General features: G+C 40.0%; 62 protein-coding genes, 1 tRNA gene, 2 riboswitches and 1 other annotated feature (1 of these 66 only partly in view). Of the genes, 54 read left to right on the top strand and 9 right to left on the bottom strand.

Annotated elements, in window-relative coordinates; translation table 11 throughout:
• From AC1TO4_RS08640 to recQ, 4 genes are all read left to right on the top strand, one after another.
• A protein-coding gene (locus AC1TO4_RS08640) for a SpoVR family protein (protein WP_482104993.1) crosses the window boundary here: on the top strand, positions 1 to 38 show its 3' portion. Its footprint begins 1,366 nt before the window's first position; the window shows 38 of its 1,404 coding nt (coding positions 1,367–1,404); the start codon falls outside the window, past its left edge; the stop codon is at positions 36 to 38.
• Positions 39 to 423: 385 nt separating this feature from the next.
• Positions 424 to 1,443 carry a S66 family peptidase gene (locus AC1TO4_RS08635; RefSeq protein WP_482099731.1) on the top strand — a complete coding sequence of 340 codons (1,020 nt, stop codon included), beginning with the start codon at positions 424 to 426 and terminating at the stop codon, positions 1,441 to 1,443.
• A 79-nt stretch (positions 1,444 to 1,522) separates the two neighbouring features.
• A complete protein-coding gene (locus tag AC1TO4_RS08630; protein ID WP_482104992.1) occupies positions 1,523 to 1,939 on the top strand; it encodes a hemerythrin domain-containing protein in 417 nt (138 codons plus the stop codon).
• A gap of 104 nt (positions 1,940 to 2,043) precedes the next feature.
• Positions 2,044 to 3,813 (top strand): DNA helicase RecQ, encoded by a 1,770-nt coding sequence (gene recQ, locus AC1TO4_RS08625; protein ID WP_482105163.1) that lies wholly within the window; start codon positions 2,044 to 2,046, stop codon positions 3,811 to 3,813.
• 190 nt (positions 3,814 to 4,003) lie between these two features.
• Here the strand turns inward: recQ and queF are convergent, their stop codons facing one another.
• Together queF and AC1TO4_RS08615 are read right to left on the bottom strand one after the other, a co-directional pair.
• On the bottom strand, positions 4,004 to 4,501 hold the full coding sequence (gene queF, locus AC1TO4_RS08620; RefSeq protein WP_482099728.1) for a preQ(1) synthase: 498 nt from the start codon (positions 4,499 to 4,501) through the stop codon (positions 4,004 to 4,006).
• Positions 4,502 to 4,586: 85 nt separating this feature from the next.
• A riboswitch (PreQ1 riboswitch) is annotated at positions 4,587 to 4,630 on the bottom strand.
• Positions 4,631 to 4,665: 35 nt separating this feature from the next.
• Positions 4,666 to 5,823, bottom strand: coding sequence for an MFS transporter (locus tag AC1TO4_RS08615; RefSeq protein WP_482104991.1), 1,158 nt, complete (start codon positions 5,821 to 5,823; stop codon positions 4,666 to 4,668).
• A 163-nt stretch (positions 5,824 to 5,986) separates the two neighbouring features.
• Between AC1TO4_RS08615 and AC1TO4_RS08610 the strand changes: the two genes are divergently transcribed.
• From AC1TO4_RS08610 to argF, 4 genes are all read left to right on the top strand, one after another.
• The gene (locus AC1TO4_RS08610) at positions 5,987 to 7,123 is read left to right on the top strand and encodes a hypothetical protein (RefSeq protein ID WP_482099726.1); all 1,137 of its coding nucleotides are present in this window, start codon (positions 5,987 to 5,989) and stop codon (positions 7,121 to 7,123) included.
• Positions 7,113 to 8,093, top strand: a complete 981-nt coding sequence (locus AC1TO4_RS08605) for a diaminopimelate dehydrogenase (RefSeq protein WP_482104990.1) — start codon at positions 7,113 to 7,115, stop codon at positions 8,091 to 8,093. Before AC1TO4_RS08610 ends, AC1TO4_RS08605 begins: the two co-directional genes overlap by 11 nt.
• A 202-nt stretch (positions 8,094 to 8,295) precedes the next feature.
• Positions 8,296 to 9,384, top strand: a complete 1,089-nt coding sequence (locus tag AC1TO4_RS08600) for a M42 family metallopeptidase (protein WP_482104989.1) — start codon at positions 8,296 to 8,298, stop codon at positions 9,382 to 9,384.
• 147 nt (positions 9,385 to 9,531) lie between these two features.
• Positions 9,532 to 10,488, top strand: coding sequence for an ornithine carbamoyltransferase (argF, locus tag AC1TO4_RS08595; protein WP_482105162.1), 957 nt, complete (start codon positions 9,532 to 9,534; stop codon positions 10,486 to 10,488).
• 236 nt (positions 10,489 to 10,724) lie between these two features.
• Here argF and sspI read toward each other — a convergent pair whose 3' ends face one another.
• Positions 10,725 to 10,937, bottom strand: a complete 213-nt coding sequence (gene sspI / locus AC1TO4_RS08590; RefSeq protein ID WP_482099723.1) for a small acid-soluble spore protein SspI — start codon at positions 10,935 to 10,937, stop codon at positions 10,725 to 10,727.
• A gap of 91 nt (positions 10,938 to 11,028) precedes the next feature.
• Between sspI and AC1TO4_RS08585 the strand changes: the two genes are divergently transcribed.
• The 7 genes from AC1TO4_RS08585 (at position 11,029) to AC1TO4_RS08555 (ending at position 17,741) form a co-directional block, all read left to right on the top strand.
• Positions 11,029 to 11,793 carry a TrmH family RNA methyltransferase gene (locus AC1TO4_RS08585; protein ID WP_482099722.1) on the top strand — a complete coding sequence of 255 codons (765 nt, stop codon included), beginning with the start codon at positions 11,029 to 11,031 and terminating at the stop codon, positions 11,791 to 11,793.
• A gap of 60 nt (positions 11,794 to 11,853) precedes the next feature.
• Positions 11,854 to 12,085, top strand: a binding site (T-box leader).
• Positions 12,086 to 12,126: 41 nt separating this feature from the next.
• Positions 12,127 to 13,164, top strand: coding sequence for a phenylalanine--tRNA ligase subunit alpha (pheS, locus tag AC1TO4_RS08580; RefSeq protein ID WP_482104988.1), 1,038 nt, complete (start codon positions 12,127 to 12,129; stop codon positions 13,162 to 13,164).
• Between the two features lie 12 nt (positions 13,165 to 13,176).
• Positions 13,177 to 15,588, top strand: a complete 2,412-nt coding sequence (gene pheT, locus AC1TO4_RS08575; protein ID WP_482104987.1) for a phenylalanine--tRNA ligase subunit beta — start codon at positions 13,177 to 13,179, stop codon at positions 15,586 to 15,588.
• 278 nt (positions 15,589 to 15,866) lie between these two features.
• Positions 15,867 to 16,247 carry a hypothetical protein gene (locus AC1TO4_RS08570; protein ID WP_482104986.1) on the top strand — a complete coding sequence of 127 codons (381 nt, stop codon included), beginning with the start codon at positions 15,867 to 15,869 and terminating at the stop codon, positions 16,245 to 16,247.
• A 508-nt stretch (positions 16,248 to 16,755) separates the two neighbouring features.
• Positions 16,756 to 16,998 (top strand): hypothetical protein, encoded by a 243-nt coding sequence (locus AC1TO4_RS08565; RefSeq protein WP_482104985.1) that lies wholly within the window; start codon positions 16,756 to 16,758, stop codon positions 16,996 to 16,998.
• Between the two features lie 78 nt (positions 16,999 to 17,076).
• Complete coding sequence (locus AC1TO4_RS08560) at positions 17,077 to 17,454, top strand: hypothetical protein (protein WP_482099717.1); 378 nt, start codon at positions 17,077 to 17,079, stop codon at positions 17,452 to 17,454.
• A 5-nt stretch (positions 17,455 to 17,459) separates the two neighbouring features.
• Positions 17,460 to 17,741 (top strand): hypothetical protein, encoded by a 282-nt coding sequence (locus AC1TO4_RS08555; protein ID WP_482104984.1) that lies wholly within the window; start codon positions 17,460 to 17,462, stop codon positions 17,739 to 17,741.
• Positions 17,742 to 17,993: 252 nt separating this feature from the next.
• Here the strand turns inward: AC1TO4_RS08555 and AC1TO4_RS08550 are convergent, their stop codons facing one another.
• Positions 17,994 to 18,569 carry a hypothetical protein gene (locus AC1TO4_RS08550; RefSeq protein WP_482104983.1) on the bottom strand — a complete coding sequence of 192 codons (576 nt, stop codon included), beginning with the start codon at positions 18,567 to 18,569 and terminating at the stop codon, positions 17,994 to 17,996.
• A 116-nt stretch (positions 18,570 to 18,685) separates the two neighbouring features.
• Positions 18,686 to 19,627, bottom strand: coding sequence for a ribonuclease HIII (gene rnhC, locus AC1TO4_RS08545; RefSeq protein WP_482104982.1), 942 nt, complete (start codon positions 19,625 to 19,627; stop codon positions 18,686 to 18,688).
• 90 nt (positions 19,628 to 19,717) lie between these two features.
• On the opposite strand from rnhC, the gene zapA reads away from it, so the two are divergent.
• The 13 genes from zapA to AC1TO4_RS08480 all read left to right on the top strand — a co-directional run bounded on the left by zapA (position 19,718) and on the right by AC1TO4_RS08480 (position 34,621).
• Entirely contained in the window at positions 19,718 to 19,978 is a 261-nt protein-coding gene (gene zapA / locus AC1TO4_RS08540) for a cell division protein ZapA (RefSeq protein WP_482104981.1), read from the top strand.
• Positions 19,979 to 19,987: 9 nt separating this feature from the next.
• Positions 19,988 to 20,527, top strand: a complete 540-nt coding sequence (locus tag AC1TO4_RS08535; protein ID WP_482104980.1) for a CvpA family protein — start codon at positions 19,988 to 19,990, stop codon at positions 20,525 to 20,527.
• 52 nt (positions 20,528 to 20,579) lie between these two features.
• The gene (gene polX, locus AC1TO4_RS08530) at positions 20,580 to 22,286 is read left to right on the top strand and encodes a DNA polymerase/3'-5' exonuclease PolX (protein WP_482104979.1); all 1,707 of its coding nucleotides are present in this window, start codon (positions 20,580 to 20,582) and stop codon (positions 22,284 to 22,286) included.
• Positions 22,287 to 22,350: 64 nt separating this feature from the next.
• On the top strand, positions 22,351 to 24,660 hold the full coding sequence (locus AC1TO4_RS08525) for an endonuclease MutS2 (protein ID WP_482105161.1): 2,310 nt from the start codon (positions 22,351 to 22,353) through the stop codon (positions 24,658 to 24,660).
• A 368-nt stretch (positions 24,661 to 25,028) separates the two neighbouring features.
• Entirely contained in the window at positions 25,029 to 25,442 is a 414-nt protein-coding gene (locus AC1TO4_RS08520; protein ID WP_482099710.1) for a DUF350 domain-containing protein, read from the top strand.
• A gap of 228 nt (positions 25,443 to 25,670) precedes the next feature.
• Positions 25,671 to 27,368 carry a long-chain-fatty-acid--CoA ligase gene (locus tag AC1TO4_RS08515; protein ID WP_482104978.1) on the top strand — a complete coding sequence of 566 codons (1,698 nt, stop codon included), beginning with the start codon at positions 25,671 to 25,673 and terminating at the stop codon, positions 27,366 to 27,368.
• Between the two features lie 87 nt (positions 27,369 to 27,455).
• Positions 27,456 to 28,037: a TetR/AcrR family transcriptional regulator gene (locus AC1TO4_RS08510; RefSeq protein WP_482104977.1), complete on the top strand. Its 582-nt coding sequence runs from the start codon at positions 27,456 to 27,458 to the stop codon at positions 28,035 to 28,037.
• A 15-nt stretch (positions 28,038 to 28,052) separates the two neighbouring features.
• Positions 28,053 to 28,826, top strand: coding sequence for an enoyl-CoA hydratase (locus tag AC1TO4_RS08505; RefSeq protein ID WP_482104976.1), 774 nt, complete (start codon positions 28,053 to 28,055; stop codon positions 28,824 to 28,826).
• 25 nt (positions 28,827 to 28,851) lie between these two features.
• Complete coding sequence (locus AC1TO4_RS08500) at positions 28,852 to 29,625, top strand: electron transfer flavoprotein subunit beta/FixA family protein (RefSeq protein WP_482099706.1); 774 nt, start codon at positions 28,852 to 28,854, stop codon at positions 29,623 to 29,625.
• Between the two features lie 33 nt (positions 29,626 to 29,658).
• Positions 29,659 to 30,633 (top strand): electron transfer flavoprotein subunit alpha/FixB family protein, encoded by a 975-nt coding sequence (locus AC1TO4_RS08495; RefSeq protein WP_482104975.1) that lies wholly within the window; start codon positions 29,659 to 29,661, stop codon positions 30,631 to 30,633.
• A 124-nt stretch (positions 30,634 to 30,757) separates the two neighbouring features.
• Positions 30,758 to 31,072 (top strand): thioredoxin, encoded by a 315-nt coding sequence (gene trxA, locus AC1TO4_RS08490; protein WP_482099704.1) that lies wholly within the window; start codon positions 30,758 to 30,760, stop codon positions 31,070 to 31,072.
• 220 nt (positions 31,073 to 31,292) lie between these two features.
• Complete coding sequence (uvrC, locus tag AC1TO4_RS08485) at positions 31,293 to 33,086, top strand: excinuclease ABC subunit UvrC (protein ID WP_482104974.1); 1,794 nt, start codon at positions 31,293 to 31,295, stop codon at positions 33,084 to 33,086.
• A gap of 48 nt (positions 33,087 to 33,134) precedes the next feature.
• A riboswitch (Lysine riboswitch) is annotated at positions 33,135 to 33,314 on the top strand.
• A gap of 89 nt (positions 33,315 to 33,403) precedes the next feature.
• On the top strand, positions 33,404 to 34,621 hold the full coding sequence (locus AC1TO4_RS08480; RefSeq protein WP_482099702.1) for an aspartate kinase: 1,218 nt from the start codon (positions 33,404 to 33,406) through the stop codon (positions 34,619 to 34,621).
• Positions 34,622 to 34,666: 45 nt separating this feature from the next.
• Here AC1TO4_RS08480 and AC1TO4_RS08475 read toward each other — a convergent pair whose 3' ends face one another.
• Positions 34,667 to 35,077, bottom strand: a complete 411-nt coding sequence (locus tag AC1TO4_RS08475) for a YslB family protein (RefSeq protein WP_482099701.1) — start codon at positions 35,075 to 35,077, stop codon at positions 34,667 to 34,669.
• 237 nt (positions 35,078 to 35,314) lie between these two features.
• Here AC1TO4_RS08475 and AC1TO4_RS08470 point away from each other — a divergent pair, with 237 nt between their 5' ends.
• The 23 genes from AC1TO4_RS08470 (at position 35,315) to AC1TO4_RS08360 (ending at position 53,691) form a co-directional block, all read left to right on the top strand.
• Positions 35,315 to 35,923, top strand: a complete 609-nt coding sequence (locus AC1TO4_RS08470; protein ID WP_482104973.1) for a succinate dehydrogenase cytochrome b558 subunit — start codon at positions 35,315 to 35,317, stop codon at positions 35,921 to 35,923.
• 108 nt (positions 35,924 to 36,031) lie between these two features.
• Positions 36,032 to 37,786, top strand: a complete 1,755-nt coding sequence (gene sdhA, locus AC1TO4_RS08465; protein ID WP_482104972.1) for a succinate dehydrogenase flavoprotein subunit — start codon at positions 36,032 to 36,034, stop codon at positions 37,784 to 37,786.
• Between the two features lie 5 nt (positions 37,787 to 37,791).
• Positions 37,792 to 38,598 (top strand): succinate dehydrogenase iron-sulfur subunit, encoded by an 807-nt coding sequence (gene sdhB, locus AC1TO4_RS08460; RefSeq protein ID WP_482104971.1) that lies wholly within the window; start codon positions 37,792 to 37,794, stop codon positions 38,596 to 38,598.
• 137 nt (positions 38,599 to 38,735) lie between these two features.
• The gene (locus AC1TO4_RS08455) at positions 38,736 to 39,179 is read left to right on the top strand and encodes an acyl-CoA thioesterase (protein WP_482099697.1); all 444 of its coding nucleotides are present in this window, start codon (positions 38,736 to 38,738) and stop codon (positions 39,177 to 39,179) included.
• A 75-nt stretch (positions 39,180 to 39,254) separates the two neighbouring features.
• The gene (locus AC1TO4_RS08450) at positions 39,255 to 39,476 is read left to right on the top strand and encodes a helix-turn-helix domain-containing protein (protein WP_482100101.1); all 222 of its coding nucleotides are present in this window, start codon (positions 39,255 to 39,257) and stop codon (positions 39,474 to 39,476) included.
• Positions 39,477 to 39,709: 233 nt separating this feature from the next.
• Positions 39,710 to 40,165, top strand: a complete 456-nt coding sequence (locus AC1TO4_RS08445; RefSeq protein WP_482100100.1) for a MarR family winged helix-turn-helix transcriptional regulator — start codon at positions 39,710 to 39,712, stop codon at positions 40,163 to 40,165.
• A 9-nt stretch (positions 40,166 to 40,174) separates the two neighbouring features.
• Positions 40,175 to 40,969: a glutamate racemase gene (gene racE, locus AC1TO4_RS08440; protein ID WP_482104970.1), complete on the top strand. Its 795-nt coding sequence runs from the start codon at positions 40,175 to 40,177 to the stop codon at positions 40,967 to 40,969.
• Positions 40,970 to 41,070: 101 nt separating this feature from the next.
• A complete protein-coding gene (rph, locus tag AC1TO4_RS08435) occupies positions 41,071 to 41,829 on the top strand; it encodes a ribonuclease PH (RefSeq protein ID WP_482104969.1) in 759 nt (252 codons plus the stop codon).
• The gene (locus tag AC1TO4_RS08430) at positions 41,826 to 42,440 is read left to right on the top strand and encodes an XTP/dITP diphosphatase (protein WP_482104968.1); all 615 of its coding nucleotides are present in this window, start codon (positions 41,826 to 41,828) and stop codon (positions 42,438 to 42,440) included. Before rph ends, AC1TO4_RS08430 begins: the two co-directional genes overlap by 4 nt.
• Positions 42,437 to 42,931, top strand: a complete 495-nt coding sequence (locus tag AC1TO4_RS08425; protein ID WP_482104967.1) for a metallophosphoesterase — start codon at positions 42,437 to 42,439, stop codon at positions 42,929 to 42,931. The genes AC1TO4_RS08430 and AC1TO4_RS08425 overlap by 4 nt, the downstream gene beginning before the upstream one ends.
• A gap of 87 nt (positions 42,932 to 43,018) precedes the next feature.
• Positions 43,019 to 43,092, top strand: a tRNA-Arg gene (locus AC1TO4_RS08420).
• 166 nt (positions 43,093 to 43,258) lie between these two features.
• Complete coding sequence (locus AC1TO4_RS08415; RefSeq protein WP_482104966.1) at positions 43,259 to 44,239, top strand: tyrosine-type recombinase/integrase; 981 nt, start codon at positions 43,259 to 43,261, stop codon at positions 44,237 to 44,239.
• A 270-nt stretch (positions 44,240 to 44,509) separates the two neighbouring features.
• The gene (locus AC1TO4_RS08410) at positions 44,510 to 44,569 is read left to right on the top strand and encodes a hypothetical protein (RefSeq protein ID WP_482105160.1); all 60 of its coding nucleotides are present in this window, start codon (positions 44,510 to 44,512) and stop codon (positions 44,567 to 44,569) included.
• A 50-nt stretch (positions 44,570 to 44,619) separates the two neighbouring features.
• Positions 44,620 to 46,110: an AAA family ATPase gene (locus AC1TO4_RS08405; protein ID WP_482104965.1), complete on the top strand. Its 1,491-nt coding sequence runs from the start codon at positions 44,620 to 44,622 to the stop codon at positions 46,108 to 46,110.
• Positions 46,097 to 47,053 (top strand): hypothetical protein, encoded by a 957-nt coding sequence (locus AC1TO4_RS08400; RefSeq protein ID WP_482104964.1) that lies wholly within the window; start codon positions 46,097 to 46,099, stop codon positions 47,051 to 47,053. Before AC1TO4_RS08405 ends, AC1TO4_RS08400 begins: the two co-directional genes overlap by 14 nt.
• 137 nt (positions 47,054 to 47,190) lie before the next feature.
• Positions 47,191 to 47,691, top strand: coding sequence for a sigma-70 family RNA polymerase sigma factor (locus tag AC1TO4_RS08395; protein ID WP_482104963.1), 501 nt, complete (start codon positions 47,191 to 47,193; stop codon positions 47,689 to 47,691).
• Between the two features lie 304 nt (positions 47,692 to 47,995).
• Positions 47,996 to 48,466 (top strand): hypothetical protein, encoded by a 471-nt coding sequence (locus AC1TO4_RS08390; protein ID WP_482104962.1) that lies wholly within the window; start codon positions 47,996 to 47,998, stop codon positions 48,464 to 48,466.
• A gap of 88 nt (positions 48,467 to 48,554) precedes the next feature.
• The gene (locus tag AC1TO4_RS08385; protein WP_482104961.1) at positions 48,555 to 49,205 is read left to right on the top strand and encodes a hypothetical protein; all 651 of its coding nucleotides are present in this window, start codon (positions 48,555 to 48,557) and stop codon (positions 49,203 to 49,205) included.
• A 172-nt stretch (positions 49,206 to 49,377) separates the two neighbouring features.
• Positions 49,378 to 49,509, top strand: coding sequence for a hypothetical protein (locus tag AC1TO4_RS08380; RefSeq protein ID WP_482104960.1), 132 nt, complete (start codon positions 49,378 to 49,380; stop codon positions 49,507 to 49,509).
• A gap of 1,520 nt (positions 49,510 to 51,029) precedes the next feature.
• Complete coding sequence (locus AC1TO4_RS08375) at positions 51,030 to 51,977, top strand: hypothetical protein (RefSeq protein WP_482104959.1); 948 nt, start codon at positions 51,030 to 51,032, stop codon at positions 51,975 to 51,977.
• Between the two features lie 163 nt (positions 51,978 to 52,140).
• Positions 52,141 to 52,455, top strand: coding sequence for a hypothetical protein (locus AC1TO4_RS08370; protein ID WP_482104958.1), 315 nt, complete (start codon positions 52,141 to 52,143; stop codon positions 52,453 to 52,455).
• Positions 52,456 to 52,554: 99 nt separating this feature from the next.
• Positions 52,555 to 53,241 (top strand): hypothetical protein, encoded by a 687-nt coding sequence (locus AC1TO4_RS08365; protein ID WP_482104957.1) that lies wholly within the window; start codon positions 52,555 to 52,557, stop codon positions 53,239 to 53,241.
• 297 nt (positions 53,242 to 53,538) lie between these two features.
• Positions 53,539 to 53,691 carry a hypothetical protein gene (locus AC1TO4_RS08360; protein WP_482104956.1) on the top strand — a complete coding sequence of 51 codons (153 nt, stop codon included), beginning with the start codon at positions 53,539 to 53,541 and terminating at the stop codon, positions 53,689 to 53,691.
• Positions 53,692 to 54,530: 839 nt separating this feature from the next.
• On the opposite strand, the gene AC1TO4_RS08355 is transcribed toward AC1TO4_RS08360, so the two are convergent.
• Entirely contained in the window at positions 54,531 to 54,731 is a 201-nt protein-coding gene (locus AC1TO4_RS08355) for a hypothetical protein (protein ID WP_482104955.1), read from the bottom strand.
• A 408-nt stretch (positions 54,732 to 55,139) separates the two neighbouring features.
• Between AC1TO4_RS08355 and AC1TO4_RS08350 the strand changes: the two genes are divergently transcribed.
• On the top strand, positions 55,140 to 55,721 hold the full coding sequence (locus tag AC1TO4_RS08350; RefSeq protein ID WP_482104954.1) for a tyrosine-type recombinase/integrase: 582 nt from the start codon (positions 55,140 to 55,142) through the stop codon (positions 55,719 to 55,721).
• Here AC1TO4_RS08350 and AC1TO4_RS08345 read toward each other — a convergent pair.
• Positions 55,713 to 56,054, bottom strand: coding sequence for a hypothetical protein (locus tag AC1TO4_RS08345; RefSeq protein WP_482104953.1), 342 nt, complete (start codon positions 56,052 to 56,054; stop codon positions 55,713 to 55,715). The two genes, AC1TO4_RS08350 and AC1TO4_RS08345, sit on opposite strands and share 9 nt — an antisense overlap.
• Positions 56,055 to 56,166: 112 nt before the next feature.
• Here AC1TO4_RS08345 and AC1TO4_RS08340 point away from each other — a divergent pair, with 112 nt between their 5' ends.
• Together AC1TO4_RS08340 and AC1TO4_RS08335 are read left to right on the top strand one after the other, a co-directional pair.
• Entirely contained in the window at positions 56,167 to 56,529 is a 363-nt protein-coding gene (locus AC1TO4_RS08340; RefSeq protein ID WP_482104952.1) for a hypothetical protein, read from the top strand.
• Positions 56,530 to 56,862: 333 nt separating this feature from the next.
• Positions 56,863 to 57,024 (top strand): hypothetical protein, encoded by a 162-nt coding sequence (locus tag AC1TO4_RS08335; protein ID WP_482104951.1) that lies wholly within the window; start codon positions 56,863 to 56,865, stop codon positions 57,022 to 57,024.
• 390 nt (positions 57,025 to 57,414) lie between these two features.
• Here AC1TO4_RS08335 and AC1TO4_RS08330 read toward each other — a convergent pair.
• A partial coding sequence (locus AC1TO4_RS08330; RefSeq protein WP_482104950.1) for an excalibur calcium-binding domain-containing protein occupies positions 57,415 to 57,671 on the bottom strand: 257 nt, incomplete at its 5' end.

Raw genomic sequence — 57,671 nt, 5'->3', positions numbered from 1 at the left:
CATTTGATCGGAATAAGGTCTATCGGAGGTATGTATAATAATAGTTTATCCCTCAATCGGATTAACGGTCGGGGGATATTTCAATTTCACAGTTATAGTTGACTGATTTATTAAAAAGATGGATGATTGAGTCAATTCTATAATAGAGGATTTTGTATTAAAATCATAAAAGCTTGATTTACACTCCAGGCGGACGCTTTCCGCGGGCACGGCTTCAATCTCCTCGTCACTGCGTTCCTGCGGGGCTTTCAGCTCGCGCTGTTCCCGCTGGAGTCGCCGCATTCCGTTACAATCAACGGAACTTATCTATGCAAAAGAATAATCGATAATGAAATTTCGTTAATGTTAGGGTTTTTAATCGAAATAAGCAATTATGAAATTGACTCGATTATAAAAAGATCATTGAAAGTAGGGGAAATGACCATGATTCGTTATCCTGAACCAATAGGCATCGGCCAAACAATCGGAGTCACCGCGACTTCATCAGGTGTTGAAAGTGAGTTGCATCATCTGCTGAGAAAAGCCGCCCATCAATTTGAGAAAAGGGGATACACCGTACTCCTTGGGGAGACTGTCTGGACGAATGAAAAACTGACTTCAGCACCGAAAGAAATACGTGTTAAGGAATTTCTAGATATGATGACGGATGATAATATAAATGCGGTTATCCCTCCATGGGGCGGCCACTTTTTGTCTGAAATTCTTCCGCTTATAAATTACGAAGAATTGAAGCCGAAATGGGCAATGGGTTACTCGGATACTAGTACATTGCTGTTGACGATTACACTATTAACTGGCATCGCTACAGTTCATGGAACAAATTTTGTTGATTTAAGGAGTGATGAATGGGACCCAGTTACTTCGAAATTCCTGGAAGTGCTTAAGGCATCCGCTGGGGATACAATTATTCAGCATTCATCTGAAAAGTTCCAATCAGAATGGCAGCATTTTGCAACACCAGATCCTTATGTCTTTAAATTGGATATGGAGACAGCATGGGAAACGATAGGAGATCATCCTGTTCGGTTTGAAGGACGACTATTAGCTGGCTGTATTGACACAATCCGTCATCTTATTGGAACGCCATTTGGGGACGTAAAAACATTCCGGGAAAAATATGTTGCGAATGATCAAATTGTATGGGCGCTTGAGAATTGTGAATTGGATGCTTCCGATTTCTATAGATCTATTCTTCAAATGCATAATGCAGGCTGGTTGGATAATACTGCAGGCATCCTATTCGGCAGGACAGCGGCAGGAATCGCCCAAGGTGGGTTTAGTGATGTAGATGCAATGGAAAGACTGTCCAAGCTGACAGGTATTCCAATCGTTTACAATGCAGATATCGGACATGTGCCTCCTCAAATGACATTTGTCAACGGCGCATACGCAGAAATCGAAGTGGCAGAAGGCAAAGCTGTGTTGAAAACGAAATTGATCTAATGATAACCTGGCAATCATTCCATTATGCCTTCAAATCTGGTATTCTTAAAGAAATGCTCGAGATGAAAGGATGATTGAAATGGCTGGACCTGCACTCAAACAACTTCACTCTCACCGCGCGATAGATGAAGGTGGACTTTCAGGAGCAATCGGTAAAACAGAGGGTATGATGGATTTCTTAAAACAGGGAGATCTTGAATTAGCGAATCAAGCGGCAGATGACTTGATTGAATATTGGAAGACACGTGTGATTAGTCATGCGGATGCGGAAGAACAAGGATTTTACGGAGAAGTTGCTGAACGCAACCCGGACTTAAAGGACGCAGTTATTCAATTGACACGGGATCATGATTTACTGCGAATTATTGTGAAAGACATTGAGCAATTGCGCGAAGAAGAAAATTTAAGCCCTGCTGTACTACACAATTTTCACGCTTTGATTGTCGTCAATGAAATACATAGCCGCGACGAGGAACGTATGCTTTTTGAAAACTAAACCTACAAAAAGCACCATTACCCGGTGCTTTTTTCTTCGTCTAGTCCCCAGTTTCTGACTAAGGCCATTTTAATATCGACATATATTGGAAGGAGACGGTAAAAATCGAAAAAGCATTAAAGATATTAACAACGTATTTCGGATACCCTTCTTTCAGGATAGGACAAGAGCAAGTAATCCGTGGTGTTATGGATTATCAAGATATGCTTTGTGTTATGCCGACTGGCGGCGGTAAGTCTGTTTGTTATCAGGTTCCCGCACTTGTGATGGATGGTACTGTCCTCGTTATTTCACCACTAATCTCATTGATGAAAGACCAGGTTGACGCGCTCCATCAAGTTGGGATTCCGGCAGCATACATCAACAGTTCGATGTCATCGGAGGAATACTTTGATACGATGGAAAGAGCTGTGCAGGGTGAATATCAGCTTCTTTATGTGGCACCAGAACGTCTTGACTCTCCCTCTTTTAAAAATCAGTTGCGTTTGATGAAAATTCCGATGGTTGCCATCGACGAAGCGCATTGTATTTCACAATGGGGTCACGATTTCCGACCTAGTTATCGAAATATTAGTAGCATCGTTTCTTTGTTTGATAAAAAACCGGTTCTACTTGCTTTAACAGCTACTGCTACGCCGGCAGTTCGGGAAGATATTTGCAAGCAGCTCGGAATTAGTGAAAATAATACAGTAATGACTGGTTTTGAACGAGCAAATCTAACTTTTTCCGTTGTTAAAGGGCAAGACCGTGAGAAATTCGTAAAAGAATATGTTCGGAAAAATGAAGGGGAAGCGGGTATCATCTATGCCGCGACTCGTAAAGCGGTCGATTCAGTGCATGACTTTCTACAAAGAAGTGGAGTGAAAGTCGCAAAATACCATGCTGGACTTGGGGATATTGAACGCCAATCCGGCCAAGACCGCTTTTTAAATGACGAAGCCGCTGTTATGGTAGCGACGAATGCATTTGGAATGGGAATTGACAAGTCCAATATTCGTTACGTTATTCATTACCAAATGCCGAAAAACATGGAGAGTTATTATCAGGAGGCAGGCCGTGCAGGCCGTGATGGGCTCGATAGTGCATGTACGGTGCTCTTTTCATCGCAGGATGTGCAAACACAACGTTTCTTAATTGACCAATCGCAAGACCAAAGCAGAATTCCCGCTGAGCTGGAGAAATTACAGTCCATGATTGATTATTGCCATACGGAAACTTGTCTACAAAAGTTCATTATCTTGTATTTCGGAGAGACGGATGTAGTGGATTGTGGAAGATGTGCCAATTGCACTGACACTCGTGAAAGTACAGACGTCACGGAAGATGTTCAAAAAGTATTGTCATGCGTCATTCGAATGGGCCAACGATTTGGTAAGTCTATGATTGCGCAAGTATTAACCGGATCACGGAACAAGAAAGTGATTGAATTCGGTTTCGATAAATTAACGACCTATGGTTTGATGAAGGGACGCAGCGCTAAAGACATTTCTGATTTCATAGAGTTTATAATTTCGGAAAGTTATCTTGGCGTGGAAAATGGGCAATTTCCGACCATTTATGTTAGTGAAGCAGGAAAAGATGTACTGACAGGCAAGGTGACAGTACATCGCAAAGTTTCTGTTGTTACTATGCAAGTCGCAAATGATGATCCGTTATTCGATCAGCTCCGTGCACTTCGTATGAAACTGGCTCAAGAAGCCGGTGTACCACCGTTCGTTGTCTTTTCCGATAAAACATTACGGGACATGGCAGCAAGAATGCCAATCACGAATGATGCGTTCCTAGAAGTAAACGGTGTAGGACTTGCAAAATTGGAACGATACGGTGATCCGTTCATGGAAGAAATCAAGAATTATCAAATGCAAAATGCTTGATGAACTTTGAAAAAAAGAGGCAGGTACTATTCCAAAATGGGATAGTACCTGCCTCTTTATTCTTCTGAATAGACAATTGATTTATCTTCAATGATGTTAAGGACAGTCCAACCGCTCATCAATAACGGGTGACAACAATTTAAATCCACATAGCAATTGGGGTAGCGTTTACTACTTTAAGCTAAATATTTTAACGGTTATCTACTTTTTCCGGATACATATCATGATTCATCATCCGGTGTTCTGCCATTTTTTCATATTTCGTGCCGGGTTTACCATAGTTACAATAAGGGTCTATTGATAATCCGCCGCGTGGTGTGAACTTACCCCATACTTCGATGTAACGTGGTTCAATCAGTTTGATTAAATCATTCATAATGATATTGACACAGTCTTCATGGAAATCGCCATGATTGCGGAAACTGAAGAGATACAATTTAAGTGCTTTACTCTCTACTAGCTTTTTGTCTGGCATGAAACTGATATACATCGTTGCAAAATCGGGTTGCCCGGTCATTGGGCAAAGTGAAGTGAATTCAGGACAATTAAATTTCACGAAATAATCACGATTGATATGCATGTTGTCGACTGACTCTAAAACGTCAGGGTTGTATTCATACACGTATTTTGTGTTTTGATTACCGAGTAAAGTTAAGTCGGTCAGTGTTGCCTCATCTCTTCCAGCCAATTAAAAAACCTCCCATAAATTTGTCAGGGAGGTCCATAGGCGCCGGAAAAAAGAGCCATATCGAATGCACATGACTTAAATTCCGTTATCCATAGTTTTTTTAAGAGGGTCGCTATGAACCTCTCCCGAACAGGGTATTCATTTCGTATCTGACATTAAACGACCTACTCTGATTTGTCAATAGCTTCTCTTTTTGTTAAGCCAATTAACGCATACAGAGCAACTGCCAGCAGGAGGAAACCAGTCAGCATGAATGCTCCTCGATATTCTAGGTCGAGGAAGCCGATAAGTCCCGAACCAGCAACAACGCCTATTGAGAAGAATGCATAGAAATAACCATAAGCTTTTCCACGGAATTCAGCAGACGAAGAATCGATTAGCAGTGAGTTGATCGATGGGAATAGGAAAGCAAATCCCGCTCCGTAAATACCCATTGCGACATACAAGTAATTCAATTCTTCCATTTGGCTTAGGAACAACATACTCAATCCCATGAGTGCAATTCCGAATGCTAGCGTCACAACCGGTCGTACGCGGTCAAAAACTCGATTAATGGGCAATAAAAAGATTAGAATTGCAACCACGCCGAATGTACTTAATAATAACCCCGTCGTTTTCGTATCGAATCCGAGCGAAGCTACTTTTAACGGTAAAACAAGAGCTAGTACACCTTGTGAAAACATTAAAAAGAATGCCCCAGCAAAAGCTCTGACCATTCCGGGATGCTGGAACAGATTAATAACCTGGAATTCACCAGCACCTTGTGAAGGTTGTTTTCGTACATATGTATAAGAACGAAGAACAAAGAATGCTAGTATTGCTAACAACAGCATAATCCCGCCGTTGACCGCCATAATGAATGAGGTGCTTGTTTTCGCAGCAACAATACCGCCGTATGCAGGTCCTAAAATTGCGGCCATTCCAACGAATGCACCCGAAATTGCAACACTTTTACCACGTTTTGAACCTTCTGCACGATTTGCTAGGAAAGTGAAGGCTGCGGGAACAATTAGTCCTTCCATAAAACCATGAACGAATCGCACCCCGAGCAGTGACATCGGCCCAGAAACAAACGCGTAGAGGAAGAGAGAAATCGCCGTCGCAAAAAGTCCGAGTACTAGTATGAGGAATGGACCTCGTTTGTCGGTCATGAAACCTGAAATGACATTCCCGATTGTGTTAGAAAATGAATAGATACCTACCGCAAGTCCTACCAGGAATGGCGTAGCACCAAGTGATAATGCAAATGGACTCATAACGGGAAGTTGTGAAAATAAGTCGAAAAACGAGAAAAATACAATGAGGTAAACAAACCCACGCATAATGCAGCCTCTTTTCAATTATATAGATACCGTTCTATATTTTAGCATTAGTTTGAGCTAAGGGGAAAAGGATAGATTGTGAACAATCCATTTGGTTTGCCATTATACGAACTGTAGCGATAAGATTACGCTTAGATCTGATAGAAAAAGAGGTGAGAAATGAATGAGTTTCCTTAAAAAACTTTTCAGCAAACAAGATAATACAAAGAATGAAGCGCAAATTGAAAAACAGTATATTTTTGTTGAACTGGAATTGGAGGATTACTACGAGCCTTTTTACGCTAGGGATTTGTCAGAACGCCAAGTTGCCGATTTGAATAAACCTGAATATATGAATGTTCACCAATCATTCAATTTAGGATCACCAGTAATTGCACATATTGCATCTGATACTTCAATTGAAATATTTATTCAAACAAATCACTTTGAGGCGGATTCTGTCGTTAAAGCGGGAATTGTAGTGAAGCATGCGTATTCATCCATCGAAGCGATTTTTATGGAAGCAGTTATTTGGACTAGCGTTGGTCATGTGGTGACGATTCCATTTAAACTAAATATTCGTGCTGACGATGAAAAGTCTAGATTGGCTTCAGCATTGATAAGCATACAGAAAGAAATTCCGTTTTATTTTGGAAGAGTAGTAAATGATTTAGTGACGATAGACAAGCAAATGCTTATGACTATTCCGGAGTCCGTGCAGAATGATATGCAAATCACTCTTGCAGAACTGTACCATGACGAGTCACGAAATCCGGGTCCGTATATTGAAATTGAAACAGTTTTGGATCGTGAAATGACGACTGCAGGATGGGTCATGCACTTTGATAATGAAAAGTTGATAGAAGAAGAACCAGACTTGTCTTTTATGATAAATGAAATTTTAAGTACGGTTTTTGATAAAATCATTCAATTGGCCGACAATGGCCGTTTTACAGGATGGGTTGCAGAACATGCAGCGAATTCAGAAGGAAGCAGTCCATATGGCGAATCAACGACATTCGTCTTTACATCATCAGAACCGATGCATAGAAATGAAAAACTTCATAGTGCCATTATGAAATATATGAAATCATTAAAAGGGTTCTTAAGAGAAGATGGCGGATATCCATTAAAGTATGAAGCACTTCCTTTGATTAGACAAAGCGGCACTGGATATGGATTTGTCTTGATTGATGAATGTTTTTTAGCAAAAGCAGATGAGTTATATAGAAAGATGACGAATAAAGAGATAAACTTATATAGTAAATTGCTGAAATTGAAAGCATTAGATCGAAAGGGGAATAAAAACGATGACAATTAGAGTCGGAATTGCAGGTTATGGAAATTTAGGCCGCGGTGTTGAATACGCGATTGCTCAAAACAACGATATGGAACTGATAAGCGTATTTACAAGGAGGAAGCCAGAGGACGTTAAACTGCTGAATGGCAATATACCTGTTCATATGATGTCTGACATCCAAAATTATACAGAAGATATTGATGTCCTAATTCTTTGCGGAGGATCAAAAAATGATTTACCGGAACAAGGACCAGCTCTTTCTGCTCTCTTCAATACTGTCGATAGTTTTGATACGCATGCAAAAATTCCAGGATACTTTGAATCGGTTGATGCAACGGCTAAACCGAATGGTAAGACCGCGATCATTTCCGTCGGATGGGATCCGGGTTTATTTTCCATCAATCGTTTGTTCGGTGAAGCAGTATTATCAGAAGGAGAAACGTATACATTTTGGGGCAAAGGGTTAAGTCAAGGACATTCCGACGCACTCAGAAGAATTGATGGTGTAAAAGGTGCTGTTCAATATACGATTCCTGATTCAGATGCAGTCGATCGAGTGCGGGATGGTTCGTTACCAGAATTGTCGACGCGTGAGAAACATACGCGTGAATGCTATGTGGTCTTGGAACAAGGCGTTGACGCTGAAGAAGTGCGAAACACGATTGTAACAATGCCAGACTACTTCTCTGATTACGATACGACTGTTACCTTTATCACTGAAGAAGAATTGAAACAGGACCACTCGGCAATGCCACACGGCGGTTTTGTAATTCGTAGCGGTAAGACAGGTGTTGGCAATACACAAGTAATGGAGTATTCACTAAAACTGGGTAGCAATCCCGAATTTACTTCAAGTGTACTCGTTGCATACGCACGCGCAGCTTACAGGTTGAATGAGAAAGGTGAAACAGGCGCAAAAACAGTATTTGATATTGCACCTGGTTTACTATCACCAAAAAGCGCTGCCGATTTGCGTAAAGAGTTATTATAATAGCACTAGAGCCACCTAGGAAATTCACTATATACACGTCCAAAAAATGAACTTTTGATAGTTGATGTAAACTAAAATTCCTCAATCTAACTTTTGGTTGGGGGGTATTTTTGTTTAAGGATATATTAAAACCTAGTTTTTTGATAACACTTCACTTTTCGCATATACTACTCATAGGGACATATTTAGGAGGGCGAAGTAATTGACAAAATTAGACGATACATTAGCGATGCTAAAAGAGTTAACGGATGCTAAAGGGATTCCAGGAAATGAACGTGAACCCCGTGAAGTGATGAAAAAGTACATAACGCCATTTGCGGATGAAATCGAACAGGATGGACTCGGATCTTTGATTGCGAAGAAAACGGGCGAAGAAAATGGACCTAAAATCATGCTTGCTGGTCACCTTGATGAAGTCGGATTCATGATATCTAAAATAGATGATAGAGGCTTCCTGTCGTTTCAAACCGTTGGAGGCTGGTGGTCACAAGTGATGCTTGCGCAGCGCGTGACAATCGTTACACGCAAAGGCGATACAATTACAGGTGTTATAGGATCAAAACCTCCGCATATATTATCACCGGAAGCACGTAAAAAACCTGTCGATATTAAAGATATGTTCATTGACGTCGGAGCAACTTCAAAGGAAGAAGCAATGGAATGGGGTATTCTGCCCGGAGATATGGTAGTGCCTTATTTTGAATTCACAGTGATGAAAAATGACAAATACCTCCTTGCAAAAGCATGGGATAACCGTATCGGCTGCGCAATCGCTATCGATGTTATGAAAGCGCTTAAAGGCGAAAAACACCCGAATATCGTTTTTGGCGTCGGGGCTGCACAAGAAGAAATTGGGCTGCGGGGTGCACGAACGGCGGCAACGAAAATTCAACCGGATATCGGTTTTGCAGTTGATGTAGGAATCGCTGGCGATACGCCAGGTGTCACTTCAAAAGAAGCGACGGGAAAAATGGGCGATGGTCCACAAATTTTATTATTCGATGCTTCAATGGTTTCACATAAAGGATTGCGTGAGCTAGTAGTCGATACCGCTGAAGAAAATGGTATTCCATATCAGTTCGAAACAATTCCAGGTGGTGGGACGGACGCGGGTTCAATACATCTTTCTGGAAAGGGTGTACCATCACTTGCGATTTGTATACCAACAAGATATATTCATTCGCATGCGGGCATTCTACACCGAGACGATTATGAAAACACGGTGAAACTGATTGTCGCAGTTATAAAGAAATTAGACCGCGATACTGTAAATAAAATCACTTTCGAATAAAATTTAAAAGGTGTGCTTAGGCCAGTAAAATGGCTTAAGCCTTTTTTATTCATGAACATCTATAAAGATACACTTGACTTTATAATTATGCATACATATAATCAGAGATACCAATTGAAATAAACGATAGGGGATGAAGAAGTGGTGATGATTGACTTGGACGAAACTAAAATATTGGCAGGATTAAAAGGGAAAGATCTATTGACACTACTGGACTATACGCGTGATGAGGTAGCGTATCTATTATATAAAGCGGATACTATGAAAAAAGAGATGGCAGCTGGCAAGATGCCAAATTTATTGGCGGGAAAAACACTCGGTATGATTTTTGAGAAGCATTCAACGCGCACACGTATTTCATTCGAAGTGGGAATGATCCAGCTAGGTGGGCATGCGATATTCATGAATGCACGCGACTTGCAAATAGGGCGTGGGGAATCGGTTTATGATACTGGTCATGTACTGTCTGAGTATTTAGATGGCGTCATGATTCGTGCGAACTCACATGAAATGGTGAAAGAATTGGCACAACATACTTCGGTTCCAGTTATCAATGGCTTGACGGATATTTTTCATCCATGTCAGGCATTAGCAGATTTACTAACGGTTTTGGAAGTGAAAGGGTCATTAGAGGGAATGAAGTTAGCATACATTGGGGATGGAAATAATGTAGCACATTCCCTGGTCATTGCCGCAGCACATATGGGTATGCATGTAGCTGTCGCAACACCAAAAGGATTTGAATACAATCCGAATCTTTTAGTGAAAGCACAAGCTATTGCTGTAAAAAATGGTGGAAGTGTTTTTGAAACGACGAATCCTGTTGAGGCTGTTACAGATGCAGATGTTGTTTATACTGACGTCTGGACGAGTATGGGGCAAGAAGAAGAAGCGGCCGCACGTCTCGAAGCATTCAAAGAGTTTCAAATAAACGACAGTTTGGTGGCTCATGCGAAAAAGGATTACATGTTCTTGCACTGCCTACCTGCTCACCGTGAAGAAGAAGTAGCGACTTCTGTTATCGATGGTCCAAATTCATATGTTTTCCAACAAGCAGGGAACCGATTGCATGCACAAAAAGCGGTACTTGCATCTTTGTTATAATTAAATACCTTAAAAGCCCAGGTTTGTTGTCTGGGCTTTTTTGCTGATTCATTCAAAATTAATGGTAAACTGAAAATATGTTTGATCAATAAATGAAATTATTCCGTGAAGGATTTGGTGAAATTTCTAGTTTTAAAATACTAAAGCCGCTCAATGAATGAGCGGCTTTATGTTTATCCAAATGCCATCCTAGAAAATTGTGCGGGTGACAGTTGTACACGAAGTTTTTACAAAGTTTAACTTGCCGAAAATACTTGTGCTAGTTCTCCGGCCATCTTTGTTTTTTCCTGTTCACCTGAACTATTCCACAGCTTTTCAAAAAACACCCCAAGGCCTGGTAACAGGTGTTCTTCACCTCGCTTGATGGCATCTTCCACAACGTTACGGATATCATCCGCTGTATTATTCGTCATGTTTGCCGTAATCGCATCTCTTATTTGAAAATCCATTTTATCAACCTCCCACACTCATTTTGGACACAAATATCGCCAACTATACCGTCATTTGTTACACTGAAAAGAAAAAGGCGGTAAAGAATATATGAAACGCATTGAATCCTCACAAAACGCACTTGTGAAACATTGGAAAAAGCTTGTTACAACACGAAAAGAACGCGATCAGTCGAAAGAATTCCTTGTCGAGGGTTTTCATCTCGTTGAAGAAGCATTGAAAAGTGATGGGACAATTCTCGCGTTAATCACCCGTGACGGTGTTGAAATTCCTGAAGGATGGTCTATTGAAGATGTGAAGCTTGTTGAAATAACAGAAGCGATTGCGAAAGAAATATCTGAGACGGAACAGTCGCAGGGCATTTATGCACATTGCCGTCAGCCGGTGCACGCTGAAGAGGACTATACAGCATGGAAAAAACTTTTATTAATTGACGCTGTCCAAGATCCAGGTAATGTCGGTACGATGATACGAACGGCAGACGCTGCTGGAATGGATGCAGTTATTCTTGGGGTAGGGACTGCTGATTCATATAATCCGAAAACAGTACGGTCTGCGCAAGGCTCCCATTTCAATATCCCGATCGTCAAAGGTGATCTTATTGAATGGACGGCTAAGTCGAAAGAAGCGGGCATTCAAGTTTTGGGGACAGGATTAAAAAATGCTGTGAATCACTCCGATATTTGGCCGCAAGCTGAATTTGCATTGATCGTTGGAAATGAAGGCAGCGGTGTCAATCCTGAATTGCTTGCAATGGCGGACAACACAGTCAAAATTCCAATGTACGGCAAAGCGGAATCGTTAAATGTTGCGGTTGCGACTGGAATCTTACTCTATACGTACTCCAAACTGTAAAAATTGCAGGTTGTTGCTGTACAAATCATAATCGGGTATACTATTGGTTATGAACAGAAATGAAAAGCGATGATCGGGAAAAGTAAACAACACATGAGCCGAAAGGGAGTCTGCGCCTTGACTGAAAGCGCAGATGGGTAAATGAGTGTCGAAGTTCACCCCGTGAGCTGCCGCCGGGACCAGCGAAAGCTGTAAAGGTGAGCCGGTGCCGGACCGTTATTCCGATTTGAGTGATCATATCTTTTTGGTATGATAATCAGGGTGGTACCGCGAAATCGTCCTCGTCCCTTTTATAAGGGGCGGGTTTTTTTTATTTTCGAGAGGAGAATCGCAATGGAAGCACAATTAGAACTGTTGAAAGATGAGGCGCTTGCAAAAATTGAAGCTGCATCAGATGTTAAAGCGTTAATCGAAGTCCGTGTTGCCTATTTAGGGAAAAAGGGGCCAATTACTGATTTACTGAAAGGGATGGGAAAACTCCCTGCCGAGGAACGACCTAAGATGGGGGCACTCGTCAATGTCATCCGCGAAAAGGTAACTGAAGTTCTGGAAGACCGTATGGTGAAACTTGAGGAATTGGCAATCAATGAACAGCTTGAAAAAGAATCAATTGATGTCACATTGCCTGGACGTCCAGCAAGAACTGGGAATCACCATCCGCTAACACGTGTAGTTGAAGAAATCGAAGACTTCTTCATTAGCATGGGCTATGAAATCGCCGAAGGTCCCGAAGTTGAGAAAGATTATTACAACTTTGAGGCACTGAACTTGCCAAAAGGCCACCCTGCACGCGATATGCAAGACTCGTTCTACATATCCGAAGATATACTTCTTCGTACACATACGTCACCTGTACAGGCTCGCACGATGGAAGCAAAAGGCGGCGCACCGATTAAAATCATTTGCCCGGGTAAAGTGTACCGACGTGACAGTGATGACGCGACGCATTCACATCAGTTCACACAAATCGAAGGGCTTGTCATCGGAGAAGATATCCGGATGAGCGACTTGAAAGGAACCCTTTCTTTATTTGCGAAGAAAATGTTTGGCGATGAGCGTGAAATTCGTCTCCGTCCAAGCTTCTTCCCATTCACGGAACCATCTGTTGAAATGGACATTTCTTGTTTCAAATGCGGCGGAGATGGCTGTAACGTTTGTAAAAAAACGGGCTGGATCGAAATTTTGGGTGCCGGAATGGTACACCCGAACGTGCTGAAAATGGCTGGTTATGATCCGGCTGTCGTTTCAGGTTTCGCTTTCGGTATGGGACCTGAACGAATTGCAATGTTGAAATATGGTGTGGAAGATATCCGTCATTTCTATACGAATGACGTGCGGTTTGTATCGCAATTCCACCGGACGGAAGCTTAAGGAGGAATTGATATGTTAGTATCTACAAAATGGTTGAGTGAGTATGTAAATATAGAGGGTATTGCTGTTGCGGATCTTGCGGAGAAAATTACACGCTCCGGCATTGAAGTCGATTCAATCATCGATCGTTCTCACGGAATGACGAACGTTGTCGTTGGATATGTTAAAGAATGTGTGAAGCATCCGGAAGCGGACAAATTGCGCATCTGCCAAGTGGACGTTGGAGAAGAAACAACACAAATCATTTGTGGCGCACCGAACGTTGCAGAAGGACAAAAAGTAATTGTTGCACGCCCGGGCGCTGTACTGCCAGGCGGCATGAAAATTAAAAAAGCGAAACTACGCGGTGAAGAATCGAACGGTATGATCTGTTCGCTTCAAGAACTTGCAATTGAAGGGAAGCTTGTACCGAAAGCCTATGCAGAAGGCATTTACGTACTCCCTGAATCGGCAGTACCTGGAGAATCAGCACTGTCACTACTTGGTCTTGATGATCAAGTACTTGAATTCGATTTGACGCCAAATCGCTCGGACGCACTTAGCATGATTGGTGTTGCCTATGAAGTTGGCGCGATTTTATCACAAGGAATTCAGCTTCCTGAAATTAACTACACGGCTTCAAATGAAAAAGCGGAAGATGTGCTGAAATTGCGCATTGATGCAAAAGAAGACAATCCGATGTACGTCGCGAAAGTTGTAAAAAACGTCAAGGTTGCAGAATCACCGTTATGGCTACAAAATCGCTTGATGGCTGCAGGCGTACGTCCACATAATAACGTTGTCGACATTACGAACTTTGTCCTAATGGAATACGGCCAGCCGCTTCATGCTTTTGATTACGATCGTCTTGGAACAGGAGAAATCGCTGTCCGACTTGCAGAGCAAGGCGAGAAATTCACGACATTGGATAATACTGAACGGACGCTTGAAGCGCACCAACTTGTCATTACAAATGGTAAAGAACCAGTGGCGCTTGCCGGCGTAATGGGCGGGCTAAATACTGAAGTGCATGACGGAACGACAACTGTTGTCATCGAGTCGGCTTACTTCGCACCGGGATCTGTCCGCCGTACGTCGAGAGAGCTTGGGCTTCGCAGTGACGCAAGTACGCGCTTTGAAAAAGGAGTCGATCCGAATCGAGTTACAGCCGCAGCAGAACGCGCCGCGCAATTAATGTCTGAAATTGCGGGCGGCGAAGTGCTAGAAGGGTCCGTTATTATCGATGAACTCGAAAAAACGCCTGTACGAATTGTTGTTTCTCCGGATTATATTAACAACCGTCTAGGTATGAAAATACCTCTGGAAGAAATGTTGGCGATTTTGGAAAGACTGCAAATCCCGACAGAAGCGGTGAACGGCAAACTACTAATCGACGCGCCGACTCGCAGGCAGGATCTGCGTATTGAAGAAGATATTATCGAAGAAATTGCTCGGATGTACGGCTATGACTTGATTCCGATGACGCTTCCTGTGACGGAATCGACGCCGGGTGGCTTGACACCATATCAGGCGAAACGTCGTACAGTTAGAGCGTTCCTTGAAGGCGCAGGACTCTACCAGGCGCTGACGTATTCATTGACATCTAAGGAACAGGCACAAAGCTACGCGCTTGAAACAGCACCTGTTACAGAGCTTCTGATGCCGATGAGTGAAGATCGCAGTATACTTCGTCAAAGTCTCATTCCTCATCTTCTAGAGGCAGCGACTTATAACGTTGCACGCCGTATGGATTCGGTGGCACTATATGAAACGGGATCGGTTTTCCTTGGAGAAGAAGAAGATGGCCTTCCACAGGAAGTGGAACATGTTGCAGCTGTTATAACTGGCAAGTGGGTCGACCATGCATGGCAAGCTGAAACAAAATCGGTAGACTTCTTCGTCCTGAAAGGGATTGTCGAAGGCATGATGGACAGTCTAGGTCTATCTGAAGGTCTGTCATTCAAACAAACTGTTCTTGACGGGATGCATCCTGGGCGGACAGCAAACATTTTCTATAACGGTGAACGGATTGGTTTAATCGGTCAAATCCATCCAACGGAACAGAAAAAACGCGATTTGAAAAACACATATGTCATGGAAATGAACCTTGCTAAAATCCTTTCTATCGAAACGGATGAATTGCTATATGTTCCGGTTCCACGTTTCCCATCGAGTTCAAGGGACATCGCGCTAGTCGTTTCGAGCGATACATCAGCAGGTACGCTTGAAAACGTTATTCAAAGTGCTGGCGGTAAATTGTTGAAAGACATCAGATTGTTCGACTTGTATGAAGGGGGTAATGTTGAAGATGGCAAGAAGTCACTTGCATTTTCACTGACATATTCAGATTCCGAGCGCACATTGACGGACGAAGAAGTCGTCAAAGCGCACGACAAAGTATTGAACGCATTAACAACAGAAGCAGGAGCTTTGCTTCGCGGATAAATAAACAAAAGCGGTACACAGAATTTCGATTCTGTGTACCGCTATTTTTTAAAGGTAAGTATAAGTTTTTCAACCTGTAGCGGTGTCTAGACTTCAGGCGCCAGCCCCTGGGGTTATTAGTCGTTTGAGAAGGGATTGAACTATATCCCTTCTGTGCCAAATAGAAATGGTGAAATAACTACGTACCATACACAAAGTGGTAAAAAATTCCGGAAAACAATAAATGGTGATAATATCCCAGTAATTACTCCAGTAGAGTGAAAAGTGAGGGGCTAGGAATGAAGTATTTAGCAATGGTTAAAAGATTAAATCCACTTATTGAAGAGGAAGTATGCCTTGAAATTGGAGGGGTTCAATTTACAGGTTTTTCATTTGTATGTCCTTATAATATTGAGGTTGGGCAAATTTATCCCGTTTCACTAGGGTTTACGATTTTAGATGAATTAATTATTGAGGAAATAAATGGAGATAAGAAAGAGTTGGAGCAAATTTGTAAGGGTTATCAATACTACATCCGAGGACTTTTACATGAGACCTCAATAGATGTTGGAATAATTATTTCAGATGAAGATGAGTATTTCATGAATTATTCTAATTTATTTGGTAAATTTGTTGAAATGAAAGTTGATAGAATTAGTATTGAATTTTTACAAAAATAGTATGAAATAATAGGTTGATTCACAAAACAAAAACGCAAACCATGAGGTTATACTTTGTGAACCTGTACGTGCGATAGTAGTCAGGTTAATTATTATTAACGTACTAATTGGTACAAGTAGTTTCTCGGACTACGAATACTTTTTTACATCATTTACAACACTATTAGATGCTGACTGACAGTCATATCATGAAACAGCAAATGGCAGATCATGAGCAGCAACAAATAAAATCTCAAATCGATCAAAGACTTGTGAAGCAGAAAAAATCTCAATTAAAAGAAGTATATCTACAATGGAATGCTCGTTCGGGGAAACTGAGAGATAATAATAAAACAGCACTGTAGACTGACAAAGCGATTTGAAGCAGAAATAAAACACTTGACTAAACGTAAGAAACACCATCTTTAGGCTACCTGACCTCAAGTTTTTTTGGGTCAGGTAGCCTGATTTTTATTATCGAAGGGTTATTCATGAATGGACTCACTGACATCCATTTCCTAGCGGGTCATTGGGCGGCCTTGTCTTCAAAAAATACGCTGTAGACGGAATTGGCACTTCGTACGCAGTGGCAGCGTTTGATTTCTACACGGAAGATATTGGAGCTATGCTAAGTGCAGATGCGACAGTAAACCAGAGAATGGAAGCTGCAGCTTTCACTTTCATTAAACCTGCCAAAGGACTAGGTATGGTACATGATATTTCGAAGGCAAAGGGTATAGATAATGCTTCTGATAACAAAAACAATAATTAATTCAGAGGTGAGAGCTTACTTCATTCTCCAACAAGACCAAATGGAATTGGTAAGCCTCATGTATCAAGTTTAGGTGATTTGGTTCCAGCTAGTAAGGATGGTTTATATAAAGGTCGCCAAGTGACTGTTACAGTACATATACTTGGAGGTTATAGAAAAAGAGCTAAGTCTAATAGTCCTTATACTAGTATTACTAATAACAAAAATGTGATTGGGAATTATGGAGAAAATGCAATTGAATTGGATATTTCTGCTGTAAGGAAAGATATACAGTCTAGAAAAGTAAAGGATGTTGTTATACTTTCTCCAAAGCAAATTCTGAAAATAATAGAAAGAGATGTTATTTCCTCTGATTTTTTGAAGAAAAGAGCTATTGACTGGACTAAAAGGGATAATGAGTATTTGATTAAAGCGGAAGTTCCTAGCCAATACATTAAGATTTCGTCTAAGGAGTGAGAATTTTGAAGCTTTTCTTTTTAAACGAATGTTTAGGGGAACTAGAAAATATTATTGTTGAAGGTATGTGGGTAAATGGAAAGATCATACCTAATAAGAACATGGAGAAATTCAAGGCTTTTTTCGAGGAGATTGTTGACGAAGAAAACGAGTTCGCAGAAGAGGATTTTAGTGAAGAATGGTTAGATGATAGCAATTGGTTTATTATTGATAATGAAAATAGAAAAAAGAATATATACATACCTGCAGTTTATCCTGATGGGGATTTTAACTGGAGATGGAGATGATTTAAAAATATAAAGCTTTGATTATGGATGGTGCTTGTCAATTACACTGTTTATGTTTGCGCACTGGAAGGGCATAAATTGAGTGATTAACAAGTGGATGAAGTGAAAGGCTTGTTTTTATATTAGTTTATCGATCATTACTATATCTTGAATTTAAACAGGACCTAGATAATTACATAGAAAAACCCCGAATACAAGACTTTTCAAAAAGTGTCTGCTTTTCGGGGGGAGCTCAGAATATGCGGTTTATGTTCATTCATTGACACCTTTCGTGACTATAAATCCGATTTCGGCTTCTAACTTAAATGGTTCCACATCAATCGTGCCAAGCTCAATGTTGAATTCGGCGGAACCATGGATGATATACTCACCTTTAGGAAATCCCTCATTAATAAGTGTCTGTATGAATTCTATAATCTTTTCATCATCATTTTCACTATACCCTCCGGCAAATGAGTATCTCGCGCGCAATGGTTCGTCTTTTTTTAATGTCGTCACAATTAGCGGTCCATTCATCGGGTAATCGATACTGATTCCCCGTGTCCTTTCTTCCAATGGGAAATAGAAGGGAGAAGCGGCATGGGAAATGTCGATGGAGGCTTGATCGCCGATATATGTTAATTCGGCAAATATTGCAGTATCGCCAAAAATGTCATACACGTCTTTTTCTGTGAACAAGCGATAAATGAAATCACCTTTTACCACTTGGGTTTCCGCTGGTGGCAGCGGTTCCGTTGGACGGGGTTGATGGTTAGCATCATTTTTTTCAGCAGTACCACATGCAGTAAGGATAGAAATAAAAACGAATAAAAAAACGAATCTTCTCACAACAATCACCTCTATCAATTAGAACGGAAGAAGAGCGATAAAGTTACATTTTTTGTGTTTACCTCTATTAAGATTAGAGACGGTTAAATGGCAATATGAGGCACCGGATTTAGTTGTTATTTTTTACGATTTTTCCTAGCCGCCAGAGCCTTTGCTTTCCCCGCATTCGCAAAATGCCACTTTGTCAACGATTTCAATGTATCTTCACCGCTGTTCAATAAAATCTTGGCGGCCACTTCGTCCACTTTTGGTCCTGCGCCTTTTGGAATTGTCATACCCGCAATACCACTCAGCCGATCCATCTCTTCTAAAAAAGCAACACGCGCAATAATAGACGCGGCTGCTACTGACATATGAAGACCTTCCGCTTTCGTAGAAAACAGCACATTCTCTCTCACAATTTCAGACTCCGCTTTAATATGATTATAATAAATGCCGCGTTCCGCAAATTGGTCAATCAAAATATAATCGGGTTTCTCGCCATCCATTTTTCGAAGGACATGCTTAAGCGCTTGATTATGGAGGAGGGCTTTAATCTTCCCTTGGGACCAGCCACTTGCTTGCACTTCATTGTATTTCGCGTTATCAAGTGTCAATACACTATGGAGAAGCGCTACCTGCAAATCAGGGGCGATTTTCCGCATAAGGTCATCCGTCAGCATTTTTGAATCTTTCACTCCGAGTTCGCGTACCAATTCGACTTGATCGGCACGGACGAAACAAGCCGCTACCGTGACGGGTCCGAAGAAATCGCCCGTTCCGGTTTCATCCGACCCCAGTACTGATAGTTCGGCTAAGCGATCGGGCAGCGAATCTCCTTTTGTTTTCACCGCCACTGAGCCCGCTTTACCTTCAGCTTTACCCCAGCGCGCCGCCTCCCGTTCAGACCCTGCACCTTGGAACAGCACTTTACCAGATTTATAGGCAGTTATTGAAGTATCCGGCAGCTTTGCGGCAAAAACGACGCCTGGGGCATTGCGAATGATTTTGGACGCGGTATAATGACTTATTACTTTCTTCATTACTTGATCATTTACAATAATGACTTGATTACTCAATTTATTACATCCTTTCGTCGACTTATTTCACAACCAAAACAATTTCGTGGTATGATTGATAACAGGGTTTTTACGTAGGAGGTGGTATCATTGGCAGACGAACAGAAGACGCGTATAGCAGTAGATATATACGGACAGACCTATAAAATGGTCGGTACCGAGACAAGTACTCATATGCGGCTGGTCGCTTCGCTGGTCGATGAACGGATGAGGGAAATCAGTGCCCATAATCCCTACCTCGACAGTACGAAAATCGCTGTGTTAACCGCCGTTAATAGTGTACATGATAATCTTAAATTAAAAATACAAATTGAACAATTAGAAGAAGAATTGAAAAAGTTGAAGGGTTGACGGTATTACATGTTAGATTTACTAATTATTATCCTCCTGTTCGGGGGGCTTGTCACTGGATTCAGACGAGGACTTATCGTACAAATCATACATATGACAGGATTCATAATCGCACTCGTTGTCGCTTATACGTATTATAAGCAACTCGCGGAAAAATTTGTTCTCTGGATTCCATATCCAGGTGTTACAGCTGGTTCGAAATTGTCCATGACAGTCGACAAGCTTGATCTTGATGGGACATTTTATCGCTTACTGGCATTCGTTTTGATATTTTTTGTCGTCAAATTCGTTTTTCAGCTCATTGCGTCCATGTTTGATTTCCTGACGTATTTACCTGTCCTTGGTTTTTTAGCGCGTATCACTGGGGCATTATTTGGATTCATCGAGTTTTATATACTAATATTCCTAGTTCTCTATTTGCTGGCCATGTTACCGATAGATTTTATCCAAGACATGTTGAGTAATTCATTGCTTGCAAAAACAATGTTTGAACACACGCCGCTATTATCAGAGACTGTGAAAAAATGGTGGTATATCTATACAAATTAACGGCTTCCCCCTTTTTGGAGGGGAGCTTTTTTCTAGAAAGGAAGTGTTGTTATTGAATAAGAAAACGATTATCCGTACATTAGAAAAAATTGCATTATATATGGAATTGCTGGGGGAAAACCATTTCAAAGTATCTGCATTCAGAAAAGCGGCCAACGTACTTGAACTGGATCCACGCAGCTTAACCGATATGGATGATATTTTAAAGCTGAAAGGAATCGGAAAAGGGACAGGTGCTGTCATTACCGATTTGTTGGAAAAAGGGGAATCCGACCTTCTAAAGGAAATGGAAGAAGCGGTGCCAAAAGGGCTCATCCCAATGTTGAAAATTCCGGGACTCGGCGGAAAAAAAATCTCCAAACTGCGTGAGGCAATCGGCATCGATTCAATTGAATCGCTACGTGCGGCATGCGTTGCGGGAGAAGTCAGCAAAGTTCCTGGTTTCGGTAAAAAGACCGAAGAGAATTTTTTGAATGAAATTGAAATTCTAGGGACTAGGCAAGGGAAATTCCCAATTTGGCAGATGGAAAAAATCGTTACGTTCGTTGAATCAGAACTGCATCTGATTCCGGAAATCAGCCACTTTTCTGTCGCTGGGAGTTACCGCCGAACGGAAGAAGAAAGCAGTGATGTGGACTTCATCCTCGTGACGGATGAACCAGCAATTGTTCGGGAAAAACTACTTGCAACTTTGCCGCTTCTGTCGACGATTGCTGCAGGTGATGCAAAACTGTCTGTGACACTCGACTTGGAAGAAGCGATTGACGCCGATTTCCGCTTCGTAAAGGCGGAACAGTTCGCAAGCGCTATCCATCACTTCACAGGCTCGAAAGATCATAATGTCCGGATGCGACAACTTGCAAAATCCAAGGGCATGAAAATAAGTGAATACGGAGTGGAGAATGAGGACGGTTCCGTTGAGACGTTCAATTCAGAGGAACAGTTTTTCGCCCACTTCGGATTGCCATTCATTCCACCTGCGGTCCGCAGAAATGGCAGCGAAATCGATCGTGTCGATGAACTTGCAGGGCTAGTGGCACTAGAGGATATCCGTTCAGACCTTCATATGCATACGACTTGGTCAGATGGCGCATACTCGATTCGTGAAATGGTTGAGGCATGCCGGACTAAAGGCTATGCCTATATGGTCATCACAGATCATACTCAGTACTTGAAAGTTGCGAACGGTCTCACACCAGAACGACTGCGTGAGCAAATCGCAGAAATTCGTACGTTAAATAAAGAATACGATGACATCGAAATATTTTGTGGAACGGAAATGGACATTCTTCCTGACGCAACGCTCGATTTTGATGATGATCTCCTCAGTGAACTTGATTTTGTTATCGCGTCCATTCATTCCAACTTCAGTCAATCGCAGGATGTGATAATGGAACGGCTTCACGCGGCGATTAAAAATCCGCATGTCGATATGATTGCACATCCGACGGGTCGAATTATTGGACAACGAGAAGGGTATAATCCTGATGTGCCGCAACTCATTCGTTGGGCGAAAGAATATGGTAAAATACTTGAGTTAAACGCAAGTCCGTACCGTCTTGATCTTGCGAAAGACCACCTTATTATGGCGCAGGAACAGGGTGTAAATATCGCTATTAATACGGACGCACATGCAATTGACCAACTGAGTCATATGAATACTGGCGTGAATTATGCTAAGAAAGCCTGGCTGAAAAAAGAAACGGTCGTTAATACTTGGCCACTTGATAAATTTATCCGTGAGATAGTGCGGAAGTGAAAGGAAGTGTAAGACATTGGAAAACCGTGTCTTAAAAACACTTGAGTTCGATAAAATCCGAGATATGGCAGCAACCCATTGCACGTCATTTGCCGGTCGTTCTTATATGGAAAAATTAGTACCCGTAAGCGATTTTGACGAAGTTGTAAAGTTACTTGAGGAAACGGACGAAGGGTTATCGATACTTCGAGTTCGTGGCAATGTGCCGATGGGGGGAATTAGTGATATTAGACCCCATGCCAAACGTGCGCAAATGGGCGGCATGCTGAGTGCATTTGAACTAATGGAAACGGCTAACACAATTCGTGCAAGCCGGAATCTACGGCAATTCATCGAAGCGATTGTGGCGGACGAAGATATTGAAATCCCGCATTTTATTGCGAAAAAAGAAGCCATTCCTGTATTGACAGGATTGGAACATGAAATCAATGCATGCATCGATGACAATGCGCATGTAGTAGACAGTGCATCGGGGTCGCTTCGTACCATTCGGCAAGGCTTGCGAATCCAGGAAGGTCGCGTGCGCGAGAAACTAGAGAGTTATACGCGGGGCAAAAATGCAGCAAAAATGTTATCGGACGCAATCGTCACAATCCGCAACGACCGTTATGTCATTCCTGTAAAGTCGGAGTACCGTTCGCATTACCGTGGCGTCATCCATGATATGTCTTCTTCTGGCCAAACATTATTCATCGAGCCGGATGCGGTGGTGCAGGCAAATAACGAAATTAGAAGACTGAAACTTCAAGAACAGGAAGAAATAGAGAAGATTTTAATAGAGTTGTCTGCTAAAGTGCAAGAAGTCGCTCATGATTTATTCACGTTAGTAGCCATATTGTCAGAAATTGACGTCATTCTTGCAAAAGCAAAATTTGGGATTGCTCATAAATGTACGAAACCTGAAGTGAACAACAAAGGTTATATACGCTTAACAAAAGCAAGGCATCCTCTATTGTCGATTGAAGAGGCGGTAGCGAATACAATCGAATTCGGTAAAGACATAACCACTATTGTCATTACCGGACCGAATACAGGCGGTAAAACAGTCACGTTGAAAACGGTAGGACTCTGTACGCTCATGGCACAGGCTGGCTTGCCAATCCCCGCGCTCGATGGCTCTGAGGTGGCTGTGTTCGATTCGGTCTATGCAGATATTGGGGACGAGCAGTCAATTGAGCAAAGTCTCAGTACATTCTCATCGCATATGGTGAATATTGTTGACATATTAAAAAAATATGATGAGCGTTCCCTAATTATTTTTGACGAGCTCGGTTCAGGTACAGATCCACAGGAAGGGGCGGCACTTGCCATCTCGATTTTGGATGAAGTGCACGGGCACGGCGCGAGAGTGATGGCTACAACCCATTATCCTGAATTGAAGGCTTATGGATATAATCGGCCGGGCGTCGCCAATGCTAGCGTTGAATTTGACGTTGACACCCTTAGTCCAACATATCGATTGCTAATAGGGGTACCAGGCCGCAGTAATGCGTTCGAGATTTCGAAGCGTCTAGGATTGCAAGACCGTGTCATAGAACGTGCTAAAAAGTTCACGGGTACAGATCGCGGGGAAGTGGATTCAATGATATTGTCGCTTGAGACAAGCCGTGTCCAATCCGAAAAAGATGCCGAAGAAACGCATGAAATTCTTTTGGAAACGGATCGACTGAAACGTGAACTGGAAGAAAAACTTGCAACATTCGACAGCATGAAAGAACGGATGGAAGAAAAGGCTAAAGACAAAGCGAGAAAAATTGTTCAAGACGCAAAAAGGGAAAGCGAAGCGGTTATATCAGATTTACGTGCAATGCGTCTAAATGTCGGTGCCAATATAAAAGACCACGAACTAATTGAAGCTCGGAAACGTTTAGAAGGTGCCGCACCAGTGGAAGCAAGCAAGAAAGTGATCAAAGCGAAGGCAGCACCGAGGGCCTTGCAAATAGGTGACGAAGTGAAAGTGCTGAGCTATGGCCAAAAAGGAACACTAATCGATAAGGTTTCAGATAATGAATGGATTGTCCAAATCGGCATCTTAAAAATGAAGCTTGATCAATCAGGTCTCGAGTACGTTAAACCTGAAAAAGAGAAAATATCTTATATATCGACCTCTGTAAAGGGAAGAGATTCAAACGTTAAACTTGAACTCGATCTTCGCGGCGAGCGTTATGAAGATGCAATCATTCGCACGGAAAAGTATTTAGATGATGCAATCCTATCTAATTATCACCAAGTTTCTATTATCCACGGAAAAGGAACAGGTGCATTAAGGCAAGGCATTCAGCAATATTTGAAAACCCACAGGCGTGTCAAAACGTATCGGTTCGGCGAATCAGGCGAGGGTGGACATGGCGTTACTGTCGTAGAGTTGAAATGAAAAAACAATTACGCCTCGGCGTAATTGCGTCCAGATTTTGAATCGAGCTTGAGGCCTACAGGATGTAGGTCATGCAACCGTTGCCGCAGGACGCGGCGATCTTAGGTTGCCTTCATTGACTCCTTTCAAAATCTGTGACATCCGCCGAAGGCTTTATCAGGGAGGAATTGAACTTTATTCCTCCTCGTTCAGCGGGCGTTTGGACACCCGCTGAACAGGAATACAAAACCGCATTCATCTCCCACCTATGGAGGTGAGAGTCTTCTGCTGAATGAAGATAAAGTTATAGGATAAATGAAATAGTTGAAACCTTTTACGTTCCAATCCGTAAAGGAACGAACGAACGAACTTAAAAGGAGTCGAAAATTATGACGAATACTGGATTTTGGAGTCATCCTTTAGTAGAAACAGCAGGCTACTTCAGTGTAGTTGTCCTTTGTCTTGTCGTTTCGATGGTTCTTTTTGAGCTCGTTACGAAATATAACAACTGGGAAGAAATTCGCAAAGGAAATGTTGCTGTTGCCCTTGCTACTGGCGGAAAGATTTTCGGGGTTGCAAATATTTTCCGCTATTCGATTGAACAGCATAATTCATTGCCCCAAATGATTGGATGGGGATTGTACGGTTTTATTTTACTCGTATTCGCATATTTATTATTTGAATTCTTAACACCCAAATTCAACATAGATAAGGAAATCGAAGCAGATAATCGTTCTGTTGGCTTCATATCTTTGACGATTTCCGTAGGGTTATCATTCGTAATTGGAGCAAGTATTTCATAGGAGTCGTGAATTCATGGAGAGATTATCGAAAATACTAATTGTTGTCTGTGTCTTATTTATTTTAGTAGGCATATACTGGATGACATCTAATACACCTTGACCAGTTTATACTGGTCAAGGCTTTTTTAATGTAAATGTAATTTTTCAATTGTAACCTGAAACATTAACAACTATAATTAAATTAGGAATATTCAAAGAACTGTAGATAAGAGAAGAGGGGGCTAAAAAATGACAACGAAACCTTGGCTAGATTTATATCCTGCCGAAATTTCAAAGACACTCGATTATGAGCGAATTCCTCTACAGGAATATCTAACGAGGTCCAGTAACAAGTATCCTGATAAAACCGCTATGCATTTTCTAGGAAAAGATATTTCATTTAAAGAGTTTCATCAATCGGCTTTGAAGTTTGCAAACTATTTGACGACAATTGGAATTAGTAAAGGGGACCGGGTGGCAATTATGTTACCAAACTGCCCGCAAAGTGCAATTGCCTACTATGGTATTTTGTATATCGGCGCAGTTGTTGTTCAAACGAACCCTCTTTACACAGAACGTGAAGTGGCTTATCAGATGACGGATTCCGGAGCAAAAGCCATCATTTCACTCGATATTCTATACCCGAGAATTTCAAAAATTGTTAAGGAAACAGAACTTGAGCATGTCATCATCACAGGAATAAAAGATTACTTACCGTTCCCTAAAAACTTAATTTATCCTTTTATTCAGAAGAAGGAGCATGGGGTCAAAGTGAAAGTTGAACACCGTGGCATGAATCATCTATTCACAGAAATAATGAAATCTGCAAAACCGGATCCAGTCAGTTATACATTTGATTCTGATGAGGATATCGCGTTGCTACAATATACGGGCGGAACGACGGGACCGCCAAAAGGTGTCATGTTAACACATGCTAACCTTATTGCCAATGTGAAGATGTGTGATGCATGGTTGTATAAATGTAAAGAGGGCGAAGAAGTAGTAATGGGCATCCTGCCTTTCTTCCATGTTTACGGAATGACAACTGTACTGATTCTTTCCGTGATGCAAGGTAATAAAATGGTCCTCGTACCTAAATTCGATTTCGAAACGGCACTGAAAACAATTGATAAACAGAAGCCGACTCTTTTTCCAGGCGCACCTACTATATACATCGGATTATTGAACCATCCTGATTTAGAAAAATACGACCTATCTTCCATAAAGGCTTGTATAAGCGGTTCCGCCGCCTTGCCGATCGAAGTTCAAGAAAAATTCGAAAAAATAACCGGTGGAAGGCTTGTTGAAGGATATGGTCTGACAGAAACCTCACCAGTATCACATGCGAACTTTGTATGGTCGGAAGAACGAATGAAAGGATCAGTCGGTGTTCCTTGGCCGGACACGGATTCCTGCATACTCGGCCCAGATTCAATAGAACCTTTGAAGAATGGAGAAATTGGTGAAATTGCAATTAAAGGTCCACAAGTGATGAGGGGATACTGGAACAGACCGGAAGATACGGAGCAGACTTTTCGCGACGGCTGGTTCATGACAGGAGATCTTGGATATATGGATGACCAAGGTTATTTCTATGTTGTTGATCGAAAAAAAGATATAATCATAGCGAGTGGATTTAATATATACCCACGAGAAATTGAAGAGATTCTTTATGAACATGAGGCAGTACAGGAATGTGTCGTTGCTGGTATTCCTGATCCATACAGAGGCGAAACAGTCAAGGCATATATTGTTTTAAAACAAGGTGCTACTGTAACTGAAGAAGAGCTTGATAAGTATTGTAGGGAAAATTTGGCGTCATTTAAAATACCACGACTATATGAATTCCGAAACGAGCTGCCTAAAACTGCTGTTGGGAAGATACTACGCCGTGCTCTTGTCGATGAAGAGAAAAAGAGGGCTGAGAAGGAATTGCTTCCACTGTAAGGGAATACTTGACACGAAGGTAAATAGCGACTAATATGAAAATATGAATGAATCATCATTCATATTTTCTATTGGTGGTGATTAAGTATGAAACGAGATAAACCGAAATATAAACAAATAGTGAACGCGGCGGTTATTGTAATCGCTGAAAATGGTTATCACCAAGCGCAAGTGTCTAAGATTGCGAAAGAAGCTGGCGTTGCGGACGGAACAATCTATCTCTATTTTAAAAATAAAGAAGATATTCTAATATCCGTCTTTAAAGAGAAAATGGCGATTTTCGTAAACTACGTTGAAATTATTTTGAAACAAGATATCGACACATCCGAAAAATTATTCAGGATGATTGATAATCATTTCCGTGTACTTCATAAAGACCGTCACCTTGCAATTGTAACTCAGCTTGAACTCCGACAATCTAATAAGGAGTTAAGGGTCCGTATTAATGAAGTCTTAAAGGAATATCTAATGCTTCTTGATGCCATTTTGAAAGAGGGAATCGAAAACGGAGCACTAAATACCGGTCTTGATGTCCGGCTTGCAAGACAGATGGTATTCGGAACAATTGATGAAACTATCACTTCATGGGTGATGAATGATCAAAAATATGATTTAATGAAACTATCACCCGAAGTACATAGGCTGATTATGAATGGAATGAAAGCTTAAGAAGGATGGGATGAAATGGAGTTTCTAAACGTTTTAGTTGACGATGGGGTGGCGGTAGTGACAATAAACAGACCGCCTGCGAATGCGCTTTCACGAGCACTTATCCTTGAAGTGGATGCATTGCTCGATAAAGTGGAGCACGACGAATCTGTTAGAGTCATAGTCTTACATGGGGAAGGTAAATTCTTCTCTGCAGGTGCGGATATCAAAGAGTTTACATCCGTTACTACAGGTGAAGAATTTTCAAAATTAGCGGCCAGCGGACAAGAAGTTTTTGAACGTCTCGAACAATTCTCGAAACCAGTTATAGCAGCTATTCATGGGGCAGCATTAGGTGGTGGGCTTGAACTGGCAATGGCTTGTCACATTCGATTCGTCACTGAAAGTGCAAAACTTGGAATGCCAGAATTGCAACTGGGACTAATTCCTGGGTTTGCTGGAACACAACGTCTTCCTCGCTACGTCGGCATGCCGAAAGCCGCGGAAATGTTGTTAACGAGTGATCCTATCAGTGGAGTAGAAGCAGCACAACTTGGACTTGCCAATCAAGCCTTCACAGACGAAGAGTTACTTCCGAAATCAATGGCGCTTGCAAAAAAAATTGCTAAGAAAAGTCCTGTTGCGGTCAAGTTTGCACTTCAGATGCTTCAGTATTCAAAACCAGCTTCTTATTATGAAGGTGTGAAAGCGGAAGCTGATTCATTTGGTAACGTTTTCATCTCTGAAGATGCTAAAGAAGGAATTCAAGCATTCTTAGAAAAACGAGTTCCAGTATTTAAAGGAAAATAACCAAAAAGTTGAGGGGGTATGCAATATGAACATATATGTTTTAGTTAAACGGACATTTGATACAGAGGAAAAAATTACAATCTCAAACGGTAAAATTGCCGAAGACGGTGCGGAGTTTATCATTAACCCTTATGATGAATACGCAATTGAAGAAGCCATCCAAGTACGGGACGCAAATGATGGTGAAGTAACTGTTATAACAATTGGTGGAGAAGACGCTGAAAAACAACTTCGTACAGCGCTTGCAATGGGTGCTGATAAAGCAGTGCTTATCAATACTGAGGATGATCTAGATGAAATGGACGAGTTTACATCTGCTAAAATCATCGCTGAGTACTTGAAAGATAAGGAAGCTGATTTGATTCTTGCAGGAAATGTTGCAATCGATGGTGGTTCTGGACAAGTTGGTCCGCGTGTTGCCGAACTTTTGGGCATCAACTGTGTAACGACAATCACGAACCTTGAAATTAGCGGAACTTCAGTCAAAATCATTCGTGATGTTGAGGGAGATTCTGAAACGATTGAAACGTCACTTCCACTCTTAGTGACTGCACAGCAAGGTCTAAATGAACCTCGCTATCCTTCACTTCCAGGAATCATGAAAGCCAAGAAAAAACCGTTAGAAGAGCTAGAGCTTGATGATCTAGATCTTGAGGAAGAAGATGTGGAAGCTAAAACACAAACAATAGAAATCTATCTTCCACCGCAAAAAGCTGCTGGACGTATTCTTGAAGGGGATACGAGTGATCAAGTGAAAGAACTTGTTAATCTACTTAAAACTGAAGCTAAAGTAATCTAATCTGACTTTTAATTGTAATAGGAGGGACTATAGATGTCTAAAAAAGTAGTAGTACTTGGGGAAGCACGAGAAGGGGCATTGCGTAACGTTTCGTTTGAGGCGATTGCAGCTGCTAAAAAGGTATCCGGAGGCGGAGAAGTTGTCGGGCTCTTGCTCGGCGATGCAGTACAATCGTTAGCGGAAGAAATGATCCATTACGGAGCGGACCGTGTGATCACTGTTGAGCATCCACATTTGAAGCTTTATACTTCCGATGGCTTCAGCCAAGCATTCATGGCTGTTTATGATCAGGAGAAACCGGATGCTGTTGTTTTTGGTCATACGGCTCTTGGAAAAGATCTTTCGCCTAAAATTGCTAGTAAACTAGCATCGGGTTTGATTTCTGATGTAACTGCTATTGAAGGAGAAGGCGATGCGGCAGTATTTATCCGTCCTATCTTCTCCGGTAAAGCATTCGAAAAAGTGAAAAATAAAGATGGATTATTGTTTATAACAGTTCGCCCAAATAACATTGCACCGTTAGAGCATGATGCAAACCGTTCTGGCGAAGTAACAGCGGTACCTGTTGAGGTTGCTAATCTACGGACAATCATTTCTGAAGTTATCCGTAAATCGACAGATGGCGTCGACCTTTCGGAAGCGAAAGTTGTTGTTGCAGGGGGGCGCGGCGTGAAAAGTGCAGAAGGCTTTGAACCACTGCAAGAACTTGCATCACTATTAGGCGGAGCAATCGGTGCTTCACGCGGGGCATGTGACGCTGACTACTGTGACTATTCATTACAAATCGGACAAACGGGCAAAGTTGTTACACCGGATCTGTACATCGCTGCAGGAATATCGGGTGCAATCCAGCATATGGCGGGCATGTCCAACTCGAAAATAATCGTGGCTATCAATAAAGATTCAGAAGCGAATATTTTTAAAGTAGCTGACTACGGTATTGTTGGAGACCTATTTGAGGTTATTCCAATGATGATTGAAGAAATCAAAAAGCTTAAAACGAACTGATTCAAAAGTAAGCGCCCTCATTAGCAGGGCGCTTACTTTTTTTGCAGAGCATATATTTAGGTCGGGATATAGCAGCATGCTATAATACGATCATAGGTTATCTAATAAGAGGAGGAAATATATTATGGCTATTATTCACGCAACTGATCAGAACTTTGAAGAGAACATTAAAGAAGGATTAGTCCTTGTAGACTTTTGGGCACCTTGGTGTGGACCTTGTAAAATGATCGCTCCAGTACTTGAAGAACTAGACGGCGAAATCACAGGGAAAGCAAGTATTGTTAAAGTTGACGTAGACGACAATCAGGAAACAGCTGGTAAATATGGCATTATGTCAATCCCTACTTTGGTTCTTTTCAAAGACGGAGAAATCGTCGATAAAGTTGTCGGTTTCAAACCGAAAGAAGCACTTGCAGAATTGATTACAAAGCACGCTTAATTATTAACATAATTCAGCAACAACGCCTAAGTTACCGATAGAGAGGAATGGAATATAATTCCTCCTCTTCGAGCTGAAGCCTCTGGCGGATGTCGAGGGTATTGAATGGAGTCAATCGAGGAAACTCCAATCAATATCTTAGCGTAAATACATTGAGGCATATTTGAAAGTATAACCGGGTCCCTTCAAAGGCTCCCGGTTTTTTTGGTAGGTGAAATAGATGAATGAACTAATTTCAGAGAAGTTGGCTATATTACCGGAGTTGCCGGGTTGTTATTTAATGAAAGACAGGCAAGGGACAATTATCTATGTCGGCAAGGCAAAAGTTTTGAAAAATCGTGTGCGCAGTTACTTTACGGGAAGCCATGACGGGAAAACACAGCGACTGGTTGGGGAAATTACAGATTTTGAATACATTGTCACATCTTCAAATCTGGAGGCTCTTGTTCTTGAATTGAATCTGATCAAACAGTATGATCCGAAATATAATATCATGCTAAAGGATGATAAAACGTATCCGTATTTAAAATTGACTGCTGAGCGACATCCGAAACTAATTATTACAAGACAAGTCAAAAAAGACAAAGGAAAGTATTTTGGTCCATACCCAAATGCATTTGCCGCTGGGGAAACAAAAAAATTACTTGACCGACTTTATCCTTATCGAAAATGTTTAACGTTGCCGGACCGAGCTTGTTTATATTACCACCTTGGCCAATGCCTTGCACCGTGCATCAATGAAGTGAGTACTGATACGTACAAAGAAATGGTGGACGACATCAGCCGATTTTTAAACGGTGGTTATAAAAAAGTAAAAAAAGAATTAACAGAGAAAATGTCTGCTGCAGCGGAAAATCTGGAATTTGAACGCGCAAAAGAATATCGTGATCAGATTGCTAATATTGAAGCGGTCATGGAGAAACAAGCGATGACCATGAATGATTTCACGGATCGTGATATTTTCGGATTTGCAGTCAATCACGGCTGGATGTGTGTTCAAGTCTTTTTTGTCCGTCAAGGAAAGTTGATAGAACGGGATGTGTCACTTTTTCCACTTTATCAAGAACCTGAAGAGGAATTGCTGACTTTCATTGGCCAATTTTATGGAAAATCGCAACACTTGATTCCCCAGGAAATACTTTTGCCACAAGGAATCGATAATGTAATCATCAGTAGGCTTCTCGATGTCAATGTATTCATTCCACAGCGCGGAAAAAAGAAGGATCTCGTCCAATTGGCAGTCAAAAACGCAGAGATATCATTGTCAGAAAAGTTCCATCTCATTGAACGTCAGGAAATGCGGACAATCGGTGCATGTGAGGAACTTGGCAAAGCGATGAACATCACAGTTCCTTTACGTATTGAAGCATTTGATAATTCACATATGTATGGCGCTGATGCAGTTTCTGCAATGGTTTCATTTGTTGACGGGAAACCGAATCGAAAAGATTACAGAAAATATAAAACGATGACCGCGGCAGCGCACGACGATTATGGTGCAATGCGTGAAGTTGTACGGAGACGTTATATTCGTGTGTTGAAAGATGATTTGCCATTACCAGACCTTATTGTTGTTGATGGGGGTAAAGGTCATATGGAGTCTGTTAGGGAAATCATTGAGGATGAGTTGAATTTATCCATTCCCATTGCGGGACTTGCAAAAGATGAGAAGCACCAAACAGCACAACTCCTTTATGGTAACCCGGTTGAAATGATACCACTTAAGAGGTCGAGTGAAGGATTTTACTTATTGCAAAGAATCCAGGATGAAGTGCATCGATTTGCAATCACGTTCCACAGACAACGCCGCGAAACGAATTCATTGACGTCAGCACTGGATGGATTGCCGGGAGTTGGGCAAAAACGGAAAACGATGCTGTTAAGGCATTTTGAATCCGTAGAAAAGATTCGCGAAGCTACGATTGAACAATTGCAAGAAGCAGGACTACCTGTAGGTGTAGCAAAATCAGTTGAAGCGCATTTTCGCGAGATGGCATTGCGGGAAAAAAAGTAATATGGTAAGGTGAAACCAATGAATTTTTTCACTAATACATTTATATGTAGTGAAGATAGAGGTGCGGTAACCAATAGTAGATCCACGGAAGGCGGCAGCCTAATGAAAGGGATTGAAAGGGGTATTCGCCGAAGCGGATGAATCGTCTGTCACGATTGTCATGCTGGATTTCCATTGAATAAGTGGAGATTTGTCAGGTATGGAAATACCTGGAGGGCTATCTGGATGGGGCGTCTCTTCGGGGATAGCTCCAATCAGACCGGCTCTCATACTTTTGAGGGCCGTTTTTGCATTCAGGGGAAAATGGAGGAAAAATCATGGGACGTATTGTAATGAAATTCGGAGGGACATCAGTTGCAAATCCAGAGAGAATTGCACGGGCTGCAACACTTGTTAAAAATGAGGTTAATCGTGGAAACCAAGTGGCTGTCATTGTCTCTGCGATGGGTAAAACAACAGATGAACTATTAAGGTTGGCAATGGAGATTAATCCCAAAGCAGGACGGCGCGAATTGGATATGCTTCTTGTAACAGGAGAACAAGTAACAGCGTCTTTACTTGCAATGGCGATTACTGCACAAGGGTTAGAAGCACGGTCATACACAGGTTGGCAAGCAGGGGTAACGACAGAGGCTGTTCATGGTAATGCAAGGATTGAACAAGTTAATGCTGACAAAATTCAAACCGCACTAGAATCAGGCGCGGTTGCAGTAATCACTGGTTTCCAAGGAATTGATAATAACGGTGAGTTGACAACACTTGGTCGCGGTGGTTCCGATACGAGTGCCGTCGCAATTGCGATTGCACTCGATGCAGCTAGTTGTGATATTTACACGGACGTCGAAGGGGTATTTACGACGGACCCAAGATTGATCGAACAAGCGACGAAACTTGAGGAAATATCTTACGATGAAATGTTGGAAATCGCTAACCTTGGTGCGGGTGTGCTTCATCCAAGAGCAGTTGAGTTTGCAAAAAATCATCAAATGCCGCTTCGGGTAAGACCGGCTCATATGGACGGAGTAGGAACAGTTATCAAGGAGGAAATCGATTTGGAAAACAATTTAATTGTACGTGGCATCGCTTTTGAGAGAGAAATTGTACGGATTACAGTGATGTATGAAGTACCTTATAATGGCTCACTTGCTAATATTTTCACTGCACTCGCGAAACAACATGTAAACGTCGACATCATTGTTCAGACAATTATGGAAGGCGTACAGCCGTCTGTGTCATTTTCCATCAAAAAAGAGGATTTCGCAGAAGCGATAAATGTTTTGGAGACCGAAAAAGAATCGCTCGGTTACAGTCGGGCAGATTTTGAAGTAGGACTGGCGAAAGTTTCAATCGTGGGCAGTGGAATGGTATCGAATCCGGGAGTTGCTGCGCAAATGTTCGACACGCTGAGGAACGCAACCGTTCCCGTGAAAATGGTGAGCACTTCTGAAATCAAAGTCTCCGTAGTCATTCCTGAATCGGATATGGAGAAAGCAGTTGCAACACTTCATGAGCAATTCGGTTTAGATAGAAAGTAAAGTAGAATTAAAAGAAGATGCACCCAATTCCGGGGCATCTTCGATTCATACTTCAATTTTGGTTTTTAAATCCCATTTGACTTGAAAGTGCACCAAACCGTCTTTCATTTCACCGTAGCATTCAGTCAGAAGTCCATTTAACTTTTGATATTGTTCTGCAATGAAGCCCGCTTCAAGTTGACAAGATCTATTTTGGTTATTTGTCCCAAAATCGTTTTTCATCGAATAAAACGCTTCATCCTTTTCAGTCTTATCAAGCTGAAGTGGACCCCAACCGGCTTCCGTAAAGAAAATGGGTAGTTCATCAATACTGAAAATGGGGAATTTTCTGGCCACATCTTTTCCAGCCCAGTACAGAATGTCATCTTCGTGGTTGCCGAGAATACTAGGCAACACGTGGTCCCGTAAAAGTTCATAGCCGAATCGGGTCGGCGTATCGTATGTAATGTTTTCCAATCGAACATGCAACCCTTTCGGTTAAATGATAGAATCAGTAAGTCTAATGGCATAAAAGAGTACTAGATTAAGGCGTGGCAAAAAGCCTGAATCGTCTTGACCTCTTCAAAACTGAGGAGTACAATGGTTATGTCATAATATTGTACCATGAAGAGGTACGCCGTCAACATTTGCTTCGTGTCGAAACGATGGCAGACGACGATTGGCGGACTCAGTTAATAAGGGAGGGTAAAAGACTTGTCAAGAGAATCAGATTTCTATTTACGTCGTCTTCATTCGTTGCTCGGAATCATTCCGGTGGGGCTTTTTCTAGTCCAGCATTTGGTCATTAACCATTTTGCAACACGAGGTCCAGAAGCATTCAACACCGCTTCCAATTTCATGGGGAGCTTACCATTCGTTCTATACCTCGAATGGTTTATCATCTACATTCCACTCATGTTCCACGGATTCTATGGTGTGTACATAGCTTTCACATCAAAAAACAACGTACAACGATACGGCACTTTCCGTAACTGGATGTTTATGCTACAACGCATAACTGGCGTATTCCTAGTTGTGTTCATCGCATGGCATATTTACCAGACTAGAGTTCAAAAAGCATTAGGTGCTGATGTGGACTTTAATATGATGGAAGATATTTTGTCGAATCCGTTCATGCTTGCATTTTACATTGCGGGAGTTATTGCGGCAACATTCCACTTATCAAACGGTATTTGGTCATTCCTAGTAAGCTGGGGATTAACACAATCACCGCGTTCACAGAAAATTGTTACATATATTTCAATTGTCGTATTCCTAGTTCTTTCGGTAATTGGTGTACAAGCACTATTTGCTTTTGTTTAATTTGAATCAACAGAAATCCCGCTGATTCAAGTTAAGTCTTGGCATAATTGATTAATAAATTAATTTATTGAAATACGAGATCCCTATAATTTGAGGAGTGAAACAATAATGGCGAAAAGCAGATTGATTGTTGTCGGCGGAGGTCTTGCAGGCTTGATGGCAACTATCAAAGCAGCTGAAGATGGCACGCCGGTCGACCTGTTCTCAATTGTTCCGGTTAAACGTTCCCACTCAGTATGTGCGCAAGGTGGCATCAACGGCGCAGTGAATACAAAAGGGGAAGGCGACTCGGTTGATATCCACTTCGATGACTCTGTATATGGAGGAGACTTCCTTGCGAATCAACCCCCTGTACAAGCCATGACGGCCGCAGCACCAGGAATCATTAGTTTGTTAGACCGTATGGGCGTAATGTTCAACCGGACACCTGAAGGACTTTTGGATTTCCGACGTTTCGGAGGTACAATGCACCACCGTACGGCATTTGCAGGAGCGACAACAGGACAACAGCTTCTATATGCACTTGACGAGCAAGTTAGACGTTTTGAAGTCGATGGGCTTGTTCAAAAGTATGAACACTGGGAATTCTTAGGTGTTGTACTTGACGAAGAAGGCGTTTGTCGCGGTATCAAAGCACAAAACATGAAAACAATGGAAATTAAAGCGTTTAAAGGCGATGCAGTAATTATGGCAACAGGTGGACCCGGTATCATTTTCGGGAAAACGACAAACTCTGTCATTAATACAGGTTCTGCTGCTTCCATCGTTTATCAACAAGGAGCACAATATGCAAACGGTGAGTTCATTCAAATTCACCCGACAGCGATTCCAGGAGACGACAAACTCCGACTTATGAGTGAATCTGCACGTGGTGAAGGCGGTCGTATCTGGACTTATAAAGACGGAAAACCTTGGTACTTCCTCGAAGAAAAATATCCAGATTACGGTAACCTTGTACCTCGAGATATTGCAACCCGTGAAATTTTCGACGTTTGTGTTAATCAAAAACTTGGTATTAACGGCGAAAACATGGTGTACTTGGACCTTTCCCATAAGGATCCGAAAGAACTCGATATCAAGCTCGGCGGAATTATTGAAATATACGAGAAATTTACAGGCGACGATCCGCGTAAACTTCCGATGAAAATCTTCCCAGCAGTCCACTATTCGATGGGCGGGTTATGGGTCGATTATGATCAGCAAACAAGTATTCCAGGCCTATTTGCAGCAGGAGAAGTTGATTATTCGCAGCATGGTGCAAACCGTCTTGGCGCAAACTCACTCCTTTCAGCAATATACGGTGGAATGGTCGCAGGACCGAATGCTATCAATTATATGAAGCACTTAAAACGATCTGTAGTGGATCTCCCTTCAACAATCTTCGACGAGGCAGAAAAAGAAGAGCAACAGAAGTGGGATGACACACTTAAAATGAACGGTACTGAAAATGCGTATATCCTTCATAAAGAGCTTGGAGAATGGATGACAGATAACGTTACAGTGGTACGCCACAATGACAAGCTTCAAGCTACGGATGATAAGATCGTAGAGCTTCTGGAACGTTATGAAAACATAAACATTATCGATACGCAAAAGTGGTCTAACCAAGGCGCAACATTTACGCGTCAGCTGAAAAACATGCTATACTTAGCTCGAGTCATCACACTTGGAGCGCTGAATCGTAATGAAAGCCGTGGAGCCCATTACAAACCAGAATTCCCAAATCGTGATGATGAGAACTTCCTGAAAACGACGATGGCGAAATTCGATGGACATTCTGCACCAATCTTCCATTACGAAGAAGTCGATGTTTCCTTGATTCCGCCACGTACACGCGATTACTCCGCGAAGAAAGGAGATTGACATAATTGAGCGAGAACAATACAGCCGTACCGGAACGCGAACAGCAAACAGCTAAGAAAACAGTCCGTTTTGAAATTCAACGCCAGGATACAGCTGATTCGCAACCATATATGGAAAGTTTTGAAGTAGAATATAGACCGAATATGAACGTTATTTCAGCGTTAATGGAAATTCGTCGTAATCCGGTCAATGCAGAAGGTAAGAACACTACACCAGTTAACTGGGAAATGAGTTGTCTAGAAGAGGTTTGTGGCGCATGTTCGATGGTTATTAACGGACGTCCACGTCAATCTTGTACAGCACTTGTGGACCAATTTACACAACCCATTAAACTTGAACCTATGAAAACATTCCCTGTTGTTCGCGACTTGATTGTTGATAGAGAATTCATGTTTGATTCTTTGAAAAAAATAAAAGCTTGGATTCCGATTGATGGAACTTATGACTTAGGTGAAGGACCACGTATGCCTGAGCGTAAGCGTCAATGGGCATATGAGCTTTCTAAATGTATGACATGTGGTGTATGCCTTGAAGCATGCCCGAACGTCAATGACAATACAAACTTTATGGGACCTGCACTTCTTTCACAAGTCCGTCTGTTCAATTCGCATCCCACAGGTGCAATGAACAAAGACGAGCGTCTAGCTACACTTATGACTGATGGTGGTATTGGAGAATGCGGTAACTCACAAAACTGTGTAGTTGCATGTCCAAAAGGAATTCCTCTTACGACTTCGATTGCTGCAATGAACCGCGCAACGAATGTTCAAATGTTTAAAAACTTCTTTGGAAGTGACCATATGGTAGACTGATTTCAGTCTAATGCTCCGCTAGGCAAGTGCCTAGCGGGGTTTTTTCTTTTTATCCCAAAGCTTCATTTATGTGGGGGAATTTGATAGAATAGAAGAATGAGTATTCATTCATTTTAAACGAGAAGGGGTTTTTACAGATGAAAGCTGCTTACATAGCGGAATTAACGGAATGGACTTCTGATTTCAAATTCTCCGTTCCGGTTTCTGTCAGATTTTCAGAGACGGATATGTATGGTCATTTAAATAATACAATCCCATTTGTTTATTTTGAACACGCAAGAATTGAATATCTAAAGGAAATTAAGTTGATGAATAATTGGCTTGATCCAGTGGGCGAGACGTTTCCAGTTGTTGCAGACCTGCAATGTGATTTTGTGAAACAAGTATTTTTTGATGAACAGCTTACAATTTTCGTGAAAGCTGCATCCATTGGTAACAGTTCTATAGATATCCATTACATGGCGAAAAATAGTAAAGGGGATATCGTTTTCACAGGACGAGGTTCGATGGTCCAAATTAGCAGAAAAACAGGCAAAGGTGTTCCATGGACTGCTAAAGAAAAATTGCTATTTGACTATTAATTAATCAAGTAGCCGGCACAGCCCGCTCCTTCTTCACATATTTTAAAGTGAAAGTGGATAGGAGGGCGCGTCTTGATAGAAAACTCTAAAAACCGTTCTTTGCTTACCGCTAGAGAACGGGAAATATTCAATCTGCTCGTTGATGATCAAACGACAAAAGATATCGCAGGGCGGCTCGGAATCAGCGAAAAGACTGTTCGGAACCATATTTCGAACACGATTCAAAAGCTCGGTGTTTCCGGTAGAGCGCAGGCGGTAATCGAATTATTGCGTTTGGGTGAATTACAGTTGCGTTAAAAGGGTATTCATAACCAAAGACAATAAGAACCTATTTGTCGAAATGCGTATTTAAATTTTGCGCAATTATGTAATGACGGACCTTAAGAATAGCTGTTTGACCTGCATCATGCAGAATTCAAACGGCTATTCTTTTAGTGTTTTTTACCATCACTTTAAAAGGTATTGCCTTACGCGCGAAAAAGGGAGACAATGAGTAGACAGGAATCGTTCTCAGGGGGCTGGTCTATTTGATGGAAAACACCTCACCAAACAATGAATATACAGAAGAAGTAGCGCATATGGAGAAAGAATTGCGGTATGTTGCTGCGATTATTAAACAGCAAGGACGTAGAATCCTTAGCAACTACACAATTACCCCGCCGCAATTTGTTGCATTGCAGTGGCTTTTTGAACATGGAGATATGACAATCGGAGATCTTTCGAACAAAATGTTCCTTGCTTTTAGCACTACGACAGATTTGGTTGATCGAATGGAAAAGAACTCCCTTGTAAAAAGAGTTCGTGATACAACCGATCGCCGAGTTGTACGAATTCACTTGCTAAGCGAAGGTGAGAGGGTAATTGAAGAAGTGATTGATAAGCGACGTCATTATTTGAATTCAGTGCTGACAGATTTCGATGAAAAGGAAGTAAAAGTTTTCTCTGATCTGCTGACTAAACTACACCAAGAGATGAAAAAGGATTGAGGGATTACAGTGGAAGCACCAATCGGAGTAATCGATTCCGGCGTCGGCGGATTGACCGTAGTAAAAGAAATTCTTAAACGGCTACCGAATGAACCAATCGTCTACATAGGAGATGATGCACGTTGTCCATATGGGCCACGTCCAACTCAAGAAGTCCAGGTCTTTACAATGGAGATGGCAACGGCGCTGTCGAAAATGGGCATTAAAATGCTTGTAATAGCCTGTAATACAGCCACAGCAGTTGCTCTCGATGAAATACGGGCAAATTTTCCTTTCCCGGTCATTGGTGTGATTGCTCCTGGTGCGCGAGCTGCGGTTAATGCTTCAGAAACCCAAAAAATCGCCGTACTAGGAACTACGGGCACGATTAAAAGTGGAGCCTATGAAAATGCAATTCATGGACTAGCATCGAATGCAATGGTTTATTCACTTGCTTGCCCTGAGTTTGTACCAATTGTCGAAAGTGGTCAATACAACTCGGAAAATGCAGGTGCGATTGTCGAACAAGCACTGCATGGACTTGCAGATATTGACTTTGATGCAGCGATATTGGGCTGTACACATTATCCATTGTTAGAGCACCATATAAAAAAATCGTTACCGGATAATGTGCAAATTATATCGTCCGCGGTGGAAACAGTTTGTGATGTTGAACGAATTCTACTAGCAAATGATATTGAATATACATCTGAATGCGATATAGTGCCAGTTTTTTATACAACCGGTGAATCAGATAGTTTCCGTGCTATTGTCACGGATTGGTTATCGATTGAAAACCCAGACGTTAGACATATCGATTTGTGACGAACCCGGAATGTCCTATTTGGGATTTCCGGGTTTTTGCCTATAGCAAATGGGTTATACTAAGATGAAAACGCAAACTTGAAAGATGGAGGCTACACTATATGAGGCATGATGGAAGAGCGGCCGATATGATTAGGCCAGTAATAATAGAGACGGATTATTTAATACACCCAGAAGGCTCTGTTCTAATTACAGTCGGAAATACGAAGGTAATTTGTACAGCTTCAATTGAAGAACGGGTTCCACACTTTTTACGAAATAGCGGAAAAGGCTGGGTAACCGCTGAATACTCAATGTTGCCACGTGCCACAGGACAAAGAACGCAACGCGAAGCATCAAAAGGTAAAATCGGTGGACGTACGATGGAAATTCAACGTTTAATCGGACGCGCTCTGCGTGCTATCATTGATCTCGAGGCGCTAGGGGAACGAACGATATGGATAGACTGTGACGTTATCCAGGCGGATGGTGGTACACGTACAGCCTCGATTACAGGTGCATTTGTCGCTACAGCACTGGCGATATCTAAATTGCATATTGAAAAAGGCTTAGCTAAATTTCCGATTACTGATTACCTTGCAGCAACAAGTGTTGGTAAAACGCTTGAAGGTGAACTTATTCTAGATCTAGACTATATTGAAGATTCGTCAGCCGCTGTTGATATGAACGTTGTTATGACCGGGGCGGGTGCGTTTGTTGAGCTTCAGGGGACAGGGGAAGAGTCAACATTCACACGCGAAGAAATGAATGGTCTTGTGGAACTTGCCGAAACGGGCATCAACCAATTAATAGAAATACAAAAAGAAGCACTCGGTTTAGTTGCTCAGCTAATCAAGACGAAAGATCGAAATGTGTTATGAAGGAAGTCTTAATCGCTACAAATAATAAAGGCAAAGCAAATGACTTTGAAGCGCTTTTCAAGCCGTTAAAGGTACAAGTTCTTACCCTAAATGATATTGAAGGCAGCATTGATGTTGAAGAGACAGGTATTACGTTCGAAGAAAATGCGATTTTAAAAGCGGAAACAGTGGCACGCTTGCTCGGTAAAGTTGTCATAGCTGACGATAGCGGACTTGAAATTGATTTTCTAGACGGAGCGCCAGGTGTGTACTCCGCTCGATTTGCGGGGCTGGAGAAAAATGATGACGCTAATATAGATAAAGTACTTAATGAGCTAAAAACGGCTTCTGAGGGCGATCGTAGTGCTAGATTCCGCTGTGTGCTCGCGGTGGCTGGACCGGGTTTGAAAACAGAAACATTTTCGGGTAGCTGCGAAGGATTTATCAACACTGAGCGGCAAGGGTCTAATGGTTTCGGTTACGATCCAATCTTTTTTCTGCCGGCATTAAACCGGACGATGGCAGAGTTGTCAGCTGAAGAAAAGAGTGAAATTTCACATCGTGGAGCAGCGCTGGCTCAGTTAAAATCCAAATTACCTCAATATATGTCTATTTTAGGGGATTCATTATGAAAATTATAGTCATGAGTGATTCGCATGGAGATAAGGAAACGGTGAAAGCCGTTTCTGCACTACCCGCGGATGCACTATTTCATTCCGGAGACAGTGAACTATCATTTAATGATCCGGTTTTACATACAATGCATAAGGTCCGTGGAAATTGTGATCATGATGCTAAGTTTCCTATGTCTGTAATTGTCGAGGTGCGAGGTAAAACCGTATTGCTTGTCCATGGTCATGAGCACAACGTAAACCACTCACTGATGAAGCTTTATTATTATGCAAAAGAGTGTGGAGCGGATATAGTTCTGTTTGGTCATTCACACCTTTATGGTGCCGAGCAAAAAGACGGCATTTTGTTCTTGAATCCGGGTAGCACTGTGCAGCCTCGCGGTGGAAAAGTCGCGACGTATGCGGTCGTAGAGTGGAATGAAACAATGCAAATATCCTTTAAAAATATGGTGCATGAAACAGTCGATTTCATAGAGTTTAAAAGTATTTAAAAATATTTAAAATTAATGTTGACTTTTGTTTGAAACTTATCTATACTAAAGCTTGTCCTTAAGAAACAAGCAAACACTTAAACGCACGTCTCAGTAGCTCAGCTGGATAGAGCAACGGCCTTCTAAGCCGTCGGTCGGGGGTTCGAATCCCTCCTGGGACATAATTAAAACAGTCACAAACCGTTGATACAATTGGATTTGTGAGAAACTAGGGATTCGGTCAGGGCTTCGGTCACTGGTGCAGAATCCCTTTTTTGTACCCTAACAATTACGTATAATAGGACACGAAACTATCTTCCAATTCAATTGAATGGAGGATTTTTTATTATGACGAAAAAGACAGGATTATTTGATGTGGATTTCACACTGACAACCAAAGAGCTTACCACTTCTATTAAAGGGCTGAAGGCAACTACCGCTCACTACAAGCTCTTCTCGGAAGCTTTAGGAACTATTATCAACCAAATGCAGGTGAGCGGCTATCGCCCTCGTACTATGAAGGATTACGATACAATCCTGCATAACTTTGCAAAGAGTACAGGGATTACCTATTTAGAAGAAGTTACAGTAGATACTATCTACTCGTGGTTAGATTCCATGCAGGTAGTAAATCAAACAAAGTTAACACGTTTAAAGGTTGTGAAGTCGTTCTTAGGTAAGTGCATTAACAATGGTTGGTTGAAAGTGAACTTTTGGCACACTATCAACGTGAAAGTAGATAAAAAGGTGAAGAAGGGTGCTAAACCAAATGATATTGCTATCCTTATTTCATTGATTGATAAAAGTACCTTTATTGGTCTCAGGGATGTTACGGCTATTTTAACTATGTACAAAACGGGTATTCGCATTAATACTTTGGGGCAGCTTGAAGAAAAGCACATTGACTTTGACAATAAAGTGCTTGTTCTAAATGGAGCGATATTGAAAAATCACCAACTACTTAAATTGCCGCTCAATGACCAACTTATACAACTTTATCGGGTGCTAATCAAACAGAATATAAAAGTAAGAGAATATTACGGGGAAAGCAATACCAATATATTCATTTCAACAAAGGGGACATCGTTAAATACGAAATCAACAAACAATGCAATCTCAAAGCAGCTAACTAAATATGCGAAACGGTTTGAATTAGAAAACATCAATGCTCACGCTATTAGAAGAGCCTACGCAAAGAATTTACATGATAATGGAGCAAGTATAGCCCTTATCAGCAAAGCTCTAGGACATAGCGATTTAGCCGTGACAACACAGTATTTAGATTTAGATGTGGAAGAGGTCGCATCTGATTTAAGGGAATACCTATAACAATAATAAATTATAAAGCTGCAGTAATAGTGGGACTAATAAAAAGTAATATGCATCTACAACGCTTAAATTTAAGGAATCCATTCTTTTATTAGATTGGGTTCTTTTTTATTCTCTGCAAGATGAGGGGCCTTGTGGATAAAGATAATACTTTTAATACGGATGCATTATTGTTAGGAATTGGTATAATGGAGCTACCAACGAACTGTGTGGTGGTTATTTCGGAGGGTATTGCGAAAGTGAGAGCTTCCGGAGCATGGTGAATATAGGATTGTTACGCATGCGGGTAAGATTAAGCGGATGCGGAGGGAAGAAGGTGAGGAATTCTGATTAAGATCATAAAATAAAACTTTAATAAAATTAAAAGGAGAGATGGCTATATGATAAAACACATTAAAATAGAAAGATTATTCAATAAAGAAGATTCGAATGAAGTAATATTGAATAATAATTTATTTATTGTGACTGGGGATAACGGTGCTGGAAAAACAACACTCCTAAACTTAACGTATTTTGCTTTGAACGGGGATTTTGAAAACTTTTTTAAAGTGAAATTTGATAAGATCGAAGTGACTTTTAGCAAAAATAAGTTGAATTTGGATAGTTTAGTTATTACGAAGAAACAAAAAAAAATAATAGCCACCTACTATTTCGAAAATAATGTTGTTGAGATATACACAAACATCCAATCAATTGGTTATTACTATGAATACAAAAAGTTTAGTAGGCCGTTATCTAACATATATTTTGAAAAAGAAAGCGAACCTCTAATTAAGGAGTCTGATTTGTATTTCGAAGAATCTTTTGTGGAAAATATTGATGTTTTGATTGAAGAAAATAAAGAAATATCATTTATAAATGATATTAGAAAATCAATTTTATATTTCCCTTCTTATCGAAGAATAGATAGTGATTTAGAGAGTTTGAAAAATGAAAAACCAACTTTTAAAATCGAGGACTTTTTGTTAAATAATAAAAACGGAAGCAAAAAAAATAAAGATAGAAGAGTTATAGGGGTAAAAGAAGAAGATATAGAAAAATTATTTAATAAGTATTCCAATGAATTAAGAAATTATAATTCAAAGGGTTTAGATGAATTGTTAAAAACTTTCATTGAAGGAGTAATAAAAAGTCTTTATACAACTAAGAGTATTAGTGAAGAACAAGATGCTGACGGCCAACAGGCCGAACACCTTTTAGATTTAGCTGATAAGTTGGGAATAGACAATATAGATAAAGAGAAGGTGTATGAGTACTACGAAAAATCTAAAGTAACACATAAAGATATTGAATCTTTAAATGAGATTGATACTAAAGTTAAGAAACTGAATAATAATAAAGGTAATAAAACGAGAGGCGAAAAAATACAGAGAATTAATGAGATTACAGAGCAGATGAAATTATTGAGTAAGTTCGTGCAAGTTTTTGATAAAGATAAAAAGGACGTCAATCGACTTGTGACACTTTATATGAAACATTTACAGGGTCATGAAGAAGAATTAGAAATTTACAATTATTTAAAAGGTGGATTTGCTGAGTTTTTTAATAATAAAATAGCAGTGGAAATAAATTTGAAAGATTATACTGTTTCAATGTCGAAAAAATATTCAACTCTTTCTACTGGACAGAAACAAATGGTAACTTTCTTAACTTACAGTGCACTAAACCTTAATGATGATGTTTTTTCGCCACTTATTATTATTGACGAGCCAGAATTATCTTTACATGTTTCCTGGCAATCTAAACTAATAACACAATTGTTGAAAAAAGAAAATACATCGTTGATCATTGCTACGCATTCGCCATATGTAGCTAAAACAAAGTATTCAAATAGCACGTATCAAATAGGTGATATTGATGAGAGTAACTAGAGGTTCAGCGATTTTACAGACCATGGATTCAATTATTTCAGCGAAAAATCAGTTTGGGGTTTGGGATGATAATCCAACATTGATAGTGGAAGGGAAAGATGATGCTACCTTAATAAGAATATATTATTATATAAAGGGAAAAGGATTACCGTTCGATGTGATTTTACCTTCGGATGAAGAAGGTGATAGGGATGGGAAAAACAAGGTGTTTGAAGTATTCGACAAATATAAAGAGGATTTTAATAAATTAATTTGTTTAGTTGATCGCGATTACGACTTCATTTTAAGTGAAAATAGAAACGACACAAAAATATATTACTATGATTTTTTTGAACTGGAGAATTATATTTTTGAAGATAAGATTTTAAAAACCCTATTTATACGATATCTCGGCTGTGATACTCAAATAGAGCACGATTTATTGGAAAGAGAATTAGAAGATTCAATGGAAATATTCCATCTATACTTCCATCTCTGTTATTTTAGAGAATTACATTTTAGAAGAAGTGTCAGCAATTACTTGGATATTGCTCAATTAAAAAAATTAACTTCACTGTTAAAAATAAAGCCTGAATCAATATTAAATAACCACAAATATAAGAATCTGTGTAATAAGTCGAAGATAGTGACTTACTTTAACGAGGAGTTAGAGAGTGTAGACCTAAGTTTGGATAAAATCTATGAATCAATGGGTTACGTACATGACGAAGTTGCTACTGATATAGATGATTCGGAGCCCCTTGCGTTCTTTAAGTACTTAATTAGTGGTAAACAAATATTATCCTCCTTGGAGCATCTTATGAAATCCTTTGAAAATGGAACTTACGATAAGAATGGGCATAAACTGAGTTTAGAAAATTCTTTAAAAACAGAATGGATTCCTAATCAGTCTGATAAATTAGAGCAACTATTGAATTCGATTGAGCAGCAATTCATTACATAGTCCCCCTGGCCAACCAGAGGACAACGATTGATTACAGCATTCCGCTGTGTCATTTGTTGTCCTCTTTTTTGTTGCCTTTTAATGATTACAACTTTCGTACCTTAATAGCGAGAATTTCACAACCAGGAGGAGATTTCATGTTGAGTTGGGTAGATAAAATGATTCCGGAGTATATCGAGGGCAGGCAGGAAATGAAGGAACGCGCGGATCAAGTAGACAGAAGCAACCCGATTGAAATGAATGATTTAAAGCAGTTCAACAGCATGATTGATAGTATGACTTATTCGCTTGAATGGATGACTACTGGACGGCAACCAGGAACATTTCGAGGGGTAGATGAAAAGGCAGTTTATCAGAGGCGTTCATATGAAAACATTGATTTGATTCCGGATATTAAAAGGGAATTACGTGAAGTAAATGATATTAATAAAAAGCAGTTATATATGACGAGGGAAGAGAAGATTATTTTGGCGGATATACTTGCTTCATTTTCACTCAGAGAAAGGCAATGCTATATTTTGCACGAAGCGCAGAGAATGAGTATGAGTGAGATAGCGGAAGAGTTAGAAGTAAGTAAGAGTGCAGTGCAAATATATATAAATAGAGCAAAGAAAAAAATATCTGACAGAACGAAATAGTGATTCGTCCTCTTTATTCTTTTTATTGTTGTTATACGCTTGATATACGAAGTCTGCATATATGAAGGGGAGAATTAAGGATGCGTTCGAGCGTCCAAACATGTCAGTTCCCCCATATAGGACGAGTCGTGAACTCGTTAATCCAAGTGTTTGACGGGTTAACACAACGTGTGGGTAACCGGCTTGTTCTTGATACGAAGGAAACACCTGATAAAATCGTGGAACGTTTTATTGGGTGTTTCTTATACATAGTTAGAGGGTTTCTACCTTATTTGGCGAATGTTGTCAGTGAGGGGGTGGAAAAATGGAATCGGAAATTAAACATACTGAGGTAACTATTGAACAATCTGATTTAGTTTTCAGTTTTTTGCAAGCTTTATTTGGTGATAGCGTTGATGAATATTGGGATATCATTAGTAAAGTGGATCAAGCTCGTGTTTATGGAATGTATAGGTCAGCGATTACAACGGGTGCGATTGGTGAAGATTGTGCTTTTCAAGATTATGTTAAAGAAGAGTTTATGATCCCGCATAGGGAGCGATATGAAGAAGTAAAAGTGAATCCCGGGATTGCTACTCACCTTAGGTACACAGACGAAGGAGAACCACAAATTTATGTGCTAAAGAACGTTATAGTCAAGCGACAATATATAACAGCTGTTCAAGAGAAAGTATTTCCTGTTTCACTAACAGTTGATGCAAATGTTGATAAAGATGCTGTGACTTTTGTGTGGAAAGTTAGAATGTATCTTGATCAAGATTATAAAAACATGTAAAGCATCGCTCTGGGTGATTTTTCTATTCTTGAAAGATTATTTTAATTCCGATTTTTTGTGTCGAGGTAAATGTTAAGGGGTGATTTATATGGAGGTTCCAAAATCGGTTGAGGAACATTTAAAGGTGTTACAGGGAATAAATGATGGATATGAACTTAGTAAAATAATCTTCCAAAATGATGAATTGATATTTGAGACTAATACATTGTCGTTTTGGACAATAAAAAAAGAAGATAATCTTGTTCATGTATCGCCTAAAAATGGTATTGCAAATTTTAATGTCAGAACAATTAAGAATGGGCTTGAGCAAGAGTTCGATATACCAGTGATTCCTAAAAGTATAGCAAATAAATTTAGAAGTCGAGATCTTAATTATATCATCGCTGAATGTTTCAACATAGATCAATTTAAGCCTGAGGGTGATTTGACAGAGGAAGAAAAGATAAAGTACTTTGACCTGTCTGAAATATACTTAACGTTCATTGGTGAGAATGCTCGCGAAATCTTGGAAGAAATTGACCCAAGTCAAATTGATTCAATTGCTAGTGCGGATTTATTGTACGAGTTATTAAAGAGTAGCTTACTAAAATTTGGTGGCAATCAAACAGCTTTAGACGAAATCATGAAGCTTATAAAGGAATATGAAGACATGAACAAAGCTGATGAATTTAACAGGAGTAAATTAGGGTTAATTCTAGATGGAGCGGAGAAGATAGCCGTTAAATATATTATTAATTAATATAAGCGCCCATTGTGGTGCTTTTTCTATGTCCAAAAATAACGGAGGTGGACGGTGATGTGATGTGCCAAACTGGAATGAAATTCAGAGGAGTGGGAAACCACAAAAATAACACTTACTGCATTAGCTGATAAGCATGATGTTAAACTCGGTACGTTGAGTAGGAAAAGTCGTGAAGCTTGGGTTAGTAGCCGTCTATGAAGGATGCAACCAAAAACAAAAGGATGCAAAAAAGATGCAACCAAAAGAAGTCTTTGTAGAGTCGGATGATTTAACCGATAAGCAGAGGCTTTTTTGTATTTAGAAGTTAGAAGCATTGGACGTCAATTAAATAAAGCGTGATGATAGATATAACAAAAAAATATATAAATAATGAATAAAAAAATTATATTGAATTATTGAAAGAAAAAGGCGTTTAACGTAGCAATAACCTAGGGTGCAAGGCAGATGTTTTAAACTGTAGAATTCTAATAACATATCTATTTGCCCTATATATAATACAAAGCATAGCGTTTGTAATTTTATTTTTAAAAATATATATGAGTTTGTCCTTTATTATAGGTAGTGCAAATACATATGTTATTAGATTTTCGTTAAGTCGATGGGGTGTTTAATAGGGTGTTTAGTATATAGATTAAATACTTGAAGTGGTTACAAACGGATTAAGTTGAATTGTATCTGGATAATACATTGAGTGTTTTCTTAGGATTAATAGATGATTTAAGGATAGGTGGTATGACAGCACTGTCACAATCCACAGAAGAAAGACAAGAAGAAATCAGAGACTGGATCAAACAATCATTTGTAGAGGTTCTACAGTCTAAAAGTTAATCTTCAGAACTAATAGCCTACCACCTTAGGATGCCAATTAGGTATCCTTTTTCATTTGCCATTTTAGTCTCCCATATCTATACACTCTCACAGACCTATCACAGCTCGATTCTATCGACTCTACTTAAATATGAATACAGTTCAGCGCACTAACCCCATTGAACTTAATCAACGACTCAACGAATGGCAGGGCAAGCTATTTAGAGATAAGAAAACGATTGAAATATATATTTATGGATCAGACAAAAAAATCAAATAGTTGTTGATATTTTTGGGCTTTGTCGTGATAGTAAGTAGTGTAAGGGAACCATTAATTGGAAGGTTGTTCTTCGTGGATTTTTATGTGAGATATCAGTTGAAAAATTCAGTTAGAAGGCTGCAATAATCCTGATTTAACCATGCTCACAGCTTGATTCCATCGCGTTAATCAACGACTCAACGAATGTCCGGACAAGCTATTTTTGAGATAGGAAAACGATTGAAACATATATTTTTAGGGTGGATCACATAAAAAACCAATAGTAAATCATAACAAAAACAAAAATATTCCGCCGTTTTCGGTTCTTGCCAAGATAATAAGTAGTGTAGTGGTTAAACCATAAGTTGGAATTGGCATCTTCACAGAATTTTTATTTGAGATATCAGTTGAAAAATTCAGCAAGAAGAAGGGGAGTTATATGGCTATCAACTCACTAAGCTTCATGAGAATGACTACAAGAATCCCGATTCAATCAGTTTAACAATAATTTAAACTATCGAGGATTATGAAGGAAGGAGAATCTGCATGAAAAGCAATTCAGAGTCACCAACATAAAACGATTTCTTTTTTTGCTATACAGTTGCTATCGGCGACTTCCTAAAAGGAAAAGGATGGGAATAGATTAACCCTCTATGCAAAGAATGAGAAGTTACGGGAAGCGGACGAATACCGTCAATTAAATAAACCGTAACGCCAATATTAAATCAAATCAAAATGAGAATGGGGTCACTAAAATGAGCTACGATGAAATCAATAATCTTATCCATTATGATGAACGGCACGAATCCAAGTTGTACATGCCAAATGAAATATTCACGGATCTAAAAAGCAACATCAAGAAAACACCTCATATTGCCTTTGCTTACGCATATACGTATTTTGTAACGTGGCTCTACAGATATACCAAGCACTTTGTCGGTGGGGGGGCAATTGATAATGCGAAAATAAAAGAGGTTTTGGGGTATAATCCAAAAACACAAACTCTTGACTATCTTATTAAGAAGAATGGTTTGCTGGATGAATTAGACTACCTAACATCCACAAGGGACATTCCTGTAGGTTGGAGTTATTCGGGGTTAGATTATGAGTTGCTAGAGTTTACGATGCTATCCGAGTTTAAAGAATTCGAAAGCTATTTCCCTAAAGTCTCGAAACGCTTTTTCATCAAATACCCAAACAAGGCATTCTACAGACCAATTTTAGATGACGAAGGTTTCGGAGAAGAGGGGACGTTTTATATAATTGACAATACACATAATATCCCCTTCGAAGTATTCCTTTACTGCATGAGCAACAGTGCTATTGGATGTAGCGGTTTCTATTTATATGCCTACCTAAAACATAAAAATGATATTTTTCCGGATGGGTATAATGTTTCCATTGACGATTTATCTGAGGGGGCTGGGATGATTAGAAGAACACTAATCAAGTATCTAAGTAGTTTGAAAAGCCATAATTTAATTAGCTTTAAGCATAACCAAGAGTTTTTTGCAATTAATATGAGTGCAAAAGATAGAAGAGCAAACACTTATATTACAAATGATTATGATTCCTTCAGTAAAGATCCTGTAGCATATAATAAAATTAGAATTATGAAGAAGGAAGAATACTCTGAGATGTTGAAGACGCAGAGGAAACCTGTAAATAGGTTGGATTTTAAATTGGAAGAATTGCCGTATTAAGTGTAAATCTAATAGTGTACTTATTGGGGGTATATATAATATAGATTTTATTTTAATATATTAAATTACTATCTAAATATATATTGTAATTAAAAATGTGGATACTCTATTAAATGTACCCCCAATAAGTACATTAATAGATAAATGAAAAACAGACAGGAAAATGTCAACGACACTGGCGGACGAACAGTACAACCAAACGACAATGATTGGAGGCGGTACTATGGACAAATTAATCAGTAACCTATGTAGTTTATTGGAACAATGTAAACCCGAGTTAATCGACTTTGACCTGCTAATCGGAGCGTATACCCGTAAAAAAGTAGATGCTGCATCCATCCAATTGATCGAACTTGAACAGGCGGGACTTTTAACATTTGAGCGTGAGGATTACGGCTGGAGAATTATCTTGCATGATCTAAACGCGATAAGAAACTTCCAAGTTGTTGGTAGCAACAGGGTAGCGTTAGATAAATAATTGAATCATTGCCGATGGTAATTCAACAATCCATCATGATTGAAAAAGTTGAGAAGTCACTCTGCCACGGACATCAAAACTAGAAAAGGGGTCGTTTGAATGATAGAAAAGACGAATCGGAATGGAGTACAAGAGCAAATTGCAACGGTAACGAAAGTTTTAATAGAAAACGGTATGGATTTGAAAGATGTAGGGGCGGCATTGACACTATATGCGTCACTAAATCGAGCAAAGGAACGCGCTGGAAAACGGAAAGGTTACGAGGATGTAGAATTTTTACTGGAAAAAAAGCAATCTAAAGCATTGATCCAATTGATTAATGAAGAGCCATCGTTCTGGAGTGACTGGAAATCACAGCAGAAGATTTATGAAGACAATAGATACAACGAAGATTATCGTCCTTCATTAAATCGTCGAGATCCAAAAAAACATTATGAACTAGGAAACTTGTCTATGGTCCCATATCGCCAACACTTGAATGAGCATGCAGTATCAACCGCCCTCGTAACCTTTGACAATGGTCATCTAGGTATTCAAATGAGTGACACCATTAAGACGTTTAGCGAGGGGCTAGGGGCATCATACAAGCAGTTGAAAAGCATCGAGGGACAAGCTATTGAGTTAAACAATGGTTTGCCAGCAATCTATTTTAGAGTCCAACAAATAGCATATGACTCCGAGCAAGCGAAACAATTGAGAGCTAATGCAGAAGCAGGAAGGAAAATCCGGGAAGATTGGGAAAAAAGATTTGTCAAAAGAGATGATGACATATTACAAAAAGTTTAATTTAACCGTCGCCGCTAATAATAAGCAGGTATGAAGTATTGAAAGTAGTCTTATAGGTTAGTATTTTACAGCCTACGCAAACCATAAAGCTGACTTGTTAAGTTTTCCAACGTATAGAGAACATACGGGATCAATGTCAGCGACAATGGAAACTGAACAATATCATGACATGCTAGATGAACAGCACCAACTACTACGACTATGATTGGAGGCGTAACAAAGGACAAGCTAATCAGTTAGCTTATAAAGCTATTGTATGAAGGTAAACCAGAGTTGATCGACTTCGAAGAACTCACAGTGACGTACAGCAAAAAGAAAGTAGATGCAGTATCCATCCAATTAGATGAATTACAACAGGCGGCACTACTAAGCTACAACAGGGAAGAATTCGGATTCAGAATCCATCTGCTGGCCGAATTAAAAAACCCCTCAAGTCGTATCAGCGACTAGGTAGCAATAGAGAAATAAATATAGATGATTGACGAATTATCAGAGCGTACTCCTACCACGGGTACGTTCTTTTCTAATATATTTCATAGCAAGTACAATGGAATGCTTTTTAAACTTAACCTATTTTCAGATATGTATGTTTCATATTCACTGGACATGGAGAAAGTATAATTGGACTAGGAACAGATCCCGCAGTTGTCCATGTTTTCCGAAAGAAGTACATTCAAACTATTAATAAGAACATAACGGAACGCTGATTCTTGTTATGTTGCGAGTTATTAAGCTTCCGAGACAAATCAAATAGGAACCCGTAAAGACGTAAAAATACCGCCATAACGCCGCCTTTTTGTCTTAAAGTATAGCAAGTACCGTATTAGTCAACAATGATCAAATAGTGGGGAAATACCTCCTTTGCTCGTCATCATTCGAGAACTTTACGAGCTATATATTAGAATATGCTTTCCACTTATTTAATCTTAGTTATCGAGAGTCAATGGACTACCATCGAAATCAAGAAAAATAAAACAATTGATTATAGTCATGACTTCGGAAACACTTATTTTTAATGAAAACAGTAATATAAATTACCGTAACCGTAAGACAATCCTGCCAAATCGTGGTTGTTTTTTTAATCCGGTTACCCTACTGTTGTCGTTCGCCTGCTGTTGCGTGTGATGTACGGGGCTACTGAGTGGCTGATATGACACCTCTATTATATGATAGCCACTTATAGATAGGGGATACACCGTGTACCTATCACAGTGCCCTCCAACTTTTGCTTATGTGTTGGCATTTGATAGTTCCCTGTAAAGAATTGATCATAATGAGACCTATGTATATCATTTCATAAGCGAACCTCGTTCATATAGGTGAGTCAATGAGATCCCTTTTTTTGCAGCTACCCGTTTAATTAGATTTATTTCATGGTACATGGCATTAGATAATATTCCATTATCTATGTTTTTGTTAATATGGTAATAAAAACCCGCTAACATTTGAACTGGCATTCTATCGTATAAAGAAACCCCTTTATCATCCAACAATACCTACTCCTTTTAAGTAAGTATACATGCTATTCCGACTATTGTTAAGCGCTTTTGCAAATTATGTCGAATTATTAGTTTAATCGTTTTAAGGAGTGCTATTGCGGAGATTTAAAATATATTTTAGTTCAAGTGTCATAACATTTGTATCTACATTCGGGCATAGAATAATGCTACAAGGAGTGTTGTCGACACCTTTGTCATTTTCTTTTAGCACGTACATCAAAGGGCAATTATCTATTTCGGGGTAATTGTCTTTTTTATTATTCCAGCGAATGTAACATAATAGATAAAAGGATACATGATAAACAGCTTAACAAAGCCATTCCGATGTTGACCTCTTATTCAATGTATGCTGTTATTTAATTAACGCTAAAAGCATACATTAGAAAAGGGGTGGTTGCATTGACGAACACAAATAAAAAAGAAGGCATGATGATAGATGTTCAGCCATTAACGACAGAAAAAGAAATCAAAGAAATGATTGAAGCGTTAAAAATGGGCAAACAGAACGCAAATAGAAATGTACTTCTATTCAAAATCGGAATATCAACCGGGTTACGGGTAGGTGATATTGTAAAATTAAAAGTTTCAGACGTAAAAGGGAAATCTAGTTTCAAAATTCGTGAAGGTAAAACAAAGAAAGAACGTACCGTACACCTTAACGCTATCATGGCAGACATTGCAGATTATACAGAGAACATGAATGGAGAAGGTTACCTATTCCCGTCAAGAAAAGGCGATAGCCATATATCAACTACACAGGCATACAGAATACTTGTTCAAGCAGCCGAACTTATAGGACGTACGGACATTGGATCCCATTCAATGAGAAAGACATTCGGCTATCACTACTATAAGCGGACTCATGATGTAGTAACATTAATGAACATCTTCAACCATTCGGATCAATCAATTACAAAAAGATATATTGGAATTACAGAGGAAGAAGTCGCAGATTCATTGAAAGATTTTCGATTATTCTAATGGGAGGAAGGTGAATATTACGAAGAGGAACCTTATGATAACGGTGATTCCGTAAAGATGTTCGGCAACTATCGCATGATAGTCTACTTCCACAAATATAGTGATTATTACGAGTATAGTCTCCAAAACTTTTTTCAAACATGGTAGCTCGCAGTTCGAATATAATGCGTAACTTATTGGAAGCGCATAAACCCAAAATTGAAGGGATGGAATTGTGTTATTTTTGAGAGGTTTTGCAGCTACAGCTTCTATTATCGTGTCGTTATTAATTTTCCTGAAGGTTTTTAATGCAATTAAAGTGTTTGACGTATATGTGGCATTTTTTATAGCCACTTTACCACCGCTTGTAATAGTTTGGGGATTAGTGTTTCTTCTGGATCGGATAGAAAGGAATTTATAACAGAATGGTTGTAAAATAACAATTTGACTAAAAGGAGCTTTAGGAATGATTGAGATTAAGAAGTCTCATTACAACATTTTGATACTTCTCGCTTTTATAGCCGGGTTTAATATATTTAATTACGCAATAAGCTATAAAGACAATCACAGTGTAGAGAGTAAATTAGACGAGGGATATATGATAGGTATGCAATACGAACAATTTGAAGGGAATGGTTGGAGCGACGGTTTGGATCACGTCGGAGTTGAACCAAGTGCAAATGAGTTGTTAGATATGGCTATAGATTCATACACCGTCAATGATGAACACGGTTGGAATAGTAAGACCAATCCAATTGATGCAGGGTTTCGAAATGGTTATATACAAACCTATATGATGGAATTTATTGAAGGAATTAATAGCAGATAAATCACGATTTTATGGGGAGAAAAAAGAGTTATCTAATAGAAAATAAAAGTAAAAACAACAACTTTTAAACTCCAATGTACAGGCGTTAATGAAAGTTGGCATAGGGGGCTAGTAGGGGGGCTATTAACAAATACATGGGGGCAGTGGTTGTCCATGCAGATGAACCCACGGTTGGATACACACTCTATATAATTAAATGGAACGAGTGAAATCCTAGGTTGCTGTTTATATAATGAAATCGTAACGCGTATATTAAACGAGTTCGGAACCTATTCCTAGATTGCTGCAGAAGTAGAAGCAGATTTCATCAATCGTGGGAATCGAAAGTGGGGCGTGACACTGGATGCGCGGATTACAGAGGTCATAGAAATCTATGAGTCTGGTATGATCGGAATTGAATTGACGTTTGGTGTAGGAGTTGAGTGGGATGAAAGCGGAATATTTTTAAAGATATTTGAGGTGAAATATGAAGAAGGCATACATTGGTCTAGATAAAATTATTATATGAATAGTAAAACTTGAAGAATGGAATAATAATTTGGTGTAAACGCTAAACTAGAGTTAACAGTTTTCCACAAATAGAAATCAACAGAATTCCACAAATAAGATTAAACAGTTCCCCATTTCAATATACTAATAGTAGTCTATTGAAGGTGAGGAATTAGGAGTGAACAGATTTATGAATTATGTGGAAATCCATCGGTTATATAATGAGGGATTCTCAAATTTGTGGAAAACTGTTTAATTCTACTTGACGGTTACATTTGGGGGATAAAACCAAAAATGGAGATGGTTTGATGAGTGAATCTCAAAAAAAGTTGATATAAAAAACTCCAACATCATATTAGGATGTTGGAGTTTTTATTTACAAGCTATTATTTATCTTCATTGCTCACATGCCCAATCGTCCTTATCTCTGTCCATTTTCGATTCATAAGCAGGATGGTCTTTTGCTACACCGCTAGGATACTTTGTTCTTAAATCTGTACAATTTTGAAACGATTCACTCTGAGCTGCAGCAGTTTTGTCAGCAGCAGCTTTGTCAGCAGCAGCTTTGTCAGCAGCAGCTTTGTCAGCAGCAGCTTTGTCAGCAGCAGCTTTGTCAGCAGCAGCTTTGTCAGCAGCAGCTTTGTCAGCAGCAG

It is taken from the genome of Sporosarcina sp. Y838, assembly GCF_056786515.1.
This window is presented reverse-complemented; position numbering and strand designations above follow the sequence as displayed.

Coding starts and splice junctions, on each gene's coding strand:
- AC1TO4_RS08340 (WP_482104952.1), top strand. CDS start 56,167: ATGATTGAGATTAAGAAGTCTCATTACAACATTTTGATACTTCTCGCT.
- AC1TO4_RS08630 (WP_482104992.1), top strand. CDS start 1,523: ATGGCTGGACCTGCACTCAAACAACTTCACTCTCACCGCGCGATAGAT.
- pheS (WP_482104988.1), top strand. CDS start 12,127: ATGGAAGCACAATTAGAACTGTTGAAAGATGAGGCGCTTGCAAAAATT.
- AC1TO4_RS08375 (WP_482104959.1), top strand. CDS start 51,030: ATGAGCTACGATGAAATCAATAATCTTATCCATTATGATGAACGGCAC.
- AC1TO4_RS08635 (WP_482099731.1), top strand. CDS start 424: ATGATTCGTTATCCTGAACCAATAGGCATCGGCCAAACAATCGGAGTC.
- AC1TO4_RS08425 (WP_482104967.1), top strand. CDS start 42,437: ATGAAAATTATAGTCATGAGTGATTCGCATGGAGATAAGGAAACGGTG.
- rph (WP_482104969.1), top strand. CDS start 41,071: ATGAGGCATGATGGAAGAGCGGCCGATATGATTAGGCCAGTAATAATA.
- AC1TO4_RS08525 (WP_482105161.1), top strand. CDS start 22,351: ATGGCAGCAACCCATTGCACGTCATTTGCCGGTCGTTCTTATATGGAA.
- trxA (WP_482099704.1), top strand. CDS start 30,758: ATGGCTATTATTCACGCAACTGATCAGAACTTTGAAGAGAACATTAAA.
- AC1TO4_RS08400 (WP_482104964.1), top strand. CDS start 46,097: ATGAGAGTAACTAGAGGTTCAGCGATTTTACAGACCATGGATTCAATT.
- AC1TO4_RS08455 (WP_482099697.1), top strand. CDS start 38,736: ATGAAAGCTGCTTACATAGCGGAATTAACGGAATGGACTTCTGATTTC.
- AC1TO4_RS08535 (WP_482104980.1), top strand. CDS start 19,988: ATGTTAGATTTACTAATTATTATCCTCCTGTTCGGGGGGCTTGTCACT.
- AC1TO4_RS08370 (WP_482104958.1), top strand. CDS start 52,141: ATGTCAACGACACTGGCGGACGAACAGTACAACCAAACGACAATGATT.
- sspI (WP_482099723.1), bottom strand. CDS start 10,937: ATGGATTTTCAAATAAGAGATGCGATTACGGCAAACATGACGAATAAT.
- AC1TO4_RS08585 (WP_482099722.1), top strand. CDS start 11,029: ATGAAACGCATTGAATCCTCACAAAACGCACTTGTGAAACATTGGAAA.
- AC1TO4_RS08495 (WP_482104975.1), top strand. CDS start 29,659: ATGTCTAAAAAAGTAGTAGTACTTGGGGAAGCACGAGAAGGGGCATTG.
- AC1TO4_RS08515 (WP_482104978.1), top strand. CDS start 25,671: ATGACAACGAAACCTTGGCTAGATTTATATCCTGCCGAAATTTCAAAG.
- sdhA (WP_482104972.1), top strand. CDS start 36,032: ATGGCGAAAAGCAGATTGATTGTTGTCGGCGGAGGTCTTGCAGGCTTG.
- AC1TO4_RS08570 (WP_482104986.1), top strand. CDS start 15,867: ATGAAGTATTTAGCAATGGTTAAAAGATTAAATCCACTTATTGAAGAG.
- AC1TO4_RS08615 (WP_482104991.1), bottom strand. CDS start 5,823: ATGCGTGGGTTTGTTTACCTCATTGTATTTTTCTCGTTTTTCGACTTA.
- AC1TO4_RS08385 (WP_482104961.1), top strand. CDS start 48,555: ATGGAGGTTCCAAAATCGGTTGAGGAACATTTAAAGGTGTTACAGGGA.
- AC1TO4_RS08505 (WP_482104976.1), top strand. CDS start 28,053: ATGGAGTTTCTAAACGTTTTAGTTGACGATGGGGTGGCGGTAGTGACA.
- AC1TO4_RS08445 (WP_482100100.1), top strand. CDS start 39,710: ATGGAAAACACCTCACCAAACAATGAATATACAGAAGAAGTAGCGCAT.
- AC1TO4_RS08395 (WP_482104963.1), top strand. CDS start 47,191: ATGTTGAGTTGGGTAGATAAAATGATTCCGGAGTATATCGAGGGCAGG.
- AC1TO4_RS08415 (WP_482104966.1), top strand. CDS start 43,259: ATGACGAAAAAGACAGGATTATTTGATGTGGATTTCACACTGACAACC.
- AC1TO4_RS08520 (WP_482099710.1), top strand. CDS start 25,029: ATGACGAATACTGGATTTTGGAGTCATCCTTTAGTAGAAACAGCAGGC.
- pheT (WP_482104987.1), top strand. CDS start 13,177: ATGTTAGTATCTACAAAATGGTTGAGTGAGTATGTAAATATAGAGGGT.
- AC1TO4_RS08480 (WP_482099702.1), top strand. CDS start 33,404: ATGGGACGTATTGTAATGAAATTCGGAGGGACATCAGTTGCAAATCCA.
- argF (WP_482105162.1), top strand. CDS start 9,532: ATGATTGACTTGGACGAAACTAAAATATTGGCAGGATTAAAAGGGAAA.
- AC1TO4_RS08405 (WP_482104965.1), top strand. CDS start 44,620: ATGATAAAACACATTAAAATAGAAAGATTATTCAATAAAGAAGATTCG.
- AC1TO4_RS08430 (WP_482104968.1), top strand. CDS start 41,826: ATGAAGGAAGTCTTAATCGCTACAAATAATAAAGGCAAAGCAAATGAC.
- AC1TO4_RS08365 (WP_482104957.1), top strand. CDS start 52,555: ATGATAGAAAAGACGAATCGGAATGGAGTACAAGAGCAAATTGCAACG.
- uvrC (WP_482104974.1), top strand. CDS start 31,293: ATGAATGAACTAATTTCAGAGAAGTTGGCTATATTACCGGAGTTGCCG.
- AC1TO4_RS08390 (WP_482104962.1), top strand. CDS start 47,996: ATGGAATCGGAAATTAAACATACTGAGGTAACTATTGAACAATCTGAT.
- AC1TO4_RS08510 (WP_482104977.1), top strand. CDS start 27,456: ATGAAACGAGATAAACCGAAATATAAACAAATAGTGAACGCGGCGGTT.
- AC1TO4_RS08500 (WP_482099706.1), top strand. CDS start 28,852: ATGAACATATATGTTTTAGTTAAACGGACATTTGATACAGAGGAAAAA.
- AC1TO4_RS08605 (WP_482104990.1), top strand. CDS start 7,113: ATGACAATTAGAGTCGGAATTGCAGGTTATGGAAATTTAGGCCGCGGT.
- AC1TO4_RS08610 (WP_482099726.1), top strand. CDS start 5,987: ATGAGTTTCCTTAAAAAACTTTTCAGCAAACAAGATAATACAAAGAAT.